The sequence below is a fragment of the Streptomyces sp. NPDC045968 genome (genome assembly GCF_056430475.1).
The window spans coordinates 112,943-155,953 of the sequence record NZ_JBWKLF010000011.1 but is presented as its reverse complement, the minus strand read 5'-3'; the positions used below and the strand labels follow the sequence as shown (position 1 = coordinate 155,953).

Below are 43,011 nucleotides of genomic sequence, written 5' to 3'. Positions count from 1 at the left end.
CCCCTTCTCAACAACCACGCTCCCCCCCCCCCCCCCCCCACCCCCCCCCCCCCCACCCCCCCCCCCCCCCCCCCCCCCCCCCGGGCCCGTACGCGTAACGGGGCCGTTAGAGTCGGCCCATGGCGATCAGAGCCGTCCTCTGGGACGTTGACGACACCCTCTTCGACTACGGATCAGCGGCTGCCACCGGTCTCAGCAGGCATATGGAGGCCGAAGGGCTGCCCGACGGCTACCGCTCCGCGCAAGATGCCCTCGACGCCTGGCAGGACCTCGCCCAGCGGCACTGGGAGCGCTTCGCGGCGGGACGTACCGACTGGGAGGGGCAGCGGCGCGACCGGGCCAGAGACTTCCTCGGGCGTCCGCTCAGCGACGACGAGGCCGACGAGTGGTTCGGCCGGCACATCCGGCACTACGAGGCGGCCTGGGCGCTCTTCCCGGACACCGTGCCCGTGCTGGACGCGCTGGCGGGTGCGTACCGGCACGCCGTCCTGTCGAACTCCTCGCTGGAACACCAGCATCGCAAGCTGACCGTTCTCGGCGTACGGGACCGGTTCGAGTCGGTGCTGTGCGCGGCCGAGCTGGGGATCTCCAAGCCCGAGGCCGCGGCCTTCCACGCCGCCTGCGAGGCTCTCGCGCTGGCTCCGCACGAGGTGGCGTACGTGGGCAATGAACCCGACATCGACGCAGGTGGGGCCGTGGCCGCCGGTCTGACGGGGATCTGGCTGGACCGGGACGACCGGGGCGGCCGGCCTGATCTCGTACGGATCACCGGGCTCGATCAGCTGCCCGGACTGCTGACAGGCAATACCCGTTTTGGAGCGCCGGACACCTTCGGGTAGTGTTCTTCCTGCGCCGCCCGAGCGGGACGAAAGATCCGCCAGGGAAGCGCAGACAGAAATGAAACCCCGCAGGGGTTGCGTTTCAGTGGGCTATGGTGTAATTGGCAACACTACGGTTTCTGGTACCGTCATTCTAGGTTCGAGTCCTGGTAGCCCAGCGCACGTCCGAAGTACAAGCAAGATCGAAGTAACAAGCCCCCGTTGTGTAGCGGCCTAGCACGCTGCCCTCTCACGGCAGTAGCGCCGGTTCGAATCCGGTCGGGGGTACAGATCCTTCCCGCGAGAACATCTGGGTCGCACCCACGTTCTTGATGCAGGATCGCTAGGGCCCCCGTTGTGTAGCGGCCTAGCACGCTGCCCTCTCACGGCAGTAGCGCCGGTTCGAATCCGGTCGGGGGTACTTGTAACACCATGGGCTATGGTGTAATTGGCAACACTACGGTTTCTGGTACCGTCATTCTAGGTTCGAGTCCTGGTAGCCCAGCGCAAGTCCGAAGTAACAAGCCCCCGTTGTGTAGCGGCCTAGCACGCTGCCCTCTCACGGCAGTAGCGCCGGTTCGAATCCGGTCGGGGGTACAACAGCTCGACAGGAAAAGGCCCTTCACCTCGGTGGGGGCCTTTTCCCGTTGTACGTCGCCCAGTCCGGCTGGAAAGGCCGAACGAAAGGCCGAACGGGGCCGCCACGGCGCTGGGGCGGCCTTCCGGGAGAGGTGGATGGGGGGCGGGTGGTACGTCAGCCCGTGCGGCGCAGGGCCTCGCTCAGTCGCGCGGCCGAGTCGATGACCGCCTGGGCGTGCATCCGCCCCGGGTGCCGGGTCAGCCGCTCGATGGGCCCGGAGACCGATACGGCGGCGACCACCCGGTTCGAGGGCCCCCGCACCGGCGCCGAGACCGAGGCGACGCCCGGTTCCCGCTCGCCGATCGACTGGGCCCAGCCCCGGCGGCGTACGCCGGAGAGTGCCGTCGCCGTGAACCGGGCGCCCTGGAGACCCCGGTGCAGGCGCTCCGGCTCCTCCCAGGCCATCAGGATCTGCGCCGACGAGCCGGCCTTCATGGTGAGCGTGGAGCCGACCGGCACGGTGTCCCGGAGTCCGGACAGCCGTTCCGCCGCTGCCACGCAGATCCGCATGTCGCCCTGCCGGCGGTAGAGCTGCGCGCTCTCGCCCGTGATGTCGCGCAGATGTGTGAGCACCGGTCCGGCCGTCGCGAGGAGACGGTCCTCACCGGCCGCTGCCGCGAGCTCCGAAAGCCGGGGGCCGAGAATGAAACGGCCCTGCATGTCCCTCGCCACCATGCGGTGGTGTTCCAGTGCCACGGCCAGTCGATGAGCCGTGGGTCGTGCGAGCCCGGTCGCCGCGACCAGCCCGGCGAGGGTGGCCGGACCGGACTCCAGGGCGCTCAATACCAGAGCTGCCTTGTCGAGAACGCCGACGCCGCTAGAGTTGTCCATACGACGATACTCGCGTCTCACTCTGTGAAACGCAAGTTCAATTTCCGGCGGAAGTTGCGAACCTGTACGGGCGGCCACACAACGGCCCGTAGCCATCGCCCCGCACGGGGGTCCGGACGGTGGCGCACCGAATCTCTAGTTGGGCCGGCGAAGACGCCGGCCGGAGGGAAAGCGATGGGTAGGACACTCGCGGAGAAGGTCTGGGACGACCACGTCGTCCGGCGCGCGGAGGGCGAGCCCGACCTTCTCTTCATCGATCTGCACCTGCTGCACGAGGTGACCAGCCCGCAGGCGTTCGACGGTCTCCGGCAGGCCGGACGCCCGGTGCGGCGCCTCGACCTCACCATCGCCACCGAGGACCACAACACCCCGACCCTCGACATCGACAAGCCGATCGCCGACCCGGTCTCCCGCGCACAGCTGGAGACCCTGCGCAAGAACTGCGCGGACTTCGGCGTCCGGCTGCACCCGCTGGGCGACGTCGAGCAGGGCGTCGTACACGTGGTCGGCCCGCAGCTCGGGCTGACGCAGCCCGGCACGACCGTGGTCTGCGGCGACTCCCACACCTCTACGCACGGCGCGTTCGGCGCGCTGGCGTTCGGCATCGGCACCAGCCAGGTCGAGCACGTCCTGGCCACCCAGACGCTGCCGCTGGCCCGCCCGAAGACCATGGCGATCACCGTCGAGGGCGAACTGCCCGACAGTGTCACGGCCAAGGACCTGATCCTGGCGATCATCGCCCGGATCGGCACCGGCGGCGGCCAGGGCTACATCCTCGAATACCGCGGCTCCGCCATCGAGAAGCTCTCGATGGAGGCCCGGATGACCATCTGCAACATGTCGATCGAGGCCGGCGCCCGGGCGGGCATGATCGCCCCGGACCGTACGACGTTCGACTACCTCCAGGGCCGTGACCACGCCCCCGAGGGCGAGGACTGGGACGCGGCCGTCGAGTACTGGAAGACCCTGCGCACCGACGACGACGCCGTCTTCGACGCCGAGGTCGTCATCGAGGCCGCCGAACTCGCGCCGTTCGTCACCTGGGGCACCAACCCCGGCCAGGGCGCACCCCTGTCGGCCAACGTCCCCGACCCTGCTTCGTACGAGGACGCCTCGGAGCGGCACGCCGCCGAAAAGGCCCTGGAATACATGGGGTTGACCGCGGGCCAGCGGCTGCGCGACATCAACGTCGACACCGTCTTCGTAGGTTCCTGCACCAACGGCCGCATCGAGGACCTGCGCAACGCGGCGGCGATCCTGGACGGCCGCAAAGTCGCCGATGGTGTGCGGATGCTGGTGGTGCCGGGCTCCGTGCGCGTCGCGCTCCAGGCCGTCGAGGAGGGCCTGGACAAGGTCTTCACCACCGCGGGCGCCGAATGGCGGCACGCCGGCTGTTCGATGTGTCTCGGTATGAACCCCGACCAGCTGGCCCCCGGCGAGCGCTCGGCGTCCACCTCGAACCGTAACTTCGAGGGCCGGCAGGGCAAGGGCGGCCGTACGCACCTGGTCTCCCCGCAGGTCGCCGCGGCCACCGCGGTGCTGGGCCATCTGGCCTCGCCCGCCGACCTGTCCGATGTCCTCACGTCCGCCGGAGTCCGATAGCCATGGAAGCATTCACCGCACACACCGGCCGGGCCGTCCCGCTGCGCCGCAGCAACGTCGACACCGACCAGATCATCCCCGCCCACTGGCTGAAGAAGGTCACCAGGGACGGCTTCGAGGACGGGCTCTTCGAGGCGTGGCGCAAGGACGAGAACTTCGTCCTCAACCGCCCCGAGCGGGCGGGCGCCTCGGTCCTGGTGGCGGGTCCCGACTTCGGCACCGGTTCCTCGCGTGAGCACGCCGTCTGGGCCCTGCAGAACTTCGGCTTCAAGACCGTCATCTCCTCCCGGTTCGCCGACATCTTCCGCGGCAACTCGCTGAAGAACGGTCTGTTGACCGTCGTGCTCGACCAGAAGGTCGTGGACGCGCTGTGGGAGCTGACGGAGGCCGACGCAACGGCCGAGATCACCGTCGACTTGGAGAAGCGCCAGGTCCTCGCGGAGGGCATCACGGCCGACTTCGAGCTCGACGAGAACGCCCGCTGGCGGCTCCTGAACGGCCTCGACGACATCAGCCTCACCCTTCAGAACGAAGCGGACATTGCGACTTATGAGGCGGCAAGGCCGACCCACAAGCCGCGTACAATTGACGTCTGAGCAGCGCTTTTCCATGACTGCGCCCCCTGCCTTCGGGCAGGGGGCGCAGTCGCTTGTTGAGCCCCCCTCGGGCGACAACTCGCCCCAGATGGCACAATCGGTGCATGGAACGCGACAGCCAACTCAAGCTCTATGGCCAAGTCGCCGACCGATTGAAGGAAGCGCACGCAACAGTGCGCACACTGCAAGTCCCGGAGGGCGTACGGATGGCGCTGTCCCGGAAGCTGCTGGTCATCACGGCCGCGGCAAAGCACGATCTCCCAGATGCAGCAAGGCGTCTGGACCGGTTGATGAAGGACCTCGATGAGCGCCGATTCCCCGAAGGTGACTGACTCTGCGGAACTGCGCAGCGGTCGACTTCGTTGCGGCACTAGGGTGATTAGCCCGTTTCGTGTTTGATTTGCGGTATATATCTGCCTAACGTGCGAAAAAGCTTGAACACTTTCGTTCTGGCAATGTCTCCGAAGGGGAAGACGTGAACAAGGCGCAGCTCGTAGAAGCGATTGCCGACAAGGTCGGCGGCCGTCAGCAGGCCGCAGACGCTGTCGATGCGGTACTCGACGCGATCGTCCGCGCAGTTGTCGCAGGGGACCGTGTCTCGGTCACCGGCTTCGGCTCGTTCGAGAAGGTCGACCGCCCCGCCCGCTACGCCCGCAACCCGCAGACGGGTGAGCGCGTGCGGGTCAAGAAGACGTCCGTGCCCCGTTTCCGTGCGGGACAGGGCTTCAAGGACCTGGTGAGCGGCTCGAAGAAGCTCCCCAAGAACGATGTGGCCGTGAAGAAGGCGCCCAAGGGCAGCCTCTCGGGCGGTTCTTCCACCCGTACGACGGCCAAGGCCGCGGCCAAGAAGGCCACCGCCAAGAAGGCCGTGGCGAAGAAGGCCACCGCCAAGAAGACCGTGGCGACGGCGAAGAAGACCACCGCCACCGCCAAGAAGGCCACGCCCACGGCGAAGAAGGCCACGGCGACCGCCAAGAAGGCCGCCACCACGAAGACGGCCGCCGCTCCGGCGAAGAAGGCGACCCCGGCGAAGAAGGCCGCCGTCGCCAGCAAGACCGCGCCCGCCAAGAAGACCACGGCGAAGAAGGCGCCCGCGAAGAAGACCACGGCGCGCAAGACCACGGCCAAGAAGGCCACTGCACGCAAGAAGTGAGAACGGGCGACGCTCGTTCCTCTCACACGCGCCGGGCCGGGCTCCCCCAGGGGAGCCCGGCCCGCGGGCTTTCCCGAGCTCCGAAGAGAGCGGCCGGAGGGATCAGAACGTCTGGAGCGTCACCAGGCTGATCCGCGGCGAGGCGCCCTCGCCGCTCGTCTCGATGCGCACCCGCTGCCCCGGGCGCAGCAGCCGCAGGCCGCCCGCGTCGAAGGCCGGGGCGTCGAAGTCCATCGGGGTGCCGTCGTCGAGGAGCACACTGCCGGTGCGGGACTCGGAGTCGTACGTGTACGCGGTCGCCTGCATGAACGGCAGCCTATCGGTCCCGCGCGGGACCCGCCGAGGCGCGCAGCCCCGCGGTGTGCGGGCCGACCCCGAGGGTCAGCGCCACCCGCAGATCGTCACCGGTGTCCACGTCCCGGCGGACCGAGTCGAGTCCGGACAGCGTGATTTCGGTGGCTCCCGAAGCCAGGTGCCGGGCCCTCGAAGGGCCCCCGAAAGCCGGGCTCAATTCCACACCGGGCGCCGCCGACAGAAATGTCGTACCGATTGTCGCCGCATCCGTCACAAATGCACGGGGAAATTCGGCGGAAAAATCGAGCACCCGCGCCAATTCCTCGGGGCGCAGTGCGGGAAGATCCGCGTTGAGCGCCGCCACCGCCGCACCCGCCCGCATCGCCCGCACCGAACGCGCCCCGTGCGACAGCGCCGCGTTGAGCCCGGCCGCCGGTGAGTCCGCCACGACGCGCGCCCCCAGTGCCGAAAGCGCCGCCCCGGCCACCGGATCGTCCGTGACGACCACCACATCCCGCACCGCTGGGCAGGCCAGTGCCGCGGCCACCGTGTCCTGGGCGAACGCCAGGGCCAGGCGGGGTCTGAGCAGTCCGCCCTCCGTGCGCCCCAGCCTGCTCTTGGCCCGGGCGAGCGGCTTCAGCGGGACGACCAGGGACCAGGACCCGGCCGGATCGGTGTTCGTGGCCATCTCCCCCTCCGTACGCATCGCGACTTATTCTCGCCTGCCGGTGTGACAACCCGGAGGTCCGGCCCGGAAGGCGAGGCGTACGGTGTTCTCGACAGAGCAGGGGCCTGGGGCGAGACGTGACCGCCGGCAGCCAGGCAGCAGGTCAGGTCTTAGAGGAAGGTGTCCGAGTGTCCCGCCGCAGAATCGGCTTCTGGTACCGCCTGGCGGCGGTCATCGCAAAGCCGCCATTGCTGGTCCTGTTCAAGCGCGACTGGCGGGGAATGGAGCACATTCCGACCGAGGGCGGATTCATCACCGCGGTCAACCACAACTCGTACCTGGACCCGCTTTCGTACGGACATTTCCAGTACAACACCGGCCGGGTGCCGCGGCTGCTCGCGAAGGCGGCGCTGTTCCGTACCCCCTTCGTCGGAATGATGCTGCGAGGCACAGGCCAGATCCCCGTCTACCGCGAGACGACCAATGCGCTGGACGCTTTCCGCGCCGCCGTCGACGCGATCGAGCGGGGCGAATGCGTCGCGTTCTACCCCGAGGGCACCCTCACCCGCGACCCCGACATGTGGCCGATGGCCGGCAAGACCGGCGCCGCCCGGCTCGCGCTGCTGACCAAGGCGCCGGTCATCCCCGTCGCCCAGTGGGGCGCCAACCTCGCGATGCCGCCGTACGCCAAGCAGAAGAAGTTCAGCTTCTTCCCCCGCAAGACGCTCCAGGTGCAGGCCGGTCCGCCGGTGGACCTCGACCGCTTCTACGGCCAGGAGCCCACACCCGAGGTGCTGCGCCAGGTGACCGAGGTCATCATGGCCGCGATCACCGCACAGCTGGAGGTCGTACGGGGCGAGAAGGCACCCGCCGAGCTCTACGATCACCGCAAGGCACGCGCTGAGCAGCGGCGCAAGGCAGAGGGAAAGGGACCCACGTGACGCACCCCGCAAAGGCAGCCGTCTTCGGAACCGGCTCATGGGGTACGGCCTTCGGCATGATCCTCGCCGACGCAGGCTGCGACGTGACCCTCTGGGGCCGCCGCGCGGAGGTCGCCGAGGCCATCAACACGACCCGTACCAACCCGGACTATCTGCCGGGCATCGAACTCCCCGCCTCGGTCCGCGCCACCACCGACCCCGCACAGGCCCTGCGCGGCGCCGACTTCGCCGTCCTCGCCGTGCCCTCGCAGACCCTGCGCGCGAACCTCGCCGACTGGGCCCCGCACCTGGAATCGGGCACGGTGCTCGTCTCGCTGATGAAGGGCGTCGAACTCGGCACCGCCAAGCGGATGAGCGAGGTCATCGCCGACGTCACCGGGGTCGCCGCGGACCGCGTCGCGGTCATCACGGGACCCAACCTCGCCAAGGAGATCGCCGAGCGCCGTCCCGCCGCCGCCGTCGTCGCCTGCCAGGACGAAGCGGTGGCCCAGCGCCTCCAGGCCGCCTGCCACACCCCGTACTTCCGCCCCTACACCAACACCGACGTGGTCGGCTGCGAGCTCGGCGGCGCCGTCAAGAACGTCATCGGCCTGGCCGTCGGCATCGCCGACGGCATGGGGCTCGGCGACAACGCCAAGGGCTCCCTCATCACCCGCGGCCTCGCCGAGACCACCCGCCTGGGCCTGGCCATGGGAGCCGACCCGCTCACCTTCTCCGGACTCGCGGGCCTCGGCGACCTGGTGGCGACCTGCTCCTCACCGCTCTCGCGGAACCACACCTTCGGCACCAACCTCGGCCGCGGGATGACGCTCCAGCAGGCGATCGCCGCCACCCGGCAGACCGCCGAAGGCGTCAAGTCCTGTGAATCGGTGCTCGATCTGGCGCGCCGGCACGGAGTCGACATGCCCATCACCGAGACCGTCGTCGGCATCGTGCACGAAGGCAAGCCGCCGGTCGTCGCGCTCAAGGAACTGATGTCGCGCAGCGCCAAGCCCGAGCGACGCTGAGGACACCGCGGCACGCCCCGTGCCTGCGCACTCCTCGGCCCCGGGCCTGCAAGGTACGCTCATCGCGATATGAGCAGCGAGAACCTCCCCCAGAGCCCTGAGAGCCCCGAGAGCCCTGTGCAGGGCCGTAAGCCGCGGGTGGCCGTCGTGTTCGGCGGCCGCAGTTCCGAGCACGGCATCTCGGTCGTCACGGCCGGCGCCGTACTGAACGCCATCGACCGGACCAAGTACGACGTCCTGCCGATCGGCATCACCACGGACGGCCGCTGGGCGCTCACCGCCGACGATCCCGGACGCATGGCCATCACGGACCGCAAGGTGCCGAACGTGGCCCAGCTGGCGGAGTCCGACGAAGGCGGTGTCGTACTCTCCGTCGACCCCGGCAGCCGCGAGGTCGTCTACACCGAACCGGGCGCGGTCCCCAAGGCGCTCGGAGAGGTCGACGTCGTCTTCCCGGTGCTGCACGGCCCCTACGGTGAGGACGGCACGCTCCAGGGGCTCCTGGAGCTCTCCGGTGTGCCCTACGTCGGCGCCGGCGTCCTGGCCTCCGCGGTCGGTCAGGACAAGGAGTACATGAAGCGGGTGTTCACCTCCTTCGGGCTGCCCGTCGGCCCGTACGAGGTGGTGCGCCCCCGCGAATGGGACAACGAGCGTCCCACCGCCCGCAAGCGCATCGTGGACTTCGCCGCCGAGCACGGCTTCCCGCTCTTCATCAAGCCCGCCCGCGGCGGTTCCTCGATGGGCATCACCAAGGTCGACGACCTCTCGGCCCTCGACGAGGCGATCGAGGAGGCCCGCCGCCACGACCCCAAGTTCCTTGTGGAGTCGCTGCTGCGGGGGCGCGAGATCGAGTGCGGCGTGCTGGAGTTCGAGGACGGCCCGCGCGCCAGCGTGCCCGCCGAGATCCCCCCGGTCACCTCGCACGACTTCTACGACTTCGAGGCCAAGTACATCGATTCGGCGGCCGGGCTCGTACCCGCTCCGCTCACCGAGGAGCAGACGGCCGAAGTCCAGCGGCTCGCCGTCGCCGCCTTCGAGGCCACCTCCTGCGAGGGCCTCGTGCGCGCCGACTTCTTCCTCACCGACGAGGGCGACTTCGTCATCAACGAGATCAACACGATGCCGGGCTTCACGCCGATCTCCATGTACCCGCGGATGTGGCAGGAGAGCGGTGTGGACTACCAGGAACTGGTGGACCGGCTGATCCAGGCGGCGCTGGACCGGCCCACGGGCCTGCGCTGACGTTCTGCCGCGCCCGTCGGAAGACCCCGGGGCCTACAGGCTCTCGGGAACCGTCTTCCTGACGGGCGCCGCGAACTCGGCCAGCGGGGTGACGTCATGGGCGTACTCCACGGGGAGCGTCACCTCGACATACGCCTTGCGGTACGTGGTGGTGAACCGCGGACCGGCGCCTTCCCGCTGCTCCAGCAGCCAGTTGACGCCGTCCGCGGTGATCGCGTCCGACTGGGCGTCCTCCATCTTCGCGGGCCGGGGGACGCCGCAGCGCAGTACGATCGCCCCGTCTCCCCATCCGGCCGTGAGGCCGGAAGCAGGCTCGGGATCGCTCCGGTCCATTCCGGCGACGGTCTTCGGCAGCTCCTCGTGCAGCGCTTCGCAGTACGCGGCGGCCTCCGAAGACGGCGTGGGAACCGTGATCGATGCCTGGGCGTCGCTGGAGGAGCAGCCCGCCGCGGCCAGGACGAGCACGGCGGCGGAGGGGGCGAGGAACAGCGAACGGGGGAGCCGGCGGCCGGAATACGTCACCGGCCCAGCCTAGACGGGGGTCAGAGGTGGACGACCGGGCAGGTCAGTGTTCGCGTGATGCCGTCCACCTGCTGGACCTTGGCCACCACCATGCGGCCGAGTGCGTCGACGGTGTCGGCCTGAGCGCGCACGATCACGTCGTAGGGGCCTGTGACGTCATCTGCCTGAATGACTCCCGGGATCTTCGCGATGGTCTCGGCGACTGTCGACGCCTTGCCCACCTCTGTCTGAATAAGGATGTACGCCTGTACCACGGAACCTCCAGGGCGGCCACGAGGATCATGTGGGGGAAAGGGACGCCACGGTATCGCGTCGCCGCGGGCCGCGGGGAGACCTGCGGGCCGGACGGCGCCCACAGCGTGGCGTACGGAAGACAGAAGTTGACGTATCTCTTGACGGTACCGACAGCAGCGACGGCACGCGACCGCAAGCCCACCGGTGCATAAGGGGGACAGACATGCCAGTACGTCCAGGGGCGGACTGCCCCCGGCGGCCGACGGCCCACGGCCGGGACCTCGGTCCGCTGAAGCAGCCCGGACAGGTGTCCGGTGCGATAAATGAGAGGTGAGACTCGGTGAAGGGAACCGTGGGCGAGTTGGGGGAGTTCGGGCTCATCAGAGAGCTCACTTCCCGGCTCACCACCACTCCGGCGGTACGGCTGGGACCCGGCGACGACGCCGCGGTCGTGGCCGCTCCCGACCGCAGGGTCGTGGCCAGTAGCGACATCATGTTGGAGGGGCGGCACTTCCGCCGCGACTGGTCGACGGCGTACGACGTCGGCCGCAAGGCCGCCGCGCAGAACCTCGCCGACATCGCAGCCATGGGCGCCGTGCCCACCGCGCTGCTCCTCGGCCTGGTCGTGCCGGCCGAACTCCCGGTCACCTGGGCGGGCGAGCTGATGGACGGCATCCGTGACGAGTGCCAGGTCGCGGGCGCCGCCGTGGTCGGCGGCGACGTCGTCCGCGGCGACACCATCACCATCGCGATCACCGCCCTCGGGGACCTGCGCAACCACGAGCCCGTCACCCGGGGCGGCGCCAGGCCCGGCGACGTCGTCGCCGTCACCGGCTGGCTCGGCTGGTCCGCCGCCGGTTTCGCCGTGCTCTCCCGGGGCTTCCGCTCACCGCGCGCCTTCGTCGAGGCGCACCGGCGACCCGAACCGCCGTACCACGCGGGCCCCGCGGCCGCCGGGCTCGGCGCCACCGCCATGACGGACGTCAGCGACGGACTCGTGGCGGACCTCGGGCACATCGCGGAGTCCAGCAAGGTGCGCATCGACCTGCGCTCCGGACTCATCGACATCCCCTCGCAGATGTCCGACATCGGCCAGGCCGTCGGCGTCGACCCCCTGCAGTGGGTGCTCACCGGGGGAGAGGACCACGCGATCGTGGCGACCTTCCCGCCGGACGTGAAGCTGCCGGCCCGCTGGAAGGTGATCGGCGAGGTCCTCAATCCCTCGGCGCTGCCCCAGGTGACCGTCGACGGCGCACCGTGGACCAGCAAGGGCGGCTGGGACCATTTCGGGGACATCGAGGACGCCCAGTAGATTGCCGCGTATGCCCATACGCACCGCTGTACTGCCTCGTGTCCTCACCGTCGCCGGGTCCGACTCCGGCGGCGGTGCGGGCATACAGGCCGACCTGAAGACGATGCTGGCCCTCGGAGTGCACGGCATGAGCGTGCTGACGGCCGTGACCGCGCAGAACTCCCTGGGCGTCCAGGGCGCCTGGGAGCTTCCGGTGGAGGCCGTACGCGCCCAGTACCGCAGCGTCGTCGACGACATCGGCGTCCAGGCCGTCAAGACCGGCATGCTCTCCTCGGCCGCCCTGGTCGAGACGGTCGCCGCGCTCCTCGCGGAGACGGACGCACCCGTCGTCGTCGACCCGGTCGGCGTCTCCAAGCACGGCGATCCGCTGCTGGCCGCCGAGGCGCTGGATTCCGTACGGACGAAACTGCTGCCCGTCGCCACCGTGGCCACGCCCAACCTGGACGAGGTGGCGCAGCTCACGGGATTCACCGTCACCGACGAACCCGGGATGCGGCGGGCCGCCGCCGAGATCCTGGCGTACGGGCCGCGCTGGGTGGTGATCAAGGGCGGTCATCTGCCGGGCGAGGCCGTGGACCTGCTCACGGACGGCGACGAGGAGCACTGGCTGCGCGCACCCCGGCACGACAACCGGCACACGCACGGCACGGGCTGCACCCTCGCCTCCGCCATCGCGTGCGGTCTGGCGCTGGGCAGGGACGTACCGTCGGCCGTCCGGGCCGCGAAGGAGTACGTCACCGGGGCGATCGCGGCGGGTTTCCCGCTCGGCGGCGGGATCGGCCCCGTCGACCACGGCTGGCTGACGCGTACGTCGCACTGACGCGGCCCCGCGAGGCGCCGCAGCGCGCCGGGGCAAAGCAAAAGGCCGGTCCACCGAGGTGGACCGGCCTTTTGGGCAACCGGTAAGGCTGCGCTACGACGAGACGTCAGCGCGCGACCTTGCCGGCCTTGATGCACGAGGTGCAGACGTTGAGCCGCTTCGGCGTCCGCCCGACCACGGCACGCACGCGCTGGATGTTGGGATTCCAGCGACGAGACGTACGGCGGTGCGAGTGCGAAATGCTGTTGCCGAAGCTCGGCCCCTTGCCGCAAACGTCGCAGTTGGCAGCCACGGGTCACTCCAAAGACTTCAGATGCACTTACAGTGAATTCCGGCGCGCCGGATTCATTTGACTGAAGTGGCGGTACCGGAGGGAATGGCCCGACTCTCGCCGGGCAACCGAAGCAGCATACAACGGCTGCGTCGGAGATACGAAACTACCATGGCTCACCCGGTCGCCGGCCCCGCCCCTGTCCCCGCCGGAGCCATGGCCCGGGGGCTAGTCTGCGGTGCAACCCGCCGCCGACGGCCGCTTCAAGGAGGACCATCAGGTGCCGCAGCTCCCCGACGATCTGGACGCCGTCGCGGTGCGCACCTGGTGCTCACTGGCGCTGGAGGCCCTGGGCCGGGAGCGCGAGGAGATCGACGCGATCAACGTCTATCCCGTGGCCGACGGGGACACCGGCACCAACCTCTATCTGACCGTGGAATCCGCTGCGGCCGCCGTCGAAGCGGTCTTCGCCGCCCATGAGACCGGTTCCTCCGTGGCCGACCGGGCCGATGCCGTACGGGCCATGGCGCACGGCGCACTGATCGGCGCCCGCGGGAACTCCGGCACGATCCTCGCGCAGCTGCTGCGCGGTATGGCCGGGGTGCTGGCCGACGGCGGGGACGCGGACCACCTGCGAGCGGCCCTGACCAGGGCGGCGGCGGCAGCACGGCAGGCCGTCGCCCACCCCGTCGAAGGCACGGTGCTGACCGTGGCCACCGCGGCGGCCGAGGCGGCGGAACGCACGGACGGCGGCCTCACGGCGGTGACGGAAGCGGCGTACGAGGGTGCGCGCACCGCGCTCTCCGCCACCCCCGGCCAGCTCGCCGTCCTCGGCCGGGCGGGGGTCGTGGACGCGGGCGGGCGGGGCCTGGTGGCCGTACTGGGAGCGCTGCTGGAAACGGTGTCGGGGCAGGCGCCGGCGCGGACGTCGTGGGCCGTGCCCGCGGGGCTGCCCGGGCCGGCGGAGGACTGCGCGCCGGCCGCCGCGGACGGACCGGCCTTCGAGGTGATCTACCTGCTGGAGGCCCGCGACGAGGCCGTCGCCCGGCTGCGGGCCCGGCTGGACGGACTCGGTGACTCACTCGTCGTGGTGGGCGGCGACGGACTGTGGAACGTCCACGTCCATGTCGACGACGCGGGCGCCGCCGTGGAGGCCGGGGTCGAGGCGGGCAGGCCGTACCGCATCCGCATCACCCACTTCGGCGCCGACCGGATCCACGCCCAGGCCGAGCCCGCCCAGCGCGGGGTCGTCGTCGTGGTCCCGGGCGACGGGCTCGCGGGGCTGTGTACGGAGGCGGGGGCGACCACCGTGCTCGCGCGCCCCGGGGAACCGCCCGCCAGCGGCGAACTGGTCGACGCGATCCGCCGGGCCCACGCCCGCGAAGTGGTCCTCCTCCCCAACGACACGGTGCTGCGCCACACCGCCGGAGCCGCGGCCGAGCAGGCACGCGCCGAAGGCGTCCGGGTCGCCCTGATCCCCACCCGCGCCGCCGTCCAGGGCCTCGCCGCCCTCGCCGTCCACGAACCGGAGCGCGGCTTCGACGAGGACGTGGTGGCCATGACCGCCGCCGCCGGAGCCACCCGGTACGCCGAACTGGCCGTCGCCGAGCGGCAGTCGTGGACCATGGCGGGCATCTGCCAGGCCGGTGACATCCTCGGCCTGATCGACGGGGACGTCGCCGTGATCGGAGCCGATGTGCCCGCGACGGCCCGCACGGTCCTGGACCGGATGCTGTCGGCGGGCGGCGAACTCGTCACGCTGGTCCTCGGCGAGGACGTGCCGGACGCACTGGCAGACGCGCTGTCCCAGCACGTGCGCGAGGGGTACCTGGCCGTGGACACGGTGGTCTACCGGGGCGGCCGCCAGGCGGCACCCCTGCTGATCGGCGTCGAGTAGGGGCCCGTCGGCCCGCCGTGGGGCGCCCGCCGGACATTTGTCAGTGGCGTGGTGTGCAATGGACCGCGTGTCTTCGTTCGATGAACCCCTGAAGAAGCTGCTCGGCGGAGCCACCGCGAAGGTGATGGCCGAACACCTCGACCTGCACACGGTCGGTGATCTGCTGCACCACTACCCGCGGCGGTACGAGGAGCGCGGCCAGCTCACGGCGCTGTCCGACCTCCCGCTGGACGAGCACGTGACTGTCGTCGCGCAGGTCGCCGACGCGCGGATCATGGTGTTCAACAACGGCAGGGGCAAGCGCCTCGAAGTGACCCTCACCGACGGCAGCGGCCGGCTCCAACTGGTCTTCTTCGGCCACGGCGTCCACAAGCCGCACAAGGAACTGCTGCCCGGCAGGCGCGCGTTGTTCGCGGGCAAGGTCTCCGTGTTCAACCGGAAGATGCAGCTGGCGCACCCCACGTACCAGCTGCTCGACGCCGCGGAGACCGACGAGGCCACCGAGGCGGTCGACGCCTTCGCCGGGAAGCTGCTGCCGATCTACCCGGCCTGCAAACAGCTCGACTCCTGGCGGATCGCCAAGGCCGTCGACGCGGTGCTGCCCAGCGCCCGGGACGCCGTCGACCCGCTGCCGCCCGCCCTGCGCGAGGGGCGCGGCTTCACGACGCTGCCCGAGGCACTGCTCAAGATCCACCGCCCGCAGACCAAGGCCGACATCGCGGATGCGAGGGAGCGGCTGAAGTGGGACGAGGCATTCGTCCTCCAGGTCGCCCTGGCCCGCCGGCGCTACGCCGACACCCAACTCCCCGCCGTCGCCCGCGGGTCCGTACCGGACGGCCTGCTCGACGCCTTCGACGCGAAGCTGCCGTTCACGCTCACCGAGGGCCAGGAGAAGGTCTCCAAGGAGATCTTCGACGACCTGGCGACCGAACACCCGATGCACCGTCTCCTCCAGGGCGAGGTCGGTTCCGGCAAGACGATGGTCGCCCTGCGCGCCATGCTCGGCGTCGTCGACGCGGGCGGGCAGGCCGCCATGCTCGCGCCCACCGAAGTGCTCGCCCAGCAGCATCACCGCTCCATCACCGAGATGATGGGGGAGCTCGCCGAGGGCGGCATGCTGGGCGGCTCGGACCTGGGCACCAAGGTCGTGCTGCTCACCGGGTCCATGGGCGTCCCGGCCCGCCGGCAGGCGCTGCTCGACCTCGTCACCGGTGAGGCCGGGATCGTGATCGGTACGCACGCGCTGATCGAGGACAAGGTGCAGTTCCACGACCTGGGCCTCGTCGTCGTCGACGAGCAGCACCGCTTCGGTGTGGAGCAGCGCGACGCCCTGCGCTCCAAGGGCAAACAGCCGCCCCACCTGCTGGTCATGACCGCCACCCCCATTCCCCGTACGGTCGCGATGACGGTCTTCGGCGATCTGGAGACCTCCGTACTGGACCAGCTCCCCGCGGGCCGTTCGCCGATCGCCAGCCATGTCGTCCCCGCCAAGGACAAGCCGCACTTCCTCAGCCGCGCCTGGGAACGGGTCCGCGAGGAAGTGGAGAACGGCCACCAGGCGTACGTCGTCTGCCCCCGCATCGGTGACGACGCCGACGAGGCCGCGGAGAAGAAGGGGAAGAAGGGGAAGGGCGCCAAGGACGCGGCCCCCGAGGACGACGGCGAGAAGCGGCCTCCGCTCGCCGTTCTGGAGATCGCCGGGCAGCTGGGCAAGGGAGCGCTCGCGGGGCTGCGGATCGAGGTGCTGCACGGCAGGATGCACCCCGACGACAAGGACGACGTGATGCGCCGCTTCGCCGCGGGGCAGGTCGACGTCCTGGTCGCCACGACCGTCATCGAGGTCGGTGTGAACGTCCCCAACGCCACCGCGATGGTGATCATGGACGCGGACCGCTTCGGCGTATCCCAGCTGCACCAGCTGCGCGGCCGCGTCGGACGTGGCTCCGCGCCCGGCCTCTGCCTGCTGGTCAGCGAGGCCCACGAGGCGAGCCCCGCCCGGGCCCGGCTCTCCGCGGTCGCCGCCACCCTCGACGGCTTCGAGCTCTCCCGGATCGACCTGGAGCAGCGCCGCGAGGGCGATGTCCTCGGCCAGGCCCAGTCCGGCGTCCGCTCCTCTCTCCGGGTGCTCAGCGTCATCGACGACGAAGAGGTCATCGCCGCCGCCCGCGAGGAGGCCGTCGTCATCGTCGCGGCCGACCCGGCGCTGGAGCACCTGCCGGAGCTGCGTACGGCCCTGGACGCGCTCCTGGACAAGGAGCGGGAGGAGTATCTCGACAAGGGGTGACCGGGGCCCGATCCGCCCGGACGCCATATCGTGGGTGCACGGCACGCGTACCGACCTGTGTGCCACCCACGACCCTAGGACCAGACACCCATGACCCGCGTGATCGCCGGCTCGGCCGGCGGACGCCGCCTGGCCGTCCCGCCCGGCACCGGCACCCGCCCCACGTCCGACCGGGCGCGTGAGGGCCTCTTCTCGACCTGGGAGGCGCTCCTCGGCACCCTGGAGGGCATCAGAGTCGCGGATCTGTACGCGGGATCCGGTGCGGTGGGCCTCGAAGCGCTCTCCCGGGGCGGCGCCCACGCGCTGCTCGTCGAGTCCGACGCCAGGGCCGTCCGCGTCGTGCGGGACAACGTCCGCACGCTCGGTCTGCCCGGCGCGGAGGTCCGTGCCGGCAAAGCCGAACAGATCGTGACAGGACCGGCGCCCGCCGAGCCCTACGACGTGGTGTTCCTGGACCCGCCGTACGCCGTCACGGACGACGATCTTGGCGAGATTCTCCTCACACTCCGTACCCAGGGCTGGCTCACCGCCGATGCGCTCGTCACCGTGGAGCGCAGCACCAGAGGCGGAGAGTTCAACTGGCCCAAGGGATTCGAGCCATTGCGGGCCCGTCGCTACGGCGAGGGAACGCTTTGGTACGGTCGCGCCGCCTCTACGTGCGAAGACGCACGATGACCGGACCGGAGAGGGAGGGAATCACGTTGCGCCGCGCCGTCTGTCCGGGGTCGTTCGACCCCATCACCAATGGCCATCTCGACATCATTGGCCGCGCCTCGAAGCTGTACGACGTCGTACACGTCGCGGTCATGATCAACCAGTCCAAGCAGGGACTCTTCACGGTGGAGGAGCGGATCGAGCTGATCCGCGAGGTCACCGCCGACTTCGGCAACGTCGAGGTCGAGTCCTTCCACGGCCTTCTGGTCGACTTCTGCAAGCAGCGCGACATCCCGGCGATCGTGAAGGGCCTGCGGGCCGTCAGCGACTTCGACTACGAGCTGCAGATGGCCCAGATGAACAACGGCCTCTCCGGCGTCGAGACGCTCTTCGTGCCGACCAACCCCACGTACAGCTTCCTGTCGTCCTCCCTGGTCAAGGAAGTGGCGACCTGGGGCGGCGACGTCTCCCACCTGCTGCCGCCCAGGGTCCACGAGGCCCTTACGGAGCGTCTGGGCCAGAAGTGAGGCGCTGAGCGTCCGTCACCAGGTGTCGGACGGGAGCCGACTGGCCTTACAGTCGTCCCGTCCGTCTCCAACAGCAGCAGAGAGTGGCGAGCACACGGTGGACGTGCAGAAGAAGCTCGACGAGATCGTCGCGGCGGTAGGGAACGCCCGGTCCATGCCCATGTCGGCGTCGTGCGTGGTCAACCGCGCCGAGCTGCTCGCCATGCTCGAAGAGGTACGGGAGGCCCTGCCCGGCTCCCTCGCCCACGCCCAGGAGCTCATCGGCGGCCGCGAGCAGCTGGTCGAGCAGGCCCGCCAGGAGGCCGAGCGGATCATCGAGTCCGCCCACGCCCAGCGCGGCTCGCTGATCTCGGACACGGAGATCGCCCGCCGGTCCCAGGAGGAGGCCGACCGCATCCTGTCGGAGGCCCGCAAGGACGCCGAAGAGGTCAGGGCGGAGGCCGACGAGTACGTCGACAGCAAGCTCGCCAACTTCGAGGTCGTCCTCACCAAGACCATCGGCTCCGTCGACCGGGGCCGCGAGAAGCTCCTCGGCCGCGGCCGGGACTACGAAGGCCAGGGCTACGACGACCCGGACTTCGCCGAGGCGCCCGAGCGCAGCGCCGACCCGGAGACGCTCCAGCGGCGGGCGGACGAGTACGTCGACACCAAGCTCGGCGCGTTCGAGGCCGTGCTCGCCAAGACCCTGGAAGCGGTCGGCCGGGGGCGGCAGAAGCTGCACGGCCGGGTGGCCAGCGACGACCTCGGGGCGCACATGGCCGCCCAGGACGCGGCGGGCAGCCAGGGGCACACCAGCGACGAGGACCACTGGGCCGGCCTGGCCGGGCTCTCCACGCCGGAGCCCGTGCCCCAGCAGTCCCGCTTCCAGGCACAGCCGGACTACCCGGCGCAGCCCGAGTACCCGGCACCGGACTTCCCCGCGCCGGACTTCCCGGCCCAGGCGCAGCCGGAGCCGCAGTACGCGCAGACGTACGCGTACCAGGACCAGCCCGTCCAGCAGGACGCCTACGGATACCAGCAGCAGCCCGACCCGTACGCCGCCTACGCGCAGCAGGGCTACGACCCCCAGCAGGGACAGCCCCAGCAGCAGGAGTACGGCTGGCCGCAGCAGCCCGCCCAGCCCCCCGCGCAACAGGGCGAGAGCGCGCTCGACGAGACCAGCCTCTTCGACACGAGCATGATCGATCTGGAGCAGCTGCGCCGTTACGAACAGGGGCGCTGACCGGACCCGTCCGGGGCGGGAGGGGCCCGATTGGGTGCTGGGCGGTGTGTCCAGTATCCTGGCTGTTCGGTCGCGCCTATGTCCGCGATCCCGGCTGCCCGCTTCTCATTCGAAGCCGGGACAGCCTTCCCCGAACAGCGCGACGCACATGATCTCGAAAGCAGGAAAAGCCCTGAACGGCCACCTCGACCACCGCAACCCTCTCGTGTTCGATACGCGCGAGCTGGGTCGGCGTCCTGGTGCCCTCAAGCGGCTGACCCGCTCGGTGGAGGCACCCCAGGACCTGGGTATCGACGGAGTCATCGGTGTGCCGGAAGGCGCGCCCGTGGCGCTCGACCTCCGCCTGGAGTCGGTCATGGAAGGGGTGCTTGTCACAGGCACCGCCCGTGCGACGGCCGAGGCGGAGTGCGTAAGGTGTCTGGAGCCGCTGAGCCGAGAGGTTTCGGCGGACTTCCAGGAGATGTTCTCGTACCCTGACGCCGATGACCGGGGCCGCAGCAGGACTGCGGAGCCGGTCGACGACGCCGAGGACGACGAGGACAGGTTTTTCCTCGAGGACGGCTTGTTCGACCTCGAGTCGGTGCTGCGTGACGCGGTGGTGCTCGCACTGCCGCTGCAGCCGGTGTGCAAGGAGACCTGTGCCGGTCTGTGTTCCGAATGCGGAATCAGGCTGGACGAGAATCCTGGCCATCACCACGATGCCGTCGACATTCGTTGGGCGGCACTGCAAGGACTCGCCGAGACCGTTCAGGACGGCGAGAAGGACAACATGGGCGGCGCCGAAGCAGGCGTCGACGAGAAGCAGGAGAAGTAGCCGTGGCTGTTCCGAAGCGGAAGATGTCGCGCAGCAACACGCGCCACCGCCGGTCGCAGTGGAAGGCTGCGGTCCCCACCCTGGTTTCGTGCGAGCGTTGCCAGGAGCCGAAGCTCCAGCACATTGCGTGCCCGAGCTGCGGCACCTACAACAAGCGCCAGGTCCTCGAGGTCTGAGCGGCTGGTGAGAGGCCCGATGTCTGAGTTGTCCAGCGCCAAGAAGCAGGCAGACAACGTCAACACAGCCTCGTCCCACACGCTTCTGGAAGGGCGGCTCGGGTATCACCTCGAGTCCGCCCTTCTGGTGCGTGCGCTGACCCACCGTTCGTACGCATACGAGAACGGCGGTCTGCCCACCAACGAGCGTCTCGAATTCCTCGGGGATTCGGTGCTCGGCCTGGTGGTCACGGACACGCTGTACCGCACCCACCCCGACCTGCCCGAAGGCCAGCTGGCCAAGTTGCGGGCCGCGGTGGTCAACTCGCGTGCACTTGCGGAAGTGGGCCGCGGCCTCGAACTCGGCTCCTTCATCCGGCTCGGCCGCGGTGAAGAGGGCACAGGTGGCCGGGACAAGGCTTCCATCCTCGCCGACACACTGGAAGCAGTGATCGGCGCGGTCTATCTCGACCAGGGCCTCGGCGCGGCCTCGGAGCTGGTTCACCGGCTCTTCGACCCGCTGATCGACAGGTCCTCCAACCTCGGCGCCGGCCTGGACTGGAAAACCAGCCTCCAGGAACTCACCGCGAGCGAGAGCCTCGGGGTTCCCGAGTATCTCGTCACGGAGACCGGCCCGGACCACGAGAAGACCTTTACTGCTGCTGCTCGCGTCGGTGGTGTCTCGTACGGCACCGGCACCGGCCGTAGCAAGAAGGAAGCGGAGCAACAGGCGGCGGAGTCCGCCTGGCGCGAGATCAGCGCCGACGCGGAAGCGCGACAGGCAGCGGCCAAGGCCGCCGCCGACGCAGGGGTCGCCGTCACCCCTGCGGAACCGTCGTCGCCGAACACGGACGTCGCTCCGGCCTGAACCATGAGGAAGCCCCTCGGTGCCTGGTGCACCGGGGGGTTTTCCCTGTCCCGCACCGCCCAGTCCTGCCGAGGAGCGTCACCGTGCCCGAGCTGCCCGAGGTCGAAGTCGTACGGCGGGGTCTGGAGCGCTGGGTCACCGGGCGCACCGTCGGCGCGGTGGAGGTCCTGCATCCCCGTGCGGTCCGCCGGCACCTCGCGGGCGGACCCGACTTCGCGGCCCGGCTGCACGGGGTCCGCTTCGCGACGGCCATGCGCCGCGGCAAGTACCTCTGGGTGCCGCTCGACGACATGGGCTTCTCGCTCCTGGGCCACCTGGGAATGAGCGGCCAGCTGCTCGTACAGCCGCAGGACGCACCCGACGAGAAGCACCTGCGGATCAGGATCGCCTTCGACGACGCACTCGGCACCGAGCTGCGCTTCGTCGACCAGCGGACCTTCGGCGGCCTCTCTCTGCACGAGTGCGCCGCCGGCAGCACGGACGGCCTGCCCGACGTCATCGCGCACATCGCCCGCGACCCGCTCGACCCGGCCTTCGACGACGCGGCGTTCCACACGGCCCTGCGGCTGCGCCGCACCACGGTCAAGCGTGCCCTGCTCGACCAGACGCTGATCAGCGGTGTCGGCAACATCTACGCGGACGAGTCCCTGTGGCGGTCCCGGCTGCACTACGAGCGGCCCACCGCCACACTCACCCGCCCCGCGACGGCCGCACTGCTCGGGCACGTCCGGGACGTCATGAGCGAAGCCCTCGCGCAGGGCGGCACCAGCTTCGACAGTCTCTACGTGAACGTGAACGGCGAGTCCGGCTACTTCGACCGGTCATTGGACGCCTACGGGCGGGAGGGCGAGCCGTGCCACCGCTGCGGTACGCCGATCCGCCGGCGGCCCTGGATGAACCGCTCCAGTTACTACTGCCCCCGCTGCCAGCGGCCGCCGCGCGCGCTGACCGTGCTGTAGCGCCCGTCGGCCCTGGGGCCTGGCGGCTGTCAGAAGCCGAAGTCCTGCGTCCACCAGGGGCCGCCGGAGCCGAAGTGGACGCCCACGCCGAGCGTCTTGTAGTCGCAGTTGAGAATGTTTGCACGGTGGCCGTCGCTGTTCATCCAGCCGTCCATCACGGCCTGCGCGTCGGCTTGGCCCCGGGCGATGTTCTCGCCGCCGAGCCCCAGCACGCCCGCCTTCGCCGCCCGGTCCCACGGGGTCGCCCCGTCGGGGTCGGTGTGGGAGAAGAAGCCGCGTGCGGCCATGTCCTCGCTGAAGTTCTGGGCGAGCGAGGTCAGACCGCGGGACGCGGCGACCGGGCTGCAGCCGACCTTCGCGCGTTCCTGGTTGACGAGGGAGAGCACCGCGGCGCGGGCGGACTCGGTCGCGCCGGTGGCCGGGGCCGAGGGCTTGGGGGCCGGGGCGGCGGACGAGGTCTTCGGAGCGGCCGGGGTCGTCGGGGCCGGAGCGGCGCTCGTCTTCCGCTCGGTCCTCTCGGTCTTCCTCGCGGGCGCCTTCGTCGGCTGCTTCGGCTTCTCCGCGGTCTTCGACGGGGTCGCGGCCGGCTTGGTGGGCGCGGCGGACTTCGGAGAAGCCGAGGTGGAGGGGGCCGCGGGGCGCTCACTGGAGCGGCTCGTCCCGGTGGAGGCCGAGGCGCGGTCCGTCGGTGAGGCCGTCGTGCCGCCCTGCGTCAGCAGGTCCGGCGCACCGCCCGAGCGGATCTGGTCCGCGGCGGAGCTGCCCCGTACGTCGAAGGAGTCACCGCCGGGCAGCAGGCCCGAGGTGACGGCGACCGCGCCGACGGCCATGGCCGCGGAGACACCGAGGAGACCCGTGCGTACGGGTATGGAGGCCCGCTTCTTGCCGTGGCGTCCCATGCGCTGTGCCTTCCCTGTGCTGCGGACGCCCTCGCGGCGTCACCGTGATTCTCGCAAGCTCACCCGTTCGGGTGAGGCTATTGCGACCGGACTGTACGCCATGACGTAAAGGGGTGAAGTGCTCCGCGAGCAATTGGCCGGTTAGCGTTCGGGTATGAACGAAGATGCACGACTCGTTGTGTGGGTACGCGGCCGAGTACAGCAAGTAGGGTTCCGCTGGTTCACCAGGGCAAACGCTTTGGAGATCGGTGGCCTCCGCGGCTTCGCACTCAATCTCGACGACGGCAGGGTGCAGGTGGTGGCGGAAGGGTCACGTGAGAATTGCCACCGTCTGCTGGACTGGCTTCGCTCCGACGACACTCCCGGCGACGTGGACGGAGTGACTGAGATCTGGGACACGCCGCGCGGCGGATATGACGGATTCGCGATCCGTTGAACGGGAGCCGGGGACCGGGCTCCGTTCCACTCCGTATTCGAGGTGCGGCGAGGTGTAACCGGGGTCCCTCTCAGGGCGGCGCACCCGAAATGACCTGCGAATTGATGCGTCGGCCGGTCATGGTTGCCAAGAGTGGGCCGGCATGCCAGGCTGCGGCGGTAACGAAGATCTCCACACCCCCCGGGGCCCGCAGGAGAGTCGCGCCGCAAGATCGACAAGCCGCGCGCCCGTGGGACACCCGCCTCAACGGGGTGTGATCGTGTTGACCGTCAAACTTTTTGGTGAGACGCTGAAAACCCCGCGCACCTTAGCTGTTTGGCAGAGCTGGTTGGCAGCAGAACCGCAGTGAAGACAGAGCACTGCCGAGCACCGCGGGTGCGATTCCCTCACGACCCACACCGCTTCGGTCGGTCACTCAGTGTGGAGGACCATCCATCATGGCAAAGGCGCTTCTCGGTTACGTCGGCGGTTCCGACCCGCGACTCCTCGCCGAGATGCGACGGCTCCAGCAGCGCGTCCAGGATCTTGAGTCCGAGCTTGCTCGGATTCAGGACGAGAACGACGCGCTGAACGCCGCCGCTCAGCACCAGGAGTCGTTGCTCGACAGCATCGACATCGACGTACCTCAGGCGGAGCCCGCGCTGACCTGACCGGTCCCCAGTCGGGGTCGGCCGGGCCGCATACGGCAGCCGCTTGATTTCACCACCGGAATGCCTTCGTCACGGATCGTCGTCCCTGGTCATCGAGGTTTGCTCGTGAAACCGGTCGGCCTCGGTCCGTAGCGCAGGCTGTTTCAAGCACAGGGGACGCTTCGGCGTCCCTTTTTTCTTTCCCCCCGCAGTGATTCCCCCGGCCCGCCCCGGACGTACAGCCCTTCCCTTACCGTCTGATGTGCCCTGCACCTTCATCAGCGAAACCGAGAGTGAAAGGTAGAGTCCGGCGGCGTGCACCTCAAGGCCCTGACCCTGCGTGGTTTCAAATCATTCGCCTCCGCCACGACCCTGCGGTTCGAGCCCGGGATCACCTGTGTCGTCGGGCCCAATGGGTCCGGCAAATCCAATGTGGTGGACGCGCTCTCCTGGGTCATGGGTGAGCAGGGAGCCAAATCCCTGCGCGGCGGCAAGATGGAAGACGTGATCTTCGCCGGTACCACCGGACGGCCACCGCTCGGGCGGGCGGAGGTCTCGCTGACCATCGACAATTCCGATGGCGCGCTGCCGATCGAGTACGCGGAAGTCACCATCACGCGGATCATGTTCCGCAACGGCGGCAGCGAATACCAGATCAATGGCGACACCTGCCGGCTTCTCGACATCCAGGAACTCCTCTCGGACTCCGGTATCGGCCGCGAGATGCATGTCATCGTCGGGCAGGGCCGGCTGGACTCCGTCCTCCACGCCGATCCGATGGGGCGGCGCGCATTCATCGAGGAAGCCGCGGGCGTGCTCAAGCACCGCAAGCGCAAGGAGAAGGCGCTGCGGAAACTGGAGGCGATGGGAGCCAATCTGGCCCGCGTCCAGGACCTCACCGCCGAACTGCGGCGGCAGTTGAAGCCGCTGGGCCGGCAGGCCGCCGTGGCCCGCCGCGCCGCGGTCATCCAGGCCGACCTCCGCGACTCCCGGCTGCGGCTGCTCGCCGACGACCTGGTGCGGCTGAACGAGGCGCTGCGTACCGAGATCGCCGACGAGGCCGCGCTCAGACAGCGCCGGGAGGCGGCCGAGGCGGACCTGAAGGCGGCCCTGGGGCGCGAGGCGGAGCTGGAGGACGAGGTACGGAGGCTGGCGCCGCGGCTCCAGCGGGCCCAGCAGACCTGGTACGAGCTGTCGCAACTGGCCGAGCGGGTCCGGGGCACGGTCTCGCTCGCCGACGCCCGGGTGAAGAGTGCCACCGAAGCGCCCGACGACGAGCGGCGTGGGCAGGGCTTCAGGGACCCCGAGAGCATGGAGCGCGAGGCCGCGCGGATTCGCGAGCAGGAGGCCGAGCTGACGGCCGCGCTGGAAGCGGCGGAGCACGCCCTGGAGGACACCACCGCCCACCGGGCCGAGCTGGAACGGGAGTTGGCCGCCGAGGAGCGCAGGCTCAAGGACGCGGCCCGGGCCATCGCCGACCGGCGGGAGGGACTGGCCCGGCTGCGCGGCCAGGTCAACGCCGCGCGCGGCCGGGCCGGTTCGGCCCAGGCGGAGATCGACCGGCTTGCCGCCTCCCGGGACGAGGCCGGGGAGCGGGCCGCCGCCGCCCAGGAGGAGTACGAACAGCTCAAGGCCGAGGTGGACGGCCTGGACGCCGCCGACGCGGAGCTGGGTGAGCGGCACGACGCGGCCAAGCGGGAACTGGCCGGGGCGGAGGCCGCCCACAGCGCGGCCCGGGAGGCGGCGACAGCGGCGGAACGCAAGCGGGCGGCGGTGGCGGCCCGTCATGAGGCGCTGGCGCTGGGCCTGCGCCGCAAGGACGGCACGGGGGCGCTGCTCGACGCGCAGAACCGGCCGGCGGGGCTGCTCGGACCGGCCGCGGAGCTGCTCACCGTGGTGCCGGGGTACGAGATCGCGGTGGCGGCGGCTCTGGGAGCCGGGGCGGACGCGGTCGCGGCCACGGACCCGGCCGCGGCGGCGGACGCGATCAGGCTGCTGCGCAAGCAGGACGCGGGGCGCGCGGCGCTGCTGCTCGGCGCGGAACCCCGGTCGGTGGACACCGCGGAGGACACCGCGGGGCAGGACGGTCCGGGCGCCGCTCCGGGCCGGGCGCCTGCGGTGGCGGATCTGGTGCGGGGGCCGGCCGGACTGATGGGCGCCGTACGCAGACTGGTGCGCGACATGGTGGTCGTCGGCACCCTGGAGGACGCCGAGGACCTGGTTGCCGCCCACCCCGGGCTGATCGCCGTGACCGCGGAGGGCGATGTGCTGGGAGCCCACTTCGCGCAGGGCGGCTCGGCCGGGGCGCCCAGCCTGCTGGAAGTGCAGGCCTCGGTCGACGAGGCCGCCGCCGAGCTGACGGAGCTGGCCGTACGGTGCGAGGAGCTCGCCGCCGCCCAGCAGCTGGCGGGGGAGCGGCGCCGAAGCAGCGCCGCGCTCGTCGAGGAGCTGGGGGAGCGCCGCCGGGCCGCCGAGCGCGAGAGGTCCGGGGTGGCCCAGCAGCTCGGCCGGCTCGCCGGGCAGGCCCGTGGCGCCGCCGGGGAGGCGGAGCGCACCACCGCGTCGGCGGCCCGCGCCCAGGAGGCGTTGGAGCGGGCGGTCGAGGAGGCCGAGGAGCTCGCCGAACGCCTGCTGGTCGCCGAGGAGACCCCGGTCGAGGAGGAACCCGACACCTCCGTACGTGACCGGCTCGCCGCCGACGGGGCCAACGCCCGCCAGACCGAGATGGAAGCCCGCCTCCAGGCCCGTACGCACGAGGAACGGGTCAAGGCGCTCGCCGGGCGCGCCGACTCCCTCGACCGGGGAGCCCGTGCCGAACGGGAGGCCCGGGCCCGCGCCGAGCAGCGCCGCGCCCGCCTGCGCCACGAGGCCGAGGTCGCCTCGGCGGTGGCCTCGGGCGCCCGTCAGCTCCTCGCGCACGTGGAGGTCTCCGTCGTACGGGCGCAGGAGGAGCGGGCCTCGGCCGAGGCGGCGAAGGCCGAGCGTGAACGGGGTCTGGCGGCCGAGCGTGGCCGGGGCCGCGTGCTCAAGGACGAGCTGGACAAGCTGACCGACTCCGTTCACCGGGGCGAGGTCCTGGGCGCCGAGAAGCGGCTGCGGATCGAGCAGCTGGAGGCGAAGGCCCTGGAGGAGCTGGGAGTGGAGCCGGCCGGGCTGACCGCCGAGTACGGCCCCGACCAGCCGGTGCCGCCCTCCCCGGCGGCCGAGGGCGAGGAGCTGCCGGACGACCCCGAGCATCCGCGCAACCTGCCGCAGCCCTTCGTGAGGGCCGAGCAGGAGAAGCGGCTCAAGGCCGCCGAACGGGCGTATCAGCAACTCGGGAAGGTGAATCCGCTCGCCCTGGAGGAGTTCTCGGCGCTGGAGGAGCGGCACAACTTCCTCTCCGAGCAGCTTGAAGACCTGAAGAAGACCCGGGCCGATCTGATGCAGGTGATCAAGGAGGTCGACGAGCGGGTCGAGCAGGTGTTCACCGAGGCGTTCCGGGACACCGCCCGCGAGTTCGAGGGTGTTTTCTCGCGGCTCTTCCCGGGTGGTGAGGGGCGGCTGATCCTGACCGACCCGGACAACATGCTGACGACGGGGCTGGACGTGGAGGCGCGTCCGCCGGGCAAGAAGGTCAAGCGGCTCTCCCTGCTCTCGGGCGGTGAGCGCTCGCTGACGGCCGTGGCGCTGCTGGTCTCGATCTTCAAGGCGAGGCCCAGCCCGTTCTATGTGATGGACGAGGTCGAGGCGGCGCTGGACGACACCAATCTCCAGCGGCTGATCCGGATCATGGAGGAGCTCCAGGAGAGCTCGCAGCTCATCGTGATCACGCATCAGAAGCGGACGATGGAGGTCGCCGACGCGCTGTACGGCGTTTCCATGCAGGGGGACGGTGTCTCCAAGGTGATCAGCCAGCGTCTCCGTTGACCCTTTACTCAATCGTCACCACTTCAACGCGCCTTTTGGGTGTTCCTGGGTAGATGTAGGGCTTCACTCGACGTTTGACTTCGAGACTTGAACGCATAGTCTCTGCAACGTCGTTTTTACATTCAACTGGTGGTGCCGAGAAAGTTGTGTGCCACTAGGGAGAGCTCGCCCCCCACGTCTGACGTAGCGGCCAGGCATCAGGAGTTCACGTGACCAGCACAGCGAACGGACCGGCGTCCGGGGCCCGAGAGGCTCATCCGGACCACCTCGGCCATGTCATCTTCATTACGGCAGCCGCAGCGATGGGCGGCTTCCTCTTCGGCTACGACAGCTCAGTGATCAACGGAGCTGTGGAGGCGATCCGCGACCGGTACGACATCGGTTCCGGGACGCTCGCCCAGGTCATCGCCATCGCCCTGATCGGCTGTGCGATCGGTGCCGCGACCGCGGGTCGCATCGCCGACCGGATCGGACGCATCCGGTGCATGCAGATCTCCTCGGTGCTGTTCACCGCCAGCGCCATCGGTTCGGCACTGCCGTTCTCGCTCCTGGACCTGGCGGCGTGGCGCATCGTCGGCGGGTTCGCGATCGGTATGGCCTCGGTCATCGGCCCCGCGTACATCGCCGAGGTCTCGCCCCCCGCGTACCGCGGTCGGCTCGGCTCCTTCCAGCAGGCGGCCATCGTCATCGGCATCGCCATCTCCCAGCTGGTCAACTACGGCATCCTCCAGATCGCCGACGGTGACCAGCGCGGTGAGATCGGCGGCCTGGAGGCCTGGCAGTGGATGCTCGGCGTGATGGTGGTCCCCGCCGTCCTGTACGGACTGCTCTCGTTCGCGATCCCCGAGTCGCCGCGCTTCCTGATCTCGGTCGGCAAGAAGGGCCGGGCCAGGGAGATCCTGGCCGAGGTCGAGGGCGCGCACGTGGACCTCGACGCCCGGGTGGCCGAGATCGAGACGGCCATGCACCGTGAGCACAAGTCCACCTTCAGGGATCTGCTCGGCAGCCGCTTCGGCTTCCTGCCGATCGTCTGGGTCGGTATCGGCCTGTCGGTCTTCCAGCAGCTCGTCGGCATCAACGTGGCGTTCTACTACTCGGCGACGCTGTGGCAGTCCGTCGGCATCGACCCGACCGACTCGTTCTTCTACTCGTTCACCACGTCGATCATCAACATCATCGGCACCGTGATCGCGATGGTCCTGGTGGACAGGGTGGGCCGCAGGCCGCTCGCCCTGGTCGGCTCCTGCGGTATGGCGATCGCGCTGGCCTTCGAGGCGTGGGCGTTCTCCGCCGACCTGGTCGACGGCAAACTGCCCAGCACCGAGGGTGTCGTGGCGCTGGTCGCGGCCCACGTCTTCGTGCTCTTCTTCGCCCTGTCGTGGGGTGTCGTCGTCTGGGTCTTCCTCGGCGAGATGTTCCCGAACCGGATCAGGGCCGCCGCACTCGGCGTCGCCGCCTCCGCGCAGTGGATCGCCAACTGGGCGATCACCGCGAGCTTCCCGAGCCTCGCCGACTGGAACCTCTCCGGCACCTACATCATCTACACGGCCTTCGCCGTGCTCTCGATCCCCTTCGTGCTCAAGTTCGTGAAGGAGACCAAGGGCAAGGCGCTGGAGGAGATGGGCTAATCCCCGCTGCCCCTCTCCTCGAACAGAGGAACTGCCCCGGTCCGGCCCTGCCGAGCCGGGGCAGTTCCCTCTCCGGTCACCTCGCAGAACAGCCGCAGGCTGCTCCACCCCTCCTCGACGGGCATCCCGCCGCACAGCGGATGCAGTACCAGGCTGTCGGCGTCCAGCTCCGCGCACTGCTCCGGCGTGAGGACCCGGTACACGCCCTCGGCGCGCAGCTCCTCCACCGTCGTCGCCGCCGAGCGCACGGCCGAGCGGATGTCCTTGGACTGCCAGGAGGCGTACGTGCGCGCCTCGTGCAGGAAGTGCTCGCCGTGGAGCGCCCAGGTCCGGTCCGGGTCCTCGGAGAGGTGCAGCAGCGGGGTCCTCGCGCCCGGCATCATGCAGAAGCCCTCGGTCCCGTGCTCCGCGCGCCGCTCGTGGTAGTACGCCTCCAGCTCCGGCAGATGCGCGCTCGGGAAGAACGGCAACCCCAGCCGCGCCGCCCGCCGCGCGGCCGCCCGTGAACTGCCGCCCACCAGGAGCATCGGACGGGGCCGGGTGTACGGGCGCGGGGTGACCCGGACCGTACGTCCCCGGTACGGGAACGGCTCTCCGCTCCACGCCAGCAGCAGCGTCTCCAGCAGCTCGTCCTGGATCCTGCCGCGCCGGCCCCACTCGACGCCCGCCCGCTCGTACTCCTCGGGTCGGTATCCGATGCCCGCCACCGTCACGAGCCGGCCGGCGCTCAGCAGGTCGAGCACCGCGATGTCCTCGGCCAGCCGCAGCGGGTCGTGCAGCGGACCGATGACCGCCGAGACGGTGACCGCGATCCGCCGGGTCGCTCCGAAGACCGCGCCGGCGAAGACGAAGGGGGAGGGCAGCCAGGAGTTGTCCGCCCCGTGGTGCTCCTCGGTCTGCACCGTGTCGACGCCGTGCTCATCGGCGTACCGGGCCATCTCCAGCGCCGCCCGGTAGCGGGCCGAGAGCGTGTCCGGGGTGGCGGCGGGGTCGACGAGATTGAACCGGAGCATGGTGAACGCCATGACATGTCCCTTCGCCGGATCGGCTGGCGAGGCGGCACGGTAGCTGACGTGGCGTCAGAAAGGTAGAGCGCCGGCCATCCCGCCGGGTGAGCGGTCGCCCGCAGGGCAGAAGCACTCCTTACCGCCAAAAGGTGCATAACGCCACCAGGTGCCTCCGGGTGGCCGCCGGAGCGGCGCCCCCGTCGCGGCCGTGGCCGATACTGGACGGGTTATGGACATCGTCATCCTTGCTGTAGTCATCGCCCTGGTCGCGGTCGGCCTGATCAGCGGGCTCGTGGTCAGCAGCCGCAAGAAGAAGCAGCTGCCGCCCTCGCCGCCGTCGAGCACGCCGACCATCACTCCTCCCGCCGAACCCCGTGTCGGCGAGGAAGCCGAGGCGCCGCGCGACGAAGCGCGGCGCACCATCGAGGAGGCCGGTCTCCCGGATACCGCGGAGGAAGCCCCGGCCACCGCCGAACCGGAGGCGCCCGCCGCCCCCGCGATCGAAATTCCCGAGCCCACCGCGGGCCGTCTCGTACGGCTGCGCGCCCGGCTCGCCCGCTCCCAGAACTCCCTGGGCAAGGGCCTGCTCACGCTGCTGTCCCGGGACAACCTCGACGAGGACACCTGGGAGGAGATCGAGGACACCCTCCTCACCGCCGACGTCGGCGTCGCTCCCACCCAGGAACTCGTGGAGCGGCTCCGTGAAAGGGTCCGTGTCCTCGGCACCCGTACCCCCGACGAGCTGCGCAAGCTGCTGCGCGAGGAGCTCGTCGCGCTCCTCGGCACCGACTTCGACCGCGCGGTCAGGACCGAGGGCGGGGCCGAGACCCCCGGCGTCGTGATGGTCGTCGGTGTGAACGGCACCGGCAAGACCACCACCACCGGCAAGCTCGCCCGGGTGCTCGTCGCCGACGGCCGCAGTGTGGTGCTCGGCGCTGCCGACACCTTCCGTGCCGCCGCCGCCGATCAGCTCCAGACCTGGGGCGAGCGCGTCGGCGCCCGCACCGTCCGCGGCCCCGAGGGCGGCGACCCGGCGTCGATCGCCTACGACGCGGTGAAGGAAGGTATCGCCGAGGGCGCCGATGTCGTGCTCATCGACACCGCGGGCCGTCTGCACACCAAGACCGGTCTGATGGACGAGCTCGGCAAGGTCAAGCGGGTCGTCGAGAAGCACGGACCGCTCGACGAGATCCTGCTCGTCCTGGACGCGACCACCGGACAGAACGGCCTGGTGCAGGCCCGCGTATTCGCCGAGGTCGTCGACATCACCGGCATCGTCCTCACCAAGCTGGACGGCACCGCCAAGGGCGGCATCGTCATCGCGGTCCAGCGCGAGCTGGGCGTACCGGTGAAGCTGATCGGTCTCGGGGAGGGTCCCGACGACCTCGCCCCGTTCGAGCCCGAGGCGTTCGTGGACGCGCTGATCGGCGACTGACGCCCCACCGGGCCGTCATGTACGGATGAGGGCCGGGCCAGCCGCATACGGCTGGCCCGGCCCTCACGTGTGCCCGCGCTCTACAGCCGGTGGCAGATGTACGCCAGCGTGCCCAGCAGCAGCCGCGCCTGCGGGGGAGTGCCGGCGGTGTCCGGCACCGGCGGGCGAAGCCAGCGGACCGGCCCGAGGCCCCCGAGGTCGGAGGGCGGAGCCGTGATGTGGGAGCCGGGGCCGAGCGCCCGCAGGTCGAGGTCCGCGTCGTCCCAGCCCAGCCGGTAGAGCAGCTCGGGCAGCTCGGCGGCGGCCCCGGGGGCCACGAAGAACTGCGCGCGCCCGGTCGGCGTGACGGCCACCGGGCCGAGCGGCAGCCCCATCCGCTCCAGCCGCACCAGTGCGCGGCGCCCGGCCGCTTCGGCGACGTCGAGGATGTCGAAGGTGCGGCCGACGGGGAGCAGCATCGCGGCGCCGGGCACCTCGGCCCAGGCGCCCGCCGCGATGTCGAGCGGGGCGCCGGCCGGGACCTCCTCCGCGAAGTCCAGCGGATGCGCGCCGGGGGCGGCGCAGGTGATGTCCCCGCACGAGCAGGTGCCCGCAGAGGCCCGCGCGCCGGGGGTCACCGCCCAGCCCCAGAGTCCTGTGTACTCGGCCACCGCTGTGCCCTCGGCCGAACGGCCGCGGCGCCGCGAGCCGGATCGCATCTCACGGATGCCGCCGATCGTGAAGCCCATGCCCCCTCCAACGGGTCCGACTCACCGGTGGTTACGACCCGGGGGCACCGATCCGCCCGCCGTGCCGTCGTCGATCCGTCGTGTGCGGGTGCTGTCGGGGGTTGTGCGCCAGAACCTGCGCGCCCCCCGAGTGCTTCATTCCGCCCGTCGCTGATCGCCGCGTGTCAAGTGAATCGCGACAGGCGCCAGGCGCGTTCATCCGAAGGGGTGGCGAATGGTGGCGTTTCTGTAAGGGCCCTCGCGAGAGGGGTGATCGTAGGATTACCGTCGGTACACGAACCCTGGAAGTATGGGCGCCACGGGTATGCCGGAGGCAACCCGACTTCCTGTGCGAGGGTGGTCAACCTCCGTACGGGCAGCATCGATGCACGGCATTCTGATATTGGTTCGCGCGACAGGTTTCGGCGGGATGGGGGCGTTCCAGTGAGTGGCAGCGGCGCAGGCGAGACGAATGCCGGGAAGCGCCCCAACGGGCAATTGGGATCATGGTTCGTGCGCAGCGGCTGGTCAAAGGGCGAACTCGCGCGGCAGGTGAACCGGAGGGCGCGTCAGATGGGCGCCCACCACATCAGCACCGACACCTCCCGGGTGCGCCGCTGGCTCGACGGTGAACAGCCCCGCGAGCCGATCCCGCGCATCCTCTCCGAGCTCTTCTCGGAGCGTTTCGGTGCCGTCGTCGCCGTCGAGGACCTCGGACTGCGTACGGCACACCAGTCGCCCTCCGTGTCCGGAGTCGACCTGCCGTGGGCGGGCCCGCAGACCGTCGCCCTGCTGTCCGAGTTCTCCCGCAGCGACCTGATGCTCGCCCGTCGCGGCTTCCTCGGCTCCTCGCTCGCCCTCGCCGCCGGCCCCGCCCTGATCGAACCCATGCAGCGCTGGCTGGTGCCCGTCCCGGCCACGGGACCGGCCGAGCCCGAATCGGCCGCCGCGGCCCGCCGTCCCTCCCGGCTCTCCGGCCCCGAGCTGGACCTGCTGGAGTCCACCACGGCGATGTTCCGCCAGTGGGACGCCCAGTGCGGCGGCGGACTGCGGCGCAAGGCGGTCGTGGGACAACTGCACGAGGTCACCGACCTGTTGCAGGAGCCGCAGCCCGAGGCCACCGCCACCCGGCTCTTCCGGTGCGCCGCCGAACTGGCCGAGCTGGCGGGCTGGATGAGCTACGACGTCGGTCTCCAGCCCACCGCCCAGAAGTACTTCGTCCTCGCCCTGCACGCCTCCAAGGAGGCCGGCGACAAGCCCCTCGGTTCGTACGTGCTCTCCAGCATGAGCCGGCAGATGATCCACCTCGGACGGCCCGACGACGCCCTGGAACTCATCCATCTCGCGCAGTACGGCAGCCGGGACTGCGCCACCCCGCGCACCCAGGCCATGCTGTATGCGATGGAGGCCCGCGCCTACGCCAACATGGGCCAGCCGAGCAAGTGCAAGCGAGCGGTCCGGATGGCCGAGGACACCTTCCTGGACGCCGGACTCGACGGCGAGCCCGAGCCCGACTGGATCAGGTTCTTCTCCGAGGCCGAGCTCAACGGGGAGAACGCCCACTCCTACCGTGACCTGGCCTACGTGGCCGGCCGCAGCCCCACGTACGCCTCCCTGGCCGAGCCCGTCATGGAGCGGGCGGTCGAGCTCTTCGGCGAGGACGACGAACACCAGCGGTCGTACGCACTGAATCTGATCGGCATGGCCACCGTCCATCTGCTCAAGCGTGAGCCCGAGCAGTCCACCGTGCTCGCCACCCACGCCCTCAAGGTCGCAAGGAAGGTCCGCTCCGAGCGGGTCAACACCCGGCTCCGCAAGACCGTCGACACCGCTGCCAGGGACTTCGGCGATGTCGCCGATGTCGCCAGACTCACCGAGCTGCTCCACGAGCAGCTGCCGGAGACCGCCGAAGCGGTCTGACCCGGCTCCCTCGCCACCGGCCACGACGACCCTCCCGTACAGCCCGACTCGGCTCCCCCATTGCCAGGTCATCGGGTGGTTGTCGTGGCCGGTTCATGTCTCCGGCCATTTCAACCGCACCGTATGCGGCACGGGACGCATGGTAGGCAGCGCGGCGCTTACGCCACTCCCGGTTCATTCGGACGTAACACACCGCGCCTCTTCGTCACTGAGGCGAAACACCGTGCAGCATCTGCGGAAACGGCGCTGGGCCAATCTCATGGCGCATAACCGGCCCGCACCTTTTCCCCAGTGGCCCGCAATCTCGCCCGCACGCGGCCGCACCGACGACGAGGAGACGCCGATGCCCCCAGGCATCATGACGCTTGCCGCAGACGCCCCTGAGCTGTCTGCCGCCAACACCGGGTTCATGCTCATCTGCTCGGCTCTGGTGATGCTCATGACTCCGGCCCTGGCCTTCTTCTACGGAGGCATGGTCCGCGTCAAGAGCACCCTCAACATGCTGATGATGAGCTTCATCAGCCTCGGGATCGTCACGATCCTGTGGGTGCTCTACGGATTCAGCATGGCCTTCGGCGCCGACATCGGCTCGGTCGTCGGCTGGTCCTCGGACTACCTCGGCCTCGGCGGGATCGGCGTCAACGAGCTCTGGGACGGCTACACCATCCCGGTCTACGTCTTCGCCGTCTTCCAGCTGATGTTCGCCATCCTCACCCCGGCCCTGATCAGCGGCGCTCTCGCCGACCGGGTCAAGTTCACCTCGTGGGCCCTGTTCATCACGCTCTGGGTCACCATCGTCTACTTCCCGGTCGCGCACTGGGTCTGGGGCGCGGGCGGCTGGCTCTTCGAGCTGGGCGTCATCGACTTCGCCGGTGGTACGGCCGTCCACATCAACGCCGGTGCCGCCGCGCTCGGCGTGATCCTCGTCATCGGCAAGCGCGTCGGCTTCAAGAAGGACCCGATGCGGCCGCACAGCCTGCCGCTCGTCATGCTCGGTGCCGGTCTGCTCTGGTTCGGCTGGTTCGGCTTCAACGCCGGCTCGTGGCTGGGCAACGACGACGGCGTCGGCGCGGTCATGTTCGTCAACACGCAGGTCGCCACCGCCGCCGCGATGCTCGCCTGGCTCGGCTACGAGAAGATCCGCCACGGCTCCTTCACCACCCTGGGCGCCGCGTCCGGTGCCGTCGCCGGCCTCGTCGCCATCACCCCGTCCGGTGGCGCGGTCAGCCCGCTCGGTGCCATCGCCGTCGGTGCCATCGCCGGTGTGCTCTGCGCCATGGCGGTCGGCCTGAAGTACAGGTTCGGCTACGACGACTCCCTGGACGTCGTCGGCGTCCACCTCGTCGGCGGTATCGCCGGCTCCCTGCTGGTCGGCTTCTTCGCCACCGGCGGCGTCCAGTCCGACGCCAAGGGCCTCTTCTACGGCGGCGGCCTCGACCAGCTCGGCAAGCAGGCCGTCGGAGTCTTCGCGGTCCTGGCGTACTCTCTGGTCGTCTCCGCGGTCCTGGCCTTCCTCCTGGACAGGACGATCGGGATGCGGGTGCCCGAGGACGACGAGATCTCCGGCATCGACCAGGTCGAGCACGCCGAGACGGCGTACGACTTCAGTGGCGCCGGCGGCGGTGCGGCCCCGCGCACCGCGGCCTCGGCCCAGGACACCACGGCAGCAGCGAAGACGAAGAAGGTGGACGCATGAAGCTCATCACCGCGGTCGTGAAGCCGCACCGGCTCGACGAGATCAAGGAGGCCCTCCAGGCCTTCGGCGTCCAGGGCCTCACGGTCACGGAGGCCAGCGGCTACGGGCGCCAGCGCGGACACACCGAGGTCTACCGCGGCGCCGAGTACACCGTCGACCTCGTACCGAAGATCCGTATCGAGGTACTCGTCGAGGACGAGGACTCCGAACAGCTCATCGACGTCGTCGTCAAGGCCGCCCGTACCGGCAAGATCGGTGACGGCAAGGTCTGGAGCGTTCCGGTCGAGACCGCGATCCGCGTACGGACCGGGGAACGCGGCCCCGACGCGCTCTGAGCGTTCCGCACAACCGAAAGGCAGCTGGGTGACGAGCACCGAAGTGACCACCGAATCCGAAGAATCGGGACCCAGCGGCTACGCGGCGGCCCGGCTGCGCCTCCTCCAGGAGAAGGCGCAGTCCGGGCCGCCGCGCCGTGCTGCCCTCGCGGCCCTGACCGACGACTGGCTGAACGCGCTCTTCACCAACGCGGCCGAGGAAGCGGGCGTCCGGGGCGCCGCCCTCGTCGCCGTCGGCGGATACGGGCGCGGCGAGCTCTCCCCGCGCAGCGACCTGGACCTCCTGCTCCTGCACGACGGCAGCGCCGGTGCCGGAGCCATCGCCTCGCTCGCCGACCGTGTCTGGTACCCCGTCTGGGACCTCGGCCTCGCCCTCGACCACTCCGTACGCACCCCCGCCGAAGCCCGCAGGACCGCGGGCGAGGACCTCAAGGTCCACCTCGGGCTGCTCGACGCCCGGCCCGTCGCCGGGGACCTCGGTCTCGCCGCCGGACTGCGCACCGCCGTCCTCGCCGACTGGCGTAACCAGGCACCCAAGCGCCTCCCGGCCCTGGACGAGCTCTGCCGCGAACGGGCCGACCGCATGGGCGAGCTCCAGTTCCTCCTGGAACCCGATCTGAAGGAGGCCCGCGGCGGCCTGCGCGACGCGACCGCCCTGCGCGCCGTCGCCGCGTCCTGGGTCGCCGACGCCCCGCGCGAAGGGCTCTCCGAGGCCCGCCGCGTCCTTCTCGACGCCCGCGACGCCCTCCACCTCACCACCGGCCGCGCCACCGACCGCCTCGCCCTCCAGGAGCAGGACCAGGTCGCCGCCGAACTGGGCGTCCTGGACGCCGACGCGCTGCTCCGCCAGGTCTACGAGGCCGCCCGCACCGTCTCGTACGCCACCGACGTCACCTGGCGCGAGGTCAAGCGGGTGCTGCGCGCCCGCTCCGTCCGGCCCCGGCTGCGCGCGATGCTCGGCGGCGGCAAGCCCGTACCCGACCGCACCCCGCTCGCCGACGGGGTGGTGGAGGCGGACGGCGAGGTCGTCCTCGCACGCACGGCACGCCCCGAGAAGGACGCCGTCCTCACTCTCCGGGCCGCGGCGGCCGCCGCCGAATCGGGGCTGCCGCTCTCCCGTCACCTCGTACGTCACCTGGCGAGCGCCGCCCGCCCGCTGCCCGTGCCGTGGCCGGCCGAGGCCCGCGAGGAACTGGTCACCCTCCTCGGGGCCGGCGAGGCCACCGTGGGGGTCTGGGAAGCGCTCGAAGCGGAAGGGATCATCACCCGGCTGCTGCCGGACTGGGAACGCGTCCACTGCCGCCCGCAGCGCAACCCCGTCCACACCTGGACCGTCGACCGTCACCTGGTCGAGACGGCCGTCCGCGCCGCCACCCTCACCCGCCGCGTCGGACGACCCGACCTGCTCCTCGTCGCCGCGCTGCTCCACGACATCGGCAAGGGCTGGCCGGGCGACCACTCCGTCGCGGGTGAGGTCATCGCCCGCGACATGGCCGGCCGCATCGGCTTCGACAAACACGACGTGGGCGTCATCGCCACCCTCGTACGCCACCATCTGCTGCTCGTCGAGACCGCCACCCGTCGCGACCTCGACGACCCGGCGACGGTCCGTGCCGTCGCCGCCGCGGTGGGGACCACCTCGACCCTGGAACTCCTGCACGCCCTGACCGAGGCCGACGCCCTGGCGACCGGGCCGGCCGCCTGGAGCACCTGGCGCGCCTCCCTCGTCACCGACCTCGTCGGGCGCGTCGCCGCCGTACTGGCCGGAGAGGCCCCGCCGGAACCGGAACCGGCCGCGCCCGGCGCCGAACAGGAACGGCTCGCCATCGAGGCCCTGCGCACCGGTGAACCCGTACTCGCCCTGCACGCCCAGACCGAGACCCCGCCGCAGGACGGCGAACCGGAACCGGTCGGCGTCGAACTCCTCATCGCCCTGCCGGACCGCCCCGGCGTCCTGCCCGCGGCGGCCGGAGTGCTCGCCCTGCACCGCCTCACGGTCCGGGCCGCGGATCTGCGCGCCGTCGAACTGCCCACCGAACTGGGCGAGCCGGCCGGGCTGCTGGTGCTCACCTGGCGGGTGGCGGCCGAGTACGGAGCCCTGCCGCAGGCCTCCCGGCTCCGCGCCGACCTCGTACGCGCCCTGGACGGCTCCCTGGACATCCAGGCCCGCCTCGCCGAACGTGAGGCCGCCTATCCACGGCGGCGCGGGGTGAAGGCCCCGCCGCCCAGGGTCACCGTCGCGGCCTCGGGCTCACGCCTCGCCACGGTGATCGAGGTACGTGCCCAGGACGCCCCGGGGCTGCTGCACCGGATCGGCCGGGCGCTGGAACAGAGCGCGGTACGGGTGCGCAGCGCGCATGTCTCGACGCTGGGGGCGAACGCGGTGGACGCCTTCTATGTCACGGACGCGGACGGTGGGCCACTGCCCGCGGAGCGGGCGGCCGCGGTGGCGAAGACGGTGGAGGGTGTCCTGCGGGAGTGACCTGGGGCGGCCGCCCTCGTTGGATCACCAGATGGTCCCTGCGAACACGGGGAAGTTCCGCCGCCCCAGCAGGGCGTGAGGACGGACAAGGACCGCTCCCCCCTCCTGCGGGGATTCATGTGACACGGCCCCTGCCCGGGATTTCCCCCGGCCAGGGGCCGGCGTCTCTTCCGAGCCGGATACCCTGGGTACCGAATCCAGTTTGCCCCCGACCTTGAGGACCGACGAGCGCCGTGTTCGATACTCTCTCCGACCGCCTTGCCGCGACTTTCAAGAACCTCAGGGGCAAGGGCCGCTTGTCCGAGGCGGACATCGACGCCACGGCTCGTGAGATCCGTATCGCCCTGCTGGAAGCCGATGTCGCGCTCCCCGTGGTCCGTGCCTTCATCGCCAACGTCAAGGAGCGGGCGCGCGGCGTCGAGGTCTCCCGGGCGCTGAACCCCGCACAGCAGATGATCAAGATCGTCAACGAGGAGCTCGTCTCCATCCTCGGCGGCGAGACCCGGCGGCTGCGGTTCGCGAAGAACCCGCCCACCGTGATCATGCTGGCGGGTCTCCAGGGTGCCGGTAAGACGACCCTCGCCGGAAAGCTCGGTCTCTGGCTCAAGGGCCAGGGCCACTCCCCGCTGCTCGTCGCCTGTGACCTCCAGCGCCCCAACGCCGTCAACCAGCTGAGCGTCGTCGCCGACCGTGCCGGAGTCTCGGTGTACGCGCCGGAGCCGGGCAACGGCGTCGGTGACCCGGTCAAGGTCGCCAAGGACTCCATCGAGTTCGCCAAGGCCAAGGTCCACGACATCGTCATCGTCGACACCGCGGGCCGCCTCGGTATCGACCAGGAGCTGATGCAGCAGGCCGCGGACATCCGCGACGCCGTCAGCCCCGACGAGATCCTCTTCGTCGTCGACGCGATGATCGGCCAGGACGCGGTCAACACCGCCGAGGCCTTCCGCGACGGCGTCGGCTTCGACGGCGTGGTCCTCTCCAAGCTCGACGGTGACGCCCGCGGTGGCGCCGCCCTGTCGATCGCCCATGTCACGGGCAAGCAGGTCATGTTCGCGTCGAACGGTGAGAAGCTCGAGGACTTCGACGCCTTCCACCCGGACCGCATGGCCTCCCGCATTCTCGACATGGGTGACCTGCTCACCCTGATCGAGCAGGCGGAGAAGACCTTCAGCCAGGAAGAGGCCGCTCAAATGGCCTCCAAGCTGGCGTCGAGCAAGGGCAAGGACTTCACGCTCGACGACTTCCTGGCGCAGATGGAGCAGGTCAGGAAGATGGGCTCCATCTCCAAGCTGCTCGGGATGCTGCCTGGCATGGGGCAGATCAAGGACCAGATCAACAACATCGACGAGCGCGACGTGGACCGCACGGCCGCGATCATCAAGTCGATGACCCCGAAGGAGCGCGCCGAGCCGACGATCATCAACGGCTCGCGCCGGGCCCGTATCGCCAAGGGCTCGGGCGTCGAGGTCTCCGCCGTGAAGAATCTGGTGGAGCGCTTCTTCGAGGCCCGCAAGATGATGTCGAAGATGGCCCAGGGTGGCGGCATGCCCGGGATGCCGGGGATGCCGGGCATGGGCGGCGGTCCCGGCCGTCAGAAGAAGCAGGTCAAGCAGGCCAAGGGCAAGCGCAAGAGCGGTAACCCGATGAAGCGCAAGGCCGAGGAGGAGGCCGCGGCCGCCCGCCGCGAGCAGGCCGCCCAGGGCGGCGCGCTGGGTCTGCCGGCCCAGGAGGACAAGAACTTCGAGCTGCCGGACGAGTTCAAGAAGTTCATGGGCTGACCGCCGAGAGGTCAGCTGTAAGGGGCGCCCTCCATGGGAGGGCGCCCCTTACGCATGTCCCGGGTGCGCGGTATCAGGACACGCACACCAGGTAGCGGAACACGTTGGGCATCCACACCGTGCCGTCCGGACGACGGTGCGGGTGCAGCGCCTCCGCGACCTCCTTCTCGACCTGGGACCGGTCCGTCGCCCGAACGGCGGAGTCGAACAGCCCGGTCGACAGCAGGCCGCGCACCGCACTGTCCATGTCGGCGTACCCGAACGGGCAGGACACCCGGCCCGAACCGTCCGGCTTCAGTCCGGCCCGCGCCGCCACGTCCTCCAGATCGTCGCGACTGGCCGCCCGCAGTCCGGCGGACCGCGGTGCGCGTGCCGACTCCGCGAGCCGGGCCGCCACCCGCAGCACGGGCGCCGTGGCGCACCGCTCGGGCGGCCCCCAGCCGGTCAGGACCACGGTCGTGCCCCGGGCGGCCAGCCGCACCGCCGACTCCAGCGCGGGCGAGAGCCCCTCGGAATCACCGGTCACACAGCCGATCGGGTTGAACGCGGTCACGAGGTTGTACGGGGCGTCGCCCGCGGCGGCCGACGGGCCACCGACGAAGAGCCCCGGCTGCTCCGCCGCGGGCCCGGGCCCGCCGTCCCACCCGGGACCGGGCAGAAGGCGCTCGCGGGCCAGCGCGAGCCGTTCACGGTCGGTGTCGACGCCGGTGACGCGCGCGCCGCGGGCAGCCGCGATCAGCAGCGCCAGCCCGGAACCGCAGCCGATGGAGAGCATGCGGGTGGCGGCCCCGACTTCGAGCCGCTGATACACCGCTTCGTACAGCGGTGCCAGCATCCGCTCCTGGATCTCGGCCCAGTCGCGGGCACGGGTACCGGCGTCCACCGTGGCGGACGAATCCGCATACCTGTGGTGCCGGACGAGCGTTGGTGTCATGAAAGCGCCCCAATCCGCCAAGAGGTCGGTCGTGCCCGAGTGGACGGCCCCCCCATGTGCGTACGCCCGCAGTCCCCCCGTATGTCAGAGAACTCCGCTTCCGCGGTCTCGTCCAGGGGTTGAAAGGCAATGCTTGTGCGCCCCGGTCGTGCACCCCCGCCGACCAGCGCTTCGGCGGACGGATTCACACGACGTCGGGCCCTGCGGGCTCCTGCTCTTCCTCCCCCAGTCTTACCCGACACGCGATCCGGAGCACGTCGAGCGCTCCACGCCCTGTCATCAGCGGGCCCCGGACGCGGGCGGGCCGGTGCCCGCGGCGTACCGGACGCCGGGTAAGGTCGCTCCTGTCCCGGCCACCGCATGCGCGTCCCGGAGCCCGTCGGAGCTCCCGCACTGCCCCCGCGACTACGCGCCGGACGTACGAGGCGCTACGTACCACCTTGGTGCGAGCTGTGAGGCTTCTCCACAGATCTGCGCACCCGCCCTCGTCCGGATGCATCAACGGCAACTGACTGGTACGTGCAAATTATTTGGGATGCCCCGGAATAGGAACACCGGGGCACTCAGGCTCGTTGTCACGACGTGAGCACGACACCACCTGTACTTGCCGCAGAGCTGGCACAGGCGTGGGCCGATATTCAGCGGTACCACCCCGAGCTGCCCGATCTTGCCGCGCCCGAGTCCCTGATCGGAGAGTCGTCGTCCGCCTGTGGCGCCGAGCTCTCCTTCGAGCGACTGCTGCATGAGGCAGTCCACGGCATCGGAGGGGGGGGGGGGGGGGGGGGTAAACGCCGGGAGCCGTCACATCCACCAAAAAAAAACACCCCCCCCCAACCAAAAAAGGGAGACAACATACCCCCCAAAACACCACCCCCCCCACCAT

The 43,011-nt window shown here is 70.4% G+C and carries 39 protein-coding genes, 5 tRNA genes and 1 pseudogene; 35 read left to right on the top strand and 10 right to left on the bottom strand.

Annotated elements, in window-relative coordinates:
- The first annotated feature begins 119 nt into the window (after nucleotides 1-119).
- From AC07FA_RS29075 to AC07FA_RS29050, 6 genes are all read left to right on the top strand, one after another.
- Complete coding sequence (locus AC07FA_RS29075) at nucleotides 120-839, top strand: HAD family hydrolase (RefSeq protein ID WP_479079266.1); 720 nt, start codon at nucleotides 120-122, stop codon at nucleotides 837-839.
- An 86-nt stretch (nucleotides 840-925) separates the two neighbouring features.
- Nucleotides 926-997: transfer RNA gene (locus AC07FA_RS29070), tRNA-Gln, on the top strand.
- Nucleotides 998-1,033: 36 nt separating this feature from the next.
- Nucleotides 1,034-1,106, top strand: a tRNA-Glu gene (locus AC07FA_RS29065).
- A gap of 60 nt (nucleotides 1,107-1,166) precedes the next feature.
- Nucleotides 1,167-1,239: transfer RNA gene (locus AC07FA_RS29060), tRNA-Glu, on the top strand.
- 12 nt (nucleotides 1,240-1,251) lie between these two features.
- A tRNA-Gln gene (locus AC07FA_RS29055) sits at nucleotides 1,252-1,323 on the top strand.
- 19 nt (nucleotides 1,324-1,342) lie between these two features.
- Nucleotides 1,343-1,415: transfer RNA gene (locus AC07FA_RS29050), tRNA-Glu, on the top strand.
- Nucleotides 1,416-1,572: 157 nt separating this feature from the next.
- Here the strand turns inward: AC07FA_RS29050 and ndgR are convergent.
- A complete protein-coding gene (ndgR, locus tag AC07FA_RS29045) occupies nucleotides 1,573-2,289 on the bottom strand; it encodes an IclR family transcriptional regulator NdgR (RefSeq protein ID WP_003966003.1) in 717 nt (238 codons plus the stop codon).
- 174 nt (nucleotides 2,290-2,463) lie between these two features.
- Between ndgR and leuC the strand changes: the two genes are divergently transcribed.
- The 4 genes from leuC (at nucleotide 2,464) to AC07FA_RS29025 (ending at nucleotide 5,640) form a co-directional block, all read left to right on the top strand.
- Entirely contained in the window at nucleotides 2,464-3,891 is a 1,428-nt protein-coding gene (gene leuC, locus AC07FA_RS29040; protein ID WP_479079265.1) for a 3-isopropylmalate dehydratase large subunit, read from the top strand.
- Nucleotides 3,892-3,893: 2 nt separating this feature from the next.
- Nucleotides 3,894-4,487 (top strand): 3-isopropylmalate dehydratase small subunit, encoded by a 594-nt coding sequence (leuD, locus tag AC07FA_RS29035; RefSeq protein WP_479079264.1) that lies wholly within the window; start codon nucleotides 3,894-3,896, stop codon nucleotides 4,485-4,487.
- Between the two features lie 104 nt (nucleotides 4,488-4,591).
- A complete protein-coding gene (locus AC07FA_RS29030) occupies nucleotides 4,592-4,819 on the top strand; it encodes an SCO5555 family protein (protein ID WP_479079263.1) in 228 nt (75 codons plus the stop codon).
- Between the two features lie 143 nt (nucleotides 4,820-4,962).
- Nucleotides 4,963-5,640: an HU family DNA-binding protein gene (locus AC07FA_RS29025; protein ID WP_479079262.1), complete on the top strand. Its 678-nt coding sequence runs from the start codon at nucleotides 4,963-4,965 to the stop codon at nucleotides 5,638-5,640.
- Nucleotides 5,641-5,742: 102 nt separating this feature from the next.
- Here the strand turns inward: AC07FA_RS29025 and AC07FA_RS29020 are convergent, their stop codons facing one another.
- The gene (locus tag AC07FA_RS29020; protein ID WP_479079261.1) at nucleotides 5,743-5,946 is read right to left on the bottom strand and encodes a hypothetical protein; all 204 of its coding nucleotides are present in this window, start codon (nucleotides 5,944-5,946) and stop codon (nucleotides 5,743-5,745) included.
- 10 nt (nucleotides 5,947-5,956) lie between these two features.
- Nucleotides 5,957-6,640, bottom strand: coding sequence for a 2-phospho-L-lactate guanylyltransferase (gene cofC / locus AC07FA_RS29015; RefSeq protein WP_479079260.1), 684 nt, complete (start codon nucleotides 6,638-6,640; stop codon nucleotides 5,957-5,959).
- Between the two features lie 149 nt (nucleotides 6,641-6,789).
- Between cofC and AC07FA_RS29010 the strand changes: the two genes are divergently transcribed.
- From AC07FA_RS29010 to AC07FA_RS29000, 3 genes are all read left to right on the top strand, one after another.
- On the top strand, nucleotides 6,790-7,542 hold the full coding sequence (locus AC07FA_RS29010; RefSeq protein WP_479079259.1) for a lysophospholipid acyltransferase family protein: 753 nt from the start codon (nucleotides 6,790-6,792) through the stop codon (nucleotides 7,540-7,542).
- Nucleotides 7,539-8,549 (top strand): NAD(P)H-dependent glycerol-3-phosphate dehydrogenase, encoded by a 1,011-nt coding sequence (locus AC07FA_RS29005; protein ID WP_479079258.1) that lies wholly within the window; start codon nucleotides 7,539-7,541, stop codon nucleotides 8,547-8,549. Before AC07FA_RS29010 ends, AC07FA_RS29005 begins: the two co-directional genes overlap by 4 nt.
- A gap of 69 nt (nucleotides 8,550-8,618) precedes the next feature.
- The gene (locus AC07FA_RS29000) at nucleotides 8,619-9,791 is read left to right on the top strand and encodes a D-alanine--D-alanine ligase family protein (protein WP_479079257.1); all 1,173 of its coding nucleotides are present in this window, start codon (nucleotides 8,619-8,621) and stop codon (nucleotides 9,789-9,791) included.
- 33 nt (nucleotides 9,792-9,824) lie between these two features.
- Here AC07FA_RS29000 and AC07FA_RS28995 read toward each other — a convergent pair whose 3' ends face one another.
- Both AC07FA_RS28995 and AC07FA_RS28990 read right to left on the bottom strand, forming a co-directional pair.
- Nucleotides 9,825-10,313, bottom strand: coding sequence for a DUF3515 domain-containing protein (locus AC07FA_RS28995; RefSeq protein ID WP_479079256.1), 489 nt, complete (start codon nucleotides 10,311-10,313; stop codon nucleotides 9,825-9,827).
- A gap of 20 nt (nucleotides 10,314-10,333) precedes the next feature.
- Nucleotides 10,334-10,567 carry an Lrp/AsnC family transcriptional regulator gene (locus AC07FA_RS28990; protein WP_479079255.1) on the bottom strand — a complete coding sequence of 78 codons (234 nt, stop codon included), beginning with the start codon at nucleotides 10,565-10,567 and terminating at the stop codon, nucleotides 10,334-10,336.
- A gap of 320 nt (nucleotides 10,568-10,887) precedes the next feature.
- Between AC07FA_RS28990 and AC07FA_RS28985 the strand changes: the two genes are divergently transcribed.
- Complete coding sequence (locus tag AC07FA_RS28985) at nucleotides 10,888-11,859, top strand: thiamine-phosphate kinase (RefSeq protein ID WP_479079254.1); 972 nt, start codon at nucleotides 10,888-10,890, stop codon at nucleotides 11,857-11,859.
- Between the two features lie 10 nt (nucleotides 11,860-11,869).
- Nucleotides 11,870-12,679: a bifunctional hydroxymethylpyrimidine kinase/phosphomethylpyrimidine kinase gene (gene thiD / locus AC07FA_RS28980; protein ID WP_479079253.1), complete on the top strand. Its 810-nt coding sequence runs from the start codon at nucleotides 11,870-11,872 to the stop codon at nucleotides 12,677-12,679.
- A gap of 106 nt (nucleotides 12,680-12,785) precedes the next feature.
- Here the strand turns inward: thiD and rpmB are convergent, their stop codons facing one another.
- Complete coding sequence (rpmB, locus tag AC07FA_RS28975; protein WP_003965989.1) at nucleotides 12,786-12,971, bottom strand: 50S ribosomal protein L28; 186 nt, start codon at nucleotides 12,969-12,971, stop codon at nucleotides 12,786-12,788.
- Nucleotides 12,972-13,230: 259 nt separating this feature from the next.
- Between rpmB and AC07FA_RS28970 the strand changes: the two genes are divergently transcribed.
- The 9 genes from AC07FA_RS28970 (at nucleotide 13,231) to mutM (ending at nucleotide 22,330) form a co-directional block, all read left to right on the top strand.
- Entirely contained in the window at nucleotides 13,231-14,847 is a 1,617-nt protein-coding gene (locus AC07FA_RS28970; RefSeq protein ID WP_479079367.1) for a DAK2 domain-containing protein, read from the top strand.
- Between the two features lie 58 nt (nucleotides 14,848-14,905).
- Nucleotides 14,906-17,131, top strand: coding sequence for an ATP-dependent DNA helicase RecG (gene recG, locus AC07FA_RS28965; protein ID WP_479079252.1), 2,226 nt, complete (start codon nucleotides 14,906-14,908; stop codon nucleotides 17,129-17,131).
- A gap of 90 nt (nucleotides 17,132-17,221) precedes the next feature.
- The gene (gene rsmD, locus AC07FA_RS28960) at nucleotides 17,222-17,806 is read left to right on the top strand and encodes a 16S rRNA (guanine(966)-N(2))-methyltransferase RsmD (RefSeq protein ID WP_479079251.1); all 585 of its coding nucleotides are present in this window, start codon (nucleotides 17,222-17,224) and stop codon (nucleotides 17,804-17,806) included.
- Between the two features lie 26 nt (nucleotides 17,807-17,832).
- Nucleotides 17,833-18,312, top strand: a complete 480-nt coding sequence (gene coaD, locus AC07FA_RS28955) for a pantetheine-phosphate adenylyltransferase (protein WP_328911531.1) — start codon at nucleotides 17,833-17,835, stop codon at nucleotides 18,310-18,312.
- A gap of 97 nt (nucleotides 18,313-18,409) precedes the next feature.
- On the top strand, nucleotides 18,410-19,534 hold the full coding sequence (locus AC07FA_RS28950) for an ATP synthase F0 subunit B (protein WP_479079250.1): 1,125 nt from the start codon (nucleotides 18,410-18,412) through the stop codon (nucleotides 19,532-19,534).
- A gap of 148 nt (nucleotides 19,535-19,682) precedes the next feature.
- Nucleotides 19,683-20,348: a YceD family protein gene (locus AC07FA_RS28945; RefSeq protein ID WP_479079366.1), complete on the top strand. Its 666-nt coding sequence runs from the start codon at nucleotides 19,683-19,685 to the stop codon at nucleotides 20,346-20,348.
- A 2-nt stretch (nucleotides 20,349-20,350) separates the two neighbouring features.
- Nucleotides 20,351-20,524, top strand: a complete 174-nt coding sequence (gene rpmF / locus AC07FA_RS28940) for a 50S ribosomal protein L32 (RefSeq protein ID WP_003965982.1) — start codon at nucleotides 20,351-20,353, stop codon at nucleotides 20,522-20,524.
- 19 nt (nucleotides 20,525-20,543) lie between these two features.
- Nucleotides 20,544-21,371, top strand: a complete 828-nt coding sequence (gene rnc, locus AC07FA_RS28935; RefSeq protein ID WP_479079249.1) for a ribonuclease III — start codon at nucleotides 20,544-20,546, stop codon at nucleotides 21,369-21,371.
- Between the two features lie 83 nt (nucleotides 21,372-21,454).
- On the top strand, nucleotides 21,455-22,330 hold the full coding sequence (mutM, locus tag AC07FA_RS28930) for a bifunctional DNA-formamidopyrimidine glycosylase/DNA-(apurinic or apyrimidinic site) lyase (protein ID WP_479079248.1): 876 nt from the start codon (nucleotides 21,455-21,457) through the stop codon (nucleotides 22,328-22,330).
- A 29-nt stretch (nucleotides 22,331-22,359) separates the two neighbouring features.
- On the opposite strand, the gene AC07FA_RS28925 is transcribed toward mutM, so the two are convergent.
- On the bottom strand, nucleotides 22,360-23,229 hold the full coding sequence (locus tag AC07FA_RS28925; RefSeq protein WP_479079247.1) for a CAP domain-containing protein: 870 nt from the start codon (nucleotides 23,227-23,229) through the stop codon (nucleotides 22,360-22,362).
- Nucleotides 23,230-23,383: 154 nt separating this feature from the next.
- On the opposite strand from AC07FA_RS28925, the gene AC07FA_RS28920 reads away from it, so the two are divergent.
- The 4 genes from AC07FA_RS28920 to AC07FA_RS28905 all read left to right on the top strand — a co-directional run bounded on the left by AC07FA_RS28920 (nucleotide 23,384) and on the right by AC07FA_RS28905 (nucleotide 29,831).
- Nucleotides 23,384-23,665, top strand: a complete 282-nt coding sequence (locus AC07FA_RS28920; RefSeq protein WP_479079246.1) for an acylphosphatase — start codon at nucleotides 23,384-23,386, stop codon at nucleotides 23,663-23,665.
- A gap of 437 nt (nucleotides 23,666-24,102) precedes the next feature.
- Nucleotides 24,103-24,315 carry a hypothetical protein gene (locus tag AC07FA_RS28915; RefSeq protein ID WP_479079245.1) on the top strand — a complete coding sequence of 71 codons (213 nt, stop codon included), beginning with the start codon at nucleotides 24,103-24,105 and terminating at the stop codon, nucleotides 24,313-24,315.
- Between the two features lie 294 nt (nucleotides 24,316-24,609).
- Nucleotides 24,610-28,203 carry a chromosome segregation protein SMC gene (smc, locus tag AC07FA_RS28910; RefSeq protein WP_479079244.1) on the top strand — a complete coding sequence of 1,198 codons (3,594 nt, stop codon included), beginning with the start codon at nucleotides 24,610-24,612 and terminating at the stop codon, nucleotides 28,201-28,203.
- A gap of 209 nt (nucleotides 28,204-28,412) precedes the next feature.
- Nucleotides 28,413-29,831, top strand: a complete 1,419-nt coding sequence (locus AC07FA_RS28905) for a sugar porter family MFS transporter (protein ID WP_479079243.1) — start codon at nucleotides 28,413-28,415, stop codon at nucleotides 29,829-29,831.
- Here AC07FA_RS28905 and AC07FA_RS28900 read toward each other — a convergent pair.
- Nucleotides 29,828-30,856, bottom strand: a complete 1,029-nt coding sequence (locus AC07FA_RS28900; RefSeq protein WP_479079242.1) for an LLM class flavin-dependent oxidoreductase — start codon at nucleotides 30,854-30,856, stop codon at nucleotides 29,828-29,830. The two genes, AC07FA_RS28905 and AC07FA_RS28900, sit on opposite strands and share 4 nt — an antisense overlap.
- 211 nt (nucleotides 30,857-31,067) lie before the next feature.
- On the opposite strand from AC07FA_RS28900, the gene ftsY reads away from it, so the two are divergent.
- Nucleotides 31,068-32,273 (top strand): signal recognition particle-docking protein FtsY, encoded by a 1,206-nt coding sequence (gene ftsY, locus AC07FA_RS28895; protein WP_479079241.1) that lies wholly within the window; start codon nucleotides 31,068-31,070, stop codon nucleotides 32,271-32,273.
- 80 nt (nucleotides 32,274-32,353) lie between these two features.
- On the opposite strand, the gene AC07FA_RS28890 is transcribed toward ftsY, so the two are convergent.
- Nucleotides 32,354-33,001: a bifunctional DNA primase/polymerase gene (locus AC07FA_RS28890; protein ID WP_479079240.1), complete on the bottom strand. Its 648-nt coding sequence runs from the start codon at nucleotides 32,999-33,001 to the stop codon at nucleotides 32,354-32,356.
- A 423-nt stretch (nucleotides 33,002-33,424) separates the two neighbouring features.
- Here AC07FA_RS28890 and nsdA point away from each other — a divergent pair, with 423 nt between their 5' ends.
- From nsdA to ffh, 5 genes are all read left to right on the top strand, one after another.
- The gene (gene nsdA, locus AC07FA_RS28885; RefSeq protein ID WP_479079239.1) at nucleotides 33,425-34,900 is read left to right on the top strand and encodes a transcriptional repressor NsdA; all 1,476 of its coding nucleotides are present in this window, start codon (nucleotides 33,425-33,427) and stop codon (nucleotides 34,898-34,900) included.
- Nucleotides 34,901-35,243: 343 nt separating this feature from the next.
- Entirely contained in the window at nucleotides 35,244-36,596 is a 1,353-nt protein-coding gene (locus AC07FA_RS28880) for an ammonium transporter (RefSeq protein WP_479079238.1), read from the top strand.
- Nucleotides 36,593-36,931, top strand: coding sequence for a P-II family nitrogen regulator (locus AC07FA_RS28875; RefSeq protein ID WP_136330688.1), 339 nt, complete (start codon nucleotides 36,593-36,595; stop codon nucleotides 36,929-36,931). The genes AC07FA_RS28880 and AC07FA_RS28875 overlap by 4 nt, the downstream gene beginning before the upstream one ends.
- 28 nt (nucleotides 36,932-36,959) lie before the next feature.
- A complete protein-coding gene (locus tag AC07FA_RS28870; protein WP_479079237.1) occupies nucleotides 36,960-39,413 on the top strand; it encodes a [protein-PII] uridylyltransferase in 2,454 nt (817 codons plus the stop codon).
- Nucleotides 39,414-39,646: 233 nt separating this feature from the next.
- Nucleotides 39,647-41,194 (top strand): signal recognition particle protein, encoded by a 1,548-nt coding sequence (ffh, locus tag AC07FA_RS28865; protein ID WP_479079236.1) that lies wholly within the window; start codon nucleotides 39,647-39,649, stop codon nucleotides 41,192-41,194.
- 73 nt (nucleotides 41,195-41,267) lie between these two features.
- Here the strand turns inward: ffh and AC07FA_RS28860 are convergent, their stop codons facing one another.
- Nucleotides 41,268-42,128 carry a class I SAM-dependent methyltransferase gene (locus AC07FA_RS28860; protein ID WP_479079235.1) on the bottom strand — a complete coding sequence of 287 codons (861 nt, stop codon included), beginning with the start codon at nucleotides 42,126-42,128 and terminating at the stop codon, nucleotides 41,268-41,270.
- A gap of 582 nt (nucleotides 42,129-42,710) precedes the next feature.
- Here AC07FA_RS28860 and AC07FA_RS28855 point away from each other — a divergent pair.
- Nucleotides 42,711-42,946 (top strand): annotated as a pseudogene (locus AC07FA_RS28855) (hypothetical protein); the annotation flags it as partial.
- Between the last annotated feature and the right edge of the window lie 65 nt (nucleotides 42,947-43,011).

Excerpts from the sequence above, each read along its gene's own strand:
- AC07FA_RS29075 (WP_479079266.1), top strand. The coding sequence starts at position 120 with ATGGCGATCAGAGCCGTCCTCTGGGACGTTGACGACACCCTCTTCGAC.
- ndgR (WP_003966003.1), bottom strand. The coding sequence starts at position 2,289 with ATGGACAACTCTAGCGGCGTCGGCGTTCTCGACAAGGCAGCTCTGGTA.
- leuC (WP_479079265.1), top strand. The coding sequence starts at position 2,464 with ATGGGTAGGACACTCGCGGAGAAGGTCTGGGACGACCACGTCGTCCGG.
- leuD (WP_479079264.1), top strand. The coding sequence starts at position 3,894 with ATGGAAGCATTCACCGCACACACCGGCCGGGCCGTCCCGCTGCGCCGC.
- AC07FA_RS29030 (WP_479079263.1), top strand. The coding sequence starts at position 4,592 with ATGGAACGCGACAGCCAACTCAAGCTCTATGGCCAAGTCGCCGACCGA.
- AC07FA_RS29020 (WP_479079261.1), bottom strand. The coding sequence starts at position 5,946 with ATGCAGGCGACCGCGTACACGTACGACTCCGAGTCCCGCACCGGCAGT.
- cofC (WP_479079260.1), bottom strand. The coding sequence starts at position 6,640 with ATGCGTACGGAGGGGGAGATGGCCACGAACACCGATCCGGCCGGGTCC.
- AC07FA_RS29000 (WP_479079257.1), top strand. The coding sequence starts at position 8,619 with ATGAGCAGCGAGAACCTCCCCCAGAGCCCTGAGAGCCCCGAGAGCCCT.
- thiD (WP_479079253.1), top strand. The coding sequence starts at position 11,870 with ATGCCCATACGCACCGCTGTACTGCCTCGTGTCCTCACCGTCGCCGGG.
- recG (WP_479079252.1), top strand. The coding sequence starts at position 14,906 with ATGGACCGCGTGTCTTCGTTCGATGAACCCCTGAAGAAGCTGCTCGGC.
- rsmD (WP_479079251.1), top strand. The coding sequence starts at position 17,222 with ATGACCCGCGTGATCGCCGGCTCGGCCGGCGGACGCCGCCTGGCCGTC.
- AC07FA_RS28945 (WP_479079366.1), top strand. The coding sequence starts at position 19,683 with ATGATCTCGAAAGCAGGAAAAGCCCTGAACGGCCACCTCGACCACCGC.
- rnc (WP_479079249.1), top strand. The coding sequence starts at position 20,544 with ATGTCTGAGTTGTCCAGCGCCAAGAAGCAGGCAGACAACGTCAACACA.
- AC07FA_RS28925 (WP_479079247.1), bottom strand. The coding sequence starts at position 23,229 with ATGGGACGCCACGGCAAGAAGCGGGCCTCCATACCCGTACGCACGGGT.
- AC07FA_RS28920 (WP_479079246.1), top strand. The coding sequence starts at position 23,384 with ATGAACGAAGATGCACGACTCGTTGTGTGGGTACGCGGCCGAGTACAG.
- AC07FA_RS28915 (WP_479079245.1), top strand. The coding sequence starts at position 24,103 with ATGGCAAAGGCGCTTCTCGGTTACGTCGGCGGTTCCGACCCGCGACTC.
- AC07FA_RS28900 (WP_479079242.1), bottom strand. The coding sequence starts at position 30,856 with ATGGCGTTCACCATGCTCCGGTTCAATCTCGTCGACCCCGCCGCCACC.
- ftsY (WP_479079241.1), top strand. The coding sequence starts at position 31,068 with ATGGACATCGTCATCCTTGCTGTAGTCATCGCCCTGGTCGCGGTCGGC.
- AC07FA_RS28890 (WP_479079240.1), bottom strand. The coding sequence starts at position 33,001 with ATGGGCTTCACGATCGGCGGCATCCGTGAGATGCGATCCGGCTCGCGG.
- AC07FA_RS28880 (WP_479079238.1), top strand. The coding sequence starts at position 35,244 with ATGCCCCCAGGCATCATGACGCTTGCCGCAGACGCCCCTGAGCTGTCT.
- AC07FA_RS28875 (WP_136330688.1), top strand. The coding sequence starts at position 36,593 with ATGAAGCTCATCACCGCGGTCGTGAAGCCGCACCGGCTCGACGAGATC.
- AC07FA_RS28860 (WP_479079235.1), bottom strand. The coding sequence starts at position 42,128 with ATGACACCAACGCTCGTCCGGCACCACAGGTATGCGGATTCGTCCGCC.